The organism is Paenibacillus sp. PAMC21692 (assembly GCF_014303795.1).
Lineage (GTDB): Bacteria > Bacillota > Bacilli > Paenibacillales > Paenibacillaceae > Pristimantibacillus > Pristimantibacillus agaridevorans.
Genome location: NZ_CP060293.1, coordinates 7,683,604 through 7,741,274 on the forward strand (window position 1 = coordinate 7,683,604; position 57,671 = coordinate 7,741,274).

The 57,671-nt window shown below is 53.4% G+C and carries 49 protein-coding genes (2 of these 49 only partly in view); 16 read left to right on the top strand and 33 right to left on the bottom strand.

The window, feature by feature from the left end; genetic code table 11:
- From H7F31_RS30660 to H7F31_RS30695, 8 genes are all read right to left on the bottom strand, one after another.
- Positions 1 to 2, bottom strand: a 2-nt sliver of a protein-coding gene (locus tag H7F31_RS30660) for an MFS transporter (protein ID WP_187101917.1). It extends 1,231 nt beyond the left edge of the window; just 2 of its 1,233 coding nucleotides fall inside the window; only part of the start codon is in view: it crosses the left edge, with 2 bases visible at positions 1 to 2; its stop codon lies off the left edge, out of view.
- Between the two features lie 494 nt (positions 3 to 496).
- Positions 497 to 5,797 (bottom strand): DUF4838 domain-containing protein, encoded by a 5,301-nt coding sequence (locus H7F31_RS30665; protein ID WP_187101918.1) that lies wholly within the window; start codon positions 5,795 to 5,797, stop codon positions 497 to 499.
- 29 nt (positions 5,798 to 5,826) lie between these two features.
- Positions 5,827 to 7,809: a hypothetical protein gene (locus H7F31_RS30670; protein ID WP_187101919.1), complete on the bottom strand. Its 1,983-nt coding sequence runs from the start codon at positions 7,807 to 7,809 to the stop codon at positions 5,827 to 5,829.
- Between the two features lie 21 nt (positions 7,810 to 7,830).
- Positions 7,831 to 8,718 carry a carbohydrate ABC transporter permease gene (locus H7F31_RS30675; RefSeq protein ID WP_187101920.1) on the bottom strand — a complete coding sequence of 296 codons (888 nt, stop codon included), beginning with the start codon at positions 8,716 to 8,718 and terminating at the stop codon, positions 7,831 to 7,833.
- A 14-nt stretch (positions 8,719 to 8,732) separates the two neighbouring features.
- Positions 8,733 to 9,590, bottom strand: coding sequence for an ABC transporter permease (locus H7F31_RS30680; RefSeq protein ID WP_187101921.1), 858 nt, complete (start codon positions 9,588 to 9,590; stop codon positions 8,733 to 8,735).
- A 110-nt stretch (positions 9,591 to 9,700) separates the two neighbouring features.
- Complete coding sequence (locus tag H7F31_RS30685) at positions 9,701 to 11,377, bottom strand: extracellular solute-binding protein (RefSeq protein ID WP_187101922.1); 1,677 nt, start codon at positions 11,375 to 11,377, stop codon at positions 9,701 to 9,703.
- Positions 11,378 to 11,549: 172 nt separating this feature from the next.
- Entirely contained in the window at positions 11,550 to 13,211 is a 1,662-nt protein-coding gene (locus H7F31_RS30690; protein ID WP_187101923.1) for a response regulator, read from the bottom strand.
- Positions 13,204 to 14,973 (bottom strand): sensor histidine kinase, encoded by a 1,770-nt coding sequence (locus tag H7F31_RS30695; protein WP_187101924.1) that lies wholly within the window; start codon positions 14,971 to 14,973, stop codon positions 13,204 to 13,206. The genes H7F31_RS30690 and H7F31_RS30695 overlap by 8 nt, the downstream gene beginning before the upstream one ends.
- 452 nt (positions 14,974 to 15,425) lie before the next feature.
- Between H7F31_RS30695 and H7F31_RS30700 the strand changes: the two genes are divergently transcribed.
- Entirely contained in the window at positions 15,426 to 15,686 is a 261-nt protein-coding gene (locus H7F31_RS30700) for a hypothetical protein (protein ID WP_187101925.1), read from the top strand.
- 6 nt (positions 15,687 to 15,692) lie between these two features.
- Here H7F31_RS30700 and H7F31_RS30705 read toward each other — a convergent pair whose 3' ends face one another.
- Positions 15,693 to 16,841 carry an MFS transporter gene (locus H7F31_RS30705; protein WP_187101926.1) on the bottom strand — a complete coding sequence of 383 codons (1,149 nt, stop codon included), beginning with the start codon at positions 16,839 to 16,841 and terminating at the stop codon, positions 15,693 to 15,695.
- Between the two features lie 257 nt (positions 16,842 to 17,098).
- On the opposite strand from H7F31_RS30705, the gene H7F31_RS30710 reads away from it, so the two are divergent.
- Complete coding sequence (locus H7F31_RS30710; protein ID WP_087571816.1) at positions 17,099 to 17,299, top strand: DUF378 domain-containing protein; 201 nt, start codon at positions 17,099 to 17,101, stop codon at positions 17,297 to 17,299.
- Between the two features lie 251 nt (positions 17,300 to 17,550).
- Here H7F31_RS30710 and H7F31_RS30715 read toward each other — a convergent pair whose 3' ends face one another.
- From H7F31_RS30715 to H7F31_RS30735, 5 genes are all read right to left on the bottom strand, one after another.
- Positions 17,551 to 17,838: a hypothetical protein gene (locus H7F31_RS30715; protein WP_087571815.1), complete on the bottom strand. Its 288-nt coding sequence runs from the start codon at positions 17,836 to 17,838 to the stop codon at positions 17,551 to 17,553.
- Between the two features lie 376 nt (positions 17,839 to 18,214).
- Positions 18,215 to 18,823 (bottom strand): hypothetical protein, encoded by a 609-nt coding sequence (locus H7F31_RS30720; RefSeq protein ID WP_187101927.1) that lies wholly within the window; start codon positions 18,821 to 18,823, stop codon positions 18,215 to 18,217.
- 218 nt (positions 18,824 to 19,041) lie between these two features.
- Entirely contained in the window at positions 19,042 to 20,181 is a 1,140-nt protein-coding gene (locus H7F31_RS30725) for a toxic anion resistance protein (RefSeq protein WP_187101928.1), read from the bottom strand.
- Positions 20,182 to 20,206: 25 nt separating this feature from the next.
- Positions 20,207 to 21,901, bottom strand: coding sequence for a VWA domain-containing protein (locus tag H7F31_RS30730; protein ID WP_187101929.1), 1,695 nt, complete (start codon positions 21,899 to 21,901; stop codon positions 20,207 to 20,209).
- A 13-nt stretch (positions 21,902 to 21,914) separates the two neighbouring features.
- Entirely contained in the window at positions 21,915 to 22,595 is a 681-nt protein-coding gene (locus tag H7F31_RS30735) for a hypothetical protein (RefSeq protein ID WP_187101930.1), read from the bottom strand.
- A gap of 677 nt (positions 22,596 to 23,272) precedes the next feature.
- On the opposite strand from H7F31_RS30735, the gene H7F31_RS30740 reads away from it, so the two are divergent.
- The 3 genes from H7F31_RS30740 to H7F31_RS30750 are packed head-to-tail and all read left to right on the top strand — an operon-like array spanning position 23,273 to position 24,901.
- The gene (locus H7F31_RS30740; RefSeq protein WP_187101931.1) at positions 23,273 to 23,719 is read left to right on the top strand and encodes a hypothetical protein; all 447 of its coding nucleotides are present in this window, start codon (positions 23,273 to 23,275) and stop codon (positions 23,717 to 23,719) included.
- A 1-nt stretch (position 23,720) separates the two neighbouring features.
- Positions 23,721 to 23,936: a helix-turn-helix transcriptional regulator gene (locus tag H7F31_RS30745; protein ID WP_187101932.1), complete on the top strand. Its 216-nt coding sequence runs from the start codon at positions 23,721 to 23,723 to the stop codon at positions 23,934 to 23,936.
- A gap of 2 nt (positions 23,937 to 23,938) precedes the next feature.
- Positions 23,939 to 24,901, top strand: a complete 963-nt coding sequence (locus tag H7F31_RS30750) for an NAD(P)-dependent alcohol dehydrogenase (protein ID WP_187101933.1) — start codon at positions 23,939 to 23,941, stop codon at positions 24,899 to 24,901.
- A 240-nt stretch (positions 24,902 to 25,141) separates the two neighbouring features.
- Here H7F31_RS30750 and H7F31_RS30755 read toward each other — a convergent pair whose 3' ends face one another.
- Together H7F31_RS30755 and H7F31_RS30760 are read right to left on the bottom strand one after the other, a co-directional pair.
- Complete coding sequence (locus H7F31_RS30755) at positions 25,142 to 25,978, bottom strand: ABC transporter permease (protein ID WP_261800193.1); 837 nt, start codon at positions 25,976 to 25,978, stop codon at positions 25,142 to 25,144.
- Positions 25,975 to 26,955 (bottom strand): ATP-binding cassette domain-containing protein, encoded by a 981-nt coding sequence (locus H7F31_RS30760; protein ID WP_187101934.1) that lies wholly within the window; start codon positions 26,953 to 26,955, stop codon positions 25,975 to 25,977. Before H7F31_RS30760 ends, H7F31_RS30755 begins: the two co-directional genes overlap by 4 nt.
- Before the next feature lie 206 nt (positions 26,956 to 27,161).
- Here H7F31_RS30760 and H7F31_RS30765 point away from each other — a divergent pair, with 206 nt between their 5' ends.
- Together H7F31_RS30765 and H7F31_RS30770 are read left to right on the top strand one after the other, a co-directional pair.
- Positions 27,162 to 27,926 carry a TetR/AcrR family transcriptional regulator gene (locus H7F31_RS30765; RefSeq protein ID WP_187101935.1) on the top strand — a complete coding sequence of 255 codons (765 nt, stop codon included), beginning with the start codon at positions 27,162 to 27,164 and terminating at the stop codon, positions 27,924 to 27,926.
- A 155-nt stretch (positions 27,927 to 28,081) separates the two neighbouring features.
- The gene (locus tag H7F31_RS30770; protein WP_187101936.1) at positions 28,082 to 28,948 is read left to right on the top strand and encodes a DUF975 family protein; all 867 of its coding nucleotides are present in this window, start codon (positions 28,082 to 28,084) and stop codon (positions 28,946 to 28,948) included.
- Between the two features lie 237 nt (positions 28,949 to 29,185).
- Here the strand turns inward: H7F31_RS30770 and H7F31_RS30775 are convergent, their stop codons facing one another.
- Positions 29,186 to 30,616 (bottom strand): stalk domain-containing protein, encoded by a 1,431-nt coding sequence (locus H7F31_RS30775; protein WP_222622729.1) that lies wholly within the window; start codon positions 30,614 to 30,616, stop codon positions 29,186 to 29,188.
- A gap of 430 nt (positions 30,617 to 31,046) precedes the next feature.
- On the opposite strand from H7F31_RS30775, the gene H7F31_RS30780 reads away from it, so the two are divergent.
- The gene (locus tag H7F31_RS30780; RefSeq protein ID WP_187101937.1) at positions 31,047 to 31,595 is read left to right on the top strand and encodes a DUF1697 domain-containing protein; all 549 of its coding nucleotides are present in this window, start codon (positions 31,047 to 31,049) and stop codon (positions 31,593 to 31,595) included.
- 91 nt (positions 31,596 to 31,686) lie between these two features.
- Here the strand turns inward: H7F31_RS30780 and H7F31_RS30785 are convergent, their stop codons facing one another.
- The 7 genes from H7F31_RS30785 to H7F31_RS30815 all read right to left on the bottom strand — a co-directional run bounded on the left by H7F31_RS30785 (position 31,687) and on the right by H7F31_RS30815 (position 37,412).
- Complete coding sequence (locus H7F31_RS30785; protein WP_187101938.1) at positions 31,687 to 32,442, bottom strand: YheC/YheD family protein; 756 nt, start codon at positions 32,440 to 32,442, stop codon at positions 31,687 to 31,689.
- 149 nt (positions 32,443 to 32,591) lie between these two features.
- Positions 32,592 to 32,894 carry a putative quinol monooxygenase gene (locus H7F31_RS30790; RefSeq protein WP_187101939.1) on the bottom strand — a complete coding sequence of 101 codons (303 nt, stop codon included), beginning with the start codon at positions 32,892 to 32,894 and terminating at the stop codon, positions 32,592 to 32,594.
- Positions 32,887 to 33,891 carry a helix-turn-helix transcriptional regulator gene (locus H7F31_RS30795; RefSeq protein ID WP_187101940.1) on the bottom strand — a complete coding sequence of 335 codons (1,005 nt, stop codon included), beginning with the start codon at positions 33,889 to 33,891 and terminating at the stop codon, positions 32,887 to 32,889. Before H7F31_RS30795 ends, H7F31_RS30790 begins: the two co-directional genes overlap by 8 nt.
- Positions 33,892 to 33,991: 100 nt before the next feature.
- On the bottom strand, positions 33,992 to 34,912 hold the full coding sequence (locus tag H7F31_RS30800; RefSeq protein WP_397373402.1) for an ADP-ribosylglycohydrolase family protein: 921 nt from the start codon (positions 34,910 to 34,912) through the stop codon (positions 33,992 to 33,994).
- A gap of 36 nt (positions 34,913 to 34,948) precedes the next feature.
- Positions 34,949 to 35,941 carry an AAA family ATPase gene (locus H7F31_RS30805; RefSeq protein WP_187101942.1) on the bottom strand — a complete coding sequence of 331 codons (993 nt, stop codon included), beginning with the start codon at positions 35,939 to 35,941 and terminating at the stop codon, positions 34,949 to 34,951.
- Positions 35,934 to 36,584: a nicotinamide riboside transporter PnuC gene (gene pnuC, locus H7F31_RS30810; protein ID WP_187101943.1), complete on the bottom strand. Its 651-nt coding sequence runs from the start codon at positions 36,582 to 36,584 to the stop codon at positions 35,934 to 35,936. The genes H7F31_RS30805 and pnuC overlap by 8 nt, the downstream gene beginning before the upstream one ends.
- A 57-nt stretch (positions 36,585 to 36,641) precedes the next feature.
- Positions 36,642 to 37,412, bottom strand: a complete 771-nt coding sequence (locus tag H7F31_RS30815) for an NUDIX domain-containing protein (protein WP_187101944.1) — start codon at positions 37,410 to 37,412, stop codon at positions 36,642 to 36,644.
- A gap of 152 nt (positions 37,413 to 37,564) precedes the next feature.
- On the opposite strand from H7F31_RS30815, the gene H7F31_RS30820 reads away from it, so the two are divergent.
- Positions 37,565 to 37,885 carry an ArsR/SmtB family transcription factor gene (locus H7F31_RS30820; protein ID WP_187105625.1) on the top strand — a complete coding sequence of 107 codons (321 nt, stop codon included), beginning with the start codon at positions 37,565 to 37,567 and terminating at the stop codon, positions 37,883 to 37,885.
- A 50-nt stretch (positions 37,886 to 37,935) separates the two neighbouring features.
- Positions 37,936 to 38,445 (top strand): SRPBCC family protein, encoded by a 510-nt coding sequence (locus H7F31_RS30825; RefSeq protein WP_261800194.1) that lies wholly within the window; start codon positions 37,936 to 37,938, stop codon positions 38,443 to 38,445.
- Positions 38,446 to 38,499: 54 nt separating this feature from the next.
- Here H7F31_RS30825 and H7F31_RS30830 read toward each other — a convergent pair whose 3' ends face one another.
- Both H7F31_RS30830 and H7F31_RS30835 read right to left on the bottom strand, forming a co-directional pair.
- Positions 38,500 to 40,206: a hypothetical protein gene (locus H7F31_RS30830; RefSeq protein WP_187101946.1), complete on the bottom strand. Its 1,707-nt coding sequence runs from the start codon at positions 40,204 to 40,206 to the stop codon at positions 38,500 to 38,502.
- Between the two features lie 218 nt (positions 40,207 to 40,424).
- Positions 40,425 to 41,135, bottom strand: coding sequence for an aspartate/glutamate racemase family protein (locus tag H7F31_RS30835; protein WP_187105626.1), 711 nt, complete (start codon positions 41,133 to 41,135; stop codon positions 40,425 to 40,427).
- A 135-nt stretch (positions 41,136 to 41,270) separates the two neighbouring features.
- On the opposite strand from H7F31_RS30835, the gene H7F31_RS30840 reads away from it, so the two are divergent.
- A complete protein-coding gene (locus H7F31_RS30840; protein ID WP_187101947.1) occupies positions 41,271 to 42,689 on the top strand; it encodes a MocR-like pyridoxine biosynthesis transcription factor PdxR in 1,419 nt (472 codons plus the stop codon).
- A 472-nt stretch (positions 42,690 to 43,161) separates the two neighbouring features.
- Here the strand turns inward: H7F31_RS30840 and H7F31_RS30845 are convergent, their stop codons facing one another.
- Positions 43,162 to 43,518 carry a nucleotide excision repair endonuclease gene (locus tag H7F31_RS30845; RefSeq protein ID WP_187101948.1) on the bottom strand — a complete coding sequence of 119 codons (357 nt, stop codon included), beginning with the start codon at positions 43,516 to 43,518 and terminating at the stop codon, positions 43,162 to 43,164.
- Positions 43,519 to 43,700: 182 nt separating this feature from the next.
- Here H7F31_RS30845 and H7F31_RS30850 point away from each other — a divergent pair, with 182 nt between their 5' ends.
- The 5 genes from H7F31_RS30850 to H7F31_RS30870 all read left to right on the top strand — a co-directional run bounded on the left by H7F31_RS30850 (position 43,701) and on the right by H7F31_RS30870 (position 47,671).
- On the top strand, positions 43,701 to 44,201 hold the full coding sequence (locus H7F31_RS30850) for a cysteine hydrolase family protein (protein ID WP_187105627.1): 501 nt from the start codon (positions 43,701 to 43,703) through the stop codon (positions 44,199 to 44,201).
- A gap of 209 nt (positions 44,202 to 44,410) precedes the next feature.
- Positions 44,411 to 44,842 carry a DUF4395 domain-containing protein gene (locus tag H7F31_RS30855; protein ID WP_261800195.1) on the top strand — a complete coding sequence of 144 codons (432 nt, stop codon included), beginning with the start codon at positions 44,411 to 44,413 and terminating at the stop codon, positions 44,840 to 44,842.
- 365 nt (positions 44,843 to 45,207) lie between these two features.
- Positions 45,208 to 45,969, top strand: a complete 762-nt coding sequence (locus H7F31_RS30860) for a prolipoprotein diacylglyceryl transferase (RefSeq protein ID WP_187101949.1) — start codon at positions 45,208 to 45,210, stop codon at positions 45,967 to 45,969.
- A complete protein-coding gene (locus H7F31_RS30865) occupies positions 45,970 to 47,412 on the top strand; it encodes a radical SAM protein (RefSeq protein WP_187101950.1) in 1,443 nt (480 codons plus the stop codon).
- Positions 47,393 to 47,671, top strand: coding sequence for a hypothetical protein (locus H7F31_RS30870; RefSeq protein WP_187101951.1), 279 nt, complete (start codon positions 47,393 to 47,395; stop codon positions 47,669 to 47,671). Before H7F31_RS30865 ends, H7F31_RS30870 begins: the two co-directional genes overlap by 20 nt.
- A 383-nt stretch (positions 47,672 to 48,054) precedes the next feature.
- Here the strand turns inward: H7F31_RS30870 and H7F31_RS30875 are convergent, their stop codons facing one another.
- From H7F31_RS30875 to H7F31_RS30900, 6 genes are all read right to left on the bottom strand, one after another.
- Positions 48,055 to 50,898 (bottom strand): glycoside hydrolase family 2 TIM barrel-domain containing protein, encoded by a 2,844-nt coding sequence (locus H7F31_RS30875; RefSeq protein WP_187101952.1) that lies wholly within the window; start codon positions 50,896 to 50,898, stop codon positions 48,055 to 48,057.
- A gap of 210 nt (positions 50,899 to 51,108) precedes the next feature.
- Positions 51,109 to 52,698: a response regulator transcription factor gene (locus H7F31_RS30880; RefSeq protein ID WP_261800196.1), complete on the bottom strand. Its 1,590-nt coding sequence runs from the start codon at positions 52,696 to 52,698 to the stop codon at positions 51,109 to 51,111.
- Positions 52,695 to 54,500 carry a cache domain-containing sensor histidine kinase gene (locus tag H7F31_RS30885; RefSeq protein ID WP_187101953.1) on the bottom strand — a complete coding sequence of 602 codons (1,806 nt, stop codon included), beginning with the start codon at positions 54,498 to 54,500 and terminating at the stop codon, positions 52,695 to 52,697. The genes H7F31_RS30880 and H7F31_RS30885 overlap by 4 nt, the downstream gene beginning before the upstream one ends.
- A 115-nt stretch (positions 54,501 to 54,615) precedes the next feature.
- Positions 54,616 to 56,295 (bottom strand): type 2 periplasmic-binding domain-containing protein, encoded by a 1,680-nt coding sequence (locus tag H7F31_RS30890; protein WP_187101954.1) that lies wholly within the window; start codon positions 56,293 to 56,295, stop codon positions 54,616 to 54,618.
- Between the two features lie 71 nt (positions 56,296 to 56,366).
- Positions 56,367 to 57,260, bottom strand: a complete 894-nt coding sequence (locus H7F31_RS30895; RefSeq protein WP_187101955.1) for a carbohydrate ABC transporter permease — start codon at positions 57,258 to 57,260, stop codon at positions 56,367 to 56,369.
- Between the two features lie 3 nt (positions 57,261 to 57,263).
- Positions 57,264 to 57,671: the 3' portion of an ABC transporter permease gene (locus tag H7F31_RS30900; protein WP_087572070.1), read on the bottom strand. It continues 483 nt past the right edge of the window; 408 of the gene's 891 nt are visible here — the last part of the coding sequence; the start codon falls outside the window, past its right edge; the stop codon is at positions 57,264 to 57,266.

Below are 57,671 nucleotides of genomic sequence, written 5' to 3' on the forward strand. Positions count from 1 at the left end.
ATGGAGAGATTCCTCCTTCTTTTCTGGGCTTGGGCATGGCCGTATGAACCATCTCGTTACCTTAACCTCAAGAAATGGATTCCCCAAAAAAGCATATACAGCACCCCCATACGCTGCCGCTTGGCCCGGTATCGGGGCGAGGCACGCGAATGAAAACATTCTATCAAGCATGAACCAAGGGAGCAAGGTATTAAATGTCTTAATCTAATTCTTACTTGAAAACTCCAGCCACCTTGAAGAGGTGGGGGATTCTTGGGTTATTGCTCCTTATGGAGCAAAATCGCATCGATTTTTTCTTGCGAAAAATCGTACGCCAAGCGATCCCTGCGGTTCCCGCAGTTCCTGCCACCGTATCCGAATAAAAGGCGATGCTCAGGACAACCCTGACATCGCCTTTTATTGTTATAAGCGGACCACGCGGATCAGGAGCAAGCCATCTCCCGAGGCACACTTCTGCCGACCGAGCACTCACTCTCAGGCTCAAACGATTATCGACTCATTTTTTTACCAATGCGACATCATCCAGATAGACGGTCTCGCCTGCCCCAAAGCCCAAAACCGTAAACCCGACCAGCGCTTTGACGACTGGCTTCCCGTTAAATTGCTCCGGAACATTCACCGTCCATTTAACCTGTTGCCACTGACCGTTGCTGATCGTCGCAGAGATGGGCGTTCCATAAAACTCAGACTCATCCAATACCGTACCGTCCGCCGCCATAGGAATGACCAGCATCTGGATCGTTCCGCCTGTTGTCGATCCGACCGGTGTATACAAGTACACACTGTATTCGTATTGTCCGGAACTGTTCAGCTCGACGGTCTGGAGCGGCCAGATCGGCCCGGGCACTCCGGACAGCTTCAAGCTGTGTTGTCCGGTTCTGGCTTGTTCATCGCTTCTCACCGTGACACAGGATGCCGGCTGTCCGCCGCATCCATATGCCCAAGGCCGGGCATGTGTATCCTCCCCGTACCCGATTTCGAAGGAAGTATTCTTCAACACAGAAGCTTGCGGATCAGCCGCAATGGCAATTTCCGGGCTCAGCAGCATGTCCTCTCCTTTATACGTCACCCGATATTTCACCGTTTGCGCCACGTTAGCCGGCGTTACGCTCTGCACGGTTAGCGTAGCTGTATGCGTAACCGAATTCCAACTGACAGCAGTTGGCTGCTCCGCCACTGCCTCCTGACCGTCAACAATCGCTTGTACGGTGAAGTTTGCCGCAACAGGCGCTTCTTCCGGAGATTTGTCGAAGACAGCTTGCACCGTTCCGTTCTCCCCGGTGACTGTCGTTAAGGACATATAATCAGCCGGCAATTCCGTTAATGTAAAATCATCCGCATATACCGAGCCTGCACCAGCCGCTTTGTAAATGACGATCGTTACATGAGAGAATCCTTGGGGCGGCGTAAATGTAATCGAATATTTCTTATACGCTTCAGAATCAACCGTCACATGAGCGCCCGTCAGTCCAACTCCGGGAACGTCCCAAAAATTTATCCCGAGCAAGTTATGTTCCTGCGCTCCCGAAACTTTCGCATAGAAGGTAAGCTTATAAGTTTTTCCGCTTTGAACGAATACATCCTGCTCGACGCTACTCGCGTTAACCATCACGGCTTTGCTGCCGGAGTGCGCGTCAGTCGTCAGATTAGCAATCGTGTCAGGGAAATCGAACCACTCCGACAATCCGTCTTCAAAGCCCGGGTTCTGGACTGCTGTTCCTTCTACCGACAGCAAGACCAGCTTCATTGCATTCCGGATGTTTGAGGATGGCGATTGCTCTGCCAGTTGTTCAATACGTGCTGCGACCTCGCTATTCGAATGAGCCTTGATCCAGCTTGAAAGCGCCATTGTCTCTTTGCTCGAAACAGTAGCCCAGGTGAGCGGACCTTTATATTGGTAATACAGGGAATGGAAATCCGAAAATTCCGAAAGGAGCGCCTTCCTTTGATCCATCTTGTCGTTCCTATTCAGGATATTGTCCAGGATGACCGATGCTTCAGCATCAGTAGTCGGCGCGGCAACCTCGGCGCTCATGTCCACATAGCTCAGCTTCGACAACTCATAAAATTCAAACATGCGCAGCAAGTCTTGCGCCCGCTTCTTCTGTTGCTGCGTCTGCGCCTTGGCAATGACGGACTCGAGAAGCAGTCGGCTGTCGACCATATCTTCCAGGGTTACATCTCTTAAATAATCCACGGAGAGCAGCTGCAAATAGTTCATTCTTTCAGGATCGTTTTTCCACAATTGATACCATTGCGTATCGAAAATATCCTGCTCCCAGAATTGTTGCCACTTTTGATAGTAGGCCTTAAGATCTGCGGCTGCTTCAGGTCCGACCGCTCGTTTATACCAGTCGTCGAGCAACACGTCAACATCCTGTTGCGGATCCCACTTCAGCTTGGCTGACAAGTAAGGCTTTGGCCCCTCTCCGAAGTTGGCATAAAGCTCGCTGTAATAAGCATTTACTCCGATGGATGCCGCATAACGATATTCGTCCGCCATAAGCTGGAAGGCCGTTCTCGGCAACACGTACGGCGTACCGAACAAGTAATCGTAGAAGGCTACAGTTGCTCCTGCTTCCCCCCATGCTTCTGACAAAGCGTGCCCTATCTCCCGCATATCCGGGTCTCCCCATGCCATACGTTCATCGGTAATATAAACAATGACTCTCGGATCAAGGGTTACGTTGGACGGCGGATCGGTAATATTGATATAAGCATACGTGCCAAGATACTTTTCAGGATGCTTAGCGAAAACGCCTCTCGATACTTTATCCACCCAATCGAAATAACTATCGGACATGTCGATCAAGCCAAGGGAATTTCGTTTTCCCAAAGGATCCGCCCCGCAAAAAGACAACGTATCGTTTATCCCTAGCGAGTAGGACGTGGCATCCGGATTCTCATCAAAATAGGTATTAATAATACGAATCGATTCTTCGACGATCCCTTCCGACTGGAAACAAGGATTGTCGGATTCAAATCCCAGATCCGGCGTTCCCGGCTCATAAAATTGCGGGTATTGGCTCACTGGAAGCATTCGATACAAATTGTGCGTAAACCTTACTTTGTCGTTTATGCGCAGGTTTCTCGCCCACTCAAAGAGAATAGGCCTTTGCGGAAGCTGCTCTTCAAATGCACGTGAGAAAAATGCCGGCTCCTGCTTCACCTCATCGCCGGTTGGGATGGACAGATTTGCCGCCTGCGGAACATCCTCCCAATCTTCTCCGGGCATTAACCAACGTACGCCGACGTAACGCTCCAGAAATTCATTGACGCCGAACTCCGTTCCCCATGATGTCGGCCCGGCAATCGTGATTCGTTTGCCATTCTGGTGAATCACAAATCCATCCGCGTCCATTGTACTACCCAACAATTCGGATCGCTCCTGCGCAGTCAACCCATTCTTGCCTAAATATATCTGAATTCCATCGTACTGTTCCGGCAAGTCCTGCTCGATCGGCTCTCCGTTGCCGCTCACGGGTGCATCCGTATCAGTGGCCTCCACCTTAACTAACGTAGCGTCGTCCAGATAAACTGTCTCTCCGGCCGCGAAGTCCTTGAACGTAAACCCGACCAGTGCTTTAACGATGTTTTTCCCATTTACAGTCTCCGGAATGTTCACCGTCCATTTTAACTGCTGCCAACCGCCGTTGCCGACGGTCGCCAGCGTGTTCGGTCCATAATACCGAGGTTCATCTATTCGCGTGTTATCCTCCGCAATTGGAAGAGCAAGCATATAGATTATCCCATTTGTCGTCGAGCCTGCCGGCGTATAAATATACGCGGTGTATTCATACTCTCCGGAACCGTTCAACTCGACGGTCTGGAGCGGCCAGATCGGCGCGGTTGCTCCTAACACCTTCAAACTGTATTTTCCGGTTTTCGCTTGTTCAGCGCTTCTCTCCACGAGACAGGTTACCGGATTTCCGCCGCACCCATATTCCCAAGGCCGGGCAGGAAGTCCCTGATAACCGGCTTCGAAGGAAGGATTTTGGAGCAAAGACCCCTTCGGATTGGCAGGAATAATAATCGTCTGGCTGGAAAATGGATCCCCGTCTTTGTATCTGATCTGATATTTCACGGATTGCTGAACTGTCGCCTTTTCGATGCGCATAACGGTTAATGTTGCCGTCTTCGTTGCCTCGTTCCAGATTACGCTAGCCGGTCGCTCGCTCACTGTCGCAACGCCGTCCATAATCGCCTGAACTTGGAAGTCTGCTGCAACAGGCGGAGCGGTCGGCGGGTCGACAAACTCAACTTGAATCGTTCCATTCTCCGCCGTCACTTTGTCCGAATTCAGACGATCAACGAGCAACGGCAACTCTACGCCTGTCGATTTTTTGACATACTTGATCAGTTTGCGGGCAGCCTCTTGCGTCTGATCGTCGGCTGTGCCGCTGATGACCACCGCAGCCATGGCGTTTCCCGCATCTACAATCTTCAGCTCGGTGTCCGTTTCCGGACTTGTCGGCGCAGTCGCACCCGACCCGAACGAACGGTCCTGCCGATCCTTATCTACCAGCTTTGCTTCGATCGTCACCGTAATCTGACTGCCGAAATTCACTTTATCCGGCCATTTACTCAAATTGGAACCGCTAACAAAAATGTTCGCAATGTAAATCGTTCCGTCGCCCGTTACGGTGGCGATCGCGTCGAAAGTAAACGTCTCCACGATTGTCCCCGTTTTCAACACGACATTAACTCTAGCGCCTGCATGATGAACTTGCCCGAATCGGCCAAGCAAAACGATTTCCCGCGATTGGGCGGAATCCCTTACATTGACCTCCACGCCGTTAAAGCCCTCACCCTCCCCGCTCAATTCCCCTTCTTCCAGAATACCTCCGCTCAGCATGAGAACAGTGTCTACATGGGTTGTACCAGAGACGAAGATCCGGACCGGACTGCCGTACTTGTTTACAACAAGCGTTCCCGTCAATCGGGAGTCCTTGATCTTCACGCTGTTGCTCCCACCGCCGAATACATATGTTTTACCTTTAACCGTTACGCCGTCAAGCACAATATCTCCGTCACCGACACCTTGCGTAATGTAGAGGTCGCCGGCGATCACGAGATTTTTCAGTTCGACGTCGGCGGTGGTCACAACCACATTGCCTGCATAATCCCGCTCATAAGACCCTTTACTCCGAACGAGAGAACCCATGACGTTGTCGATCATTCGCACGGTCTCCGCTCTTGTGATACGCTCTTGCGGAGCGAAGCGATTCCCGTTTCGCCCGCTAATGTATTGGCGGTCGTGCAGAGAAGCAACTGCCGCAGACGCATAAGCGGAAATGTTCGTTTCATCGCTGAAGGCGGCCCTTTCCCCTGCAGACGGGGCATCCTCCAATTGAAAAGCGCGCGCAAGGATAACAGCCGCATCCTGCCGCGTAATGGCAGCTTCCGGATCGAACCTGCCCTTTCCCGTTCCCTGAATCATGCCGGCGACATACACATTCGCAATCGCGCCGGCATACCATGCGCCGCTCTTAACATCCGCGAACGGATTGGCGTCTGCCGCCTGCTCCGGCAAATTAAATACGCGATGGATGAGCGCTGCGAACTCGGCTCGCGATATCGTATCGTTCGGACGATAGTTTCCAGCGCCGTCTCCGGTTAACAGTCCGTTATTCGCCCATTTCGTCATCGTATCCTCCGCCCAATGTCCGGCCAGATCCGATTGAACGATAACTTCCCCACTTGCTGCTGCGCGAGCGGCAGCCTGCGCCCACAGCGATGCGAACATACTTATGGCGAGGACGATCGACAGCATCCGCAGGTTGACTATCTTTGCCATGCATGTATCCTCCCTTAAATAATTAAGCGCTATATCGCTGTCGTCAATACGATAAAATCCCAGGGCTCGACGCTGTCGATCGTCACTATTGTTTTATCCTGCTCCCTGCGGATGCGATGATCCGGCACAGCCGTTGCTTGTCCGCTGTGGTTCAGACTGTACAGACGTTCGATCGGCATGGCGATTTCCGCTTCGAATGTCCCGGTCGGATCATAATTCGCGTTAACGAGCACCATCAACATGTCCTTTCCGTTGTCAGACCCCTTCACGACAGGAACCAGTTTCGCTCCGCTCTTGAACGCCGTAACAGGCAGCGAATCCCGGCTTATCCATTGCAAAGCGCGAAGCAGTTGCTGTCGTTTGGCCTCCGAATAAAGACTCATCCACGGCGCATAGCCTTGCACCGCCACCCGTCCGCCCAGACTGTTCTCATACAGCGTGAACGTGCCGCCCAAGTTGATGTCCGAGTAACTAACCAACTCGCTCAGCACTTGAATCTTAGCGCCAGGCAGCGGTTCAAGCGCATAACCGCAATCGGAATAGACCGTTATCCTCGCATCGCGCTGCTCGCCCGCATAAGAACCGTTGAGCGGATGGTCGGTCAATTGTTCGAAAACACCATTGTCGTAAACCTTCGCAATCGCTACGCCGCAATATTCGCCCAACCCCAGCCCGATTAGCGATTCCAACGCTTGGCCGTCCACCAGTATATTTCCGGAAAGCATATCCAACAGTTGTTCCCTCGTATAGCCCTGCGCCATTTCTCTGCTTAAAATAGTGATGCAGGCAGCTTCGGGATTCATCGACATCGGAAACCCGATCTCGTGCAGCACATTGGCCCGCTGCGCATCCTGCGGCACGCCGAACCAGCCTCGCTCGCCAACCTTGCGCTTCGCCTCGAATTTGGCCGACATGGCGGGATAGAGTCCGCGGTTCGGCCATGTTCCGGCGATACGATCCATCGCCTCCCAAAGCGGCTTCATCGCGGCCATCGCTTTAAGCCAATCATCGTATTCGCCGATGGCGCCTTTCTCCAGCTTAAGCGTGTGCGCCGCAATGCCGTTCATCCCGCATGCGATCATAATCGTATTTTCGGTCATCATGACGCGAACCGACTTCTTCAGCCGCTGCTGCGGAAAAGTCTCCAACTCGTACTGTACGTCGGCGATAAAGTCCGGGTAAAGCGCGGCTTGTCTTGCGCACTCCAGCCCTTTATCGAGCATAGAGGCCGGTGTTCTGTCATCATAAAATCCGCCGCCGGGCCTTCCTTTCACCGCTCCGAGCGCCTTCATCCACCGGTCGAAGGCGGCGCCCGAATACGTGCGCCATTCCAGCCCTCCCGTCATCAACCCTAACTCGATGCCCGGATTTATAGCGTGAACCGACTGCCTTATAACCGTAAACATTTTTTCCAGCGTCTCGATATTATGTTCGACCCACAGCTCCCGTTCGACCGCGCCCGCCGGCGAATCAAGCAAAGCAACGAGCCGCTGCCGATCGTACGCGGTTCCGTGCTTCGCATTATAGATGCCCAGACAAGTATCGCAGAAACACGGACAGTCAGCCGGCTGATGATGGTGAATGCGCGCATCGTCATCCACCCAGATGAAATCAAGCCCCGCTTCGGCCAGCAATCGATATTTCCCCATCATATAACGCTTGAACGATTCCGTGTTTGGACAGAACGAGCCATTTGCTTGCTGGCCGTCATGGCCAATCATAGGCTCGCCCTGAAAGAACGGCTCCCAATCCCAGGCATCGTCCAAATGGCCGATACTGATCGAATTGACCCCTACGCGAAAGCCGTCTTGTTGAAGCTTGCGCACCCTTGGCGCCAGCCAGCCGCATATGCTTGCAAACTCGTCCAACGGCGTAAATCCGCTCATTCGCGACTCAACGATCAGCGCCAGTTCATCAACTACTCCCCGATAAGGCAACAGCAATCCGCGAAGCTGCTCGAACTCCTGATCCTCCTGAAACCGCGACGGCCAAATTCTCATCGATAATTTCATCGTTTGTTTTTCTCCCCTCAGCTACTCCTTCACGCTTCCAAGCACGATGCCTTTCATAAAAAATCGCTGCAAAAACGGATAGGCGAGCAAAATGGGCAAAGACGCAACGAAAATTTGCGCAGCCCTCCCTGTCCGATCATTTACGCGAAAAAACTTCTCCGCTTCCTGCGCCGTCATTTCAGACAAATTTTTCGAGATGACACTTGCTTGCAGAAACGTTTGCAACGGATACTTCTCCGGCTGATTCATATAAATAAGCCCGTCAAACCAGCTATTCCAATGGCCAATGATCGTAAACAGCAGCACGGTTGCCAGCGCAGGCAGCGAAACCGGCACATAGATGCGCCATAGAGTAGTCCAATGATTGGCGCCGTCCAGTCTCGCCGATTCTTCCAGCTCCTTCGGAAGATTGCGGAAGAAGTTGAGCAGGAGCACCGCATTAAACACAGGTACAGCTGACGGAATAACTAATGCCCAAATAGAATCAATCAGCCCCGTTTCCTTGACCACCATGTAACTAGGAATAAGGCCGCCGCCAAAAATAATGGTGAATACAAAAAACCAGGCGTACACCGTACGGAATCGAAACTGTCTGCTGTCTTTGGACAGCGGGTACGCCAGCAGCGTGATTAGAAGCATGCTGATTGAAGTCCCAAGCAGGGTCCGCTGCAAGGTTATACCAAACGATTGTAGAAATGCTTTTTTCGTAAACACAGTTTCATAAGAAGCGAACGTAAAATCGACCGGCCACAGCTTAACCGCCCCGGCCGACACGGCCTGCGCCGAACTTAGTGAAATTGCAAACACATGAATGAGCGGAAACAGACAACTGAAAGCCAACAACGTCAGGAAGACCATGTTGCCTATCGTGAACAGCCGATAGCCGAAACTTTGTCGATACGACGGCATGACGATCACCTTCCTTAAAAAATTCTATAGTTGGCCAACCGATATGCCAGGAAATACGACAACGAGATCAGCACAAACGAAATGACCGACTTGAACAAACCAACGGCGGTAGCTACGCCATATTGGAACTGCTGAATACCGAGACGATAGACGAATGTGTCGATAATATCCCCTGTCTCGTACACTTGCGGACTGTAAAGATTAAAAATTTGATCGAACCCGGCGTTGAGCACATTGCCAAGGCTGAGCACAGCCATAAGTATAATAATCGGCGTCATACCTGGCAGCGATACGTGCCAGATTTGGCGCCAGCGTCCTGCACCGTCTACTTCCGCCGCCTCGTACAGCGTCGGATTGATCCCGGTCAACGCTGCCAAATATACAATCGTTCCAAAACCGAACTCTTTCCAGATGTCAGACATGACAATTGTAAATTGAAACCAGCGATTATCCCCAAGAAAATAAATCGGCTTGAAGCCAAACCAACCAAGCGCCTGATTAACAATTCCCGACGTCGGGGACAAAATATCGATCAGGATGCCGCCCAAGATGACCCAGGACAAAAAATGCGGCAAATAGATCAGTGTCTGAAACGTTCTGCGAAACAAGGCTTGTCGAACTTCATTCAGCAAAATCGCCGACGTAAGGGGGACAAGCAGGCCAAATGCTATCTTCATTACAGCAATCGTGACCGTATTGGCAATAATTTGCGGGGTATCCGGCATTAGAAACATATATTGAAAATTATCCCACCCTATCCAAGGCGAGTGGAATATGCCTTTAGCGGGCAGAAACTTCTTGAACGCAATGACAGCGCCTGCCATCGGCCCATAGCTGTAGATCAGAACGATGATCAAGCTGGGGAGGACCATCAGATGCAGCAGCCGGTTTTGTCTCCACTCTTTTCGTAACAGTCTGCTCTCCTCCTTAATAAGGAAGAGAAGGCTATGAAACTTCCCCTTCTCCTCCCCTTAATCCAATCTTATTGTTGTGATTTGTACCATTCATTGACTTCAACCGTAATTTGATCGCCACCGAGCTTCTTCCACTCGGAGATGAAATTGTCGTATTCATCCACGGACAAGGCGCCCATAATAATTTTGGTAACCACTTCGTCTTCCTTCGCATTCAGTACGCTCATTTTGTCACCCATCGTCGGCGTAGGCGCACCGCTAAATTCATTGAAATGGAACAAATCCTTATTGTATGCGTCGAACATCAGAGCCATGCTGCCGCCTTCACCGGCAATCATATACTGAAGCCAGTTCGGGAAAGTAACCTCGCCTTCGAGGTACTTCTTGACTGCCTCGTACCTGGAATTCCGATCCACATCCGTACCAAGCAAAGATGTATCTCCGGTTGCCAGGGCGCGTGGGATTAAGTCTCCCGATTGAACATTTGCATCCTGAGAGAAGGCAACAACGGGATTTATTTCCCAGAAAAACTTGCCGGTGTCCTTATGCGCTTGGCCGAACACGAGTACATTGTTCTCCTCATTCGGGTGAAGCACGTAATCGATCCATAAGTTCAACAGCTTGATAACCGCTTCCGGATTTTTCGCTTTCTTGTTGATGACATAGTAGTTGCTGACAGCTGCGGAAGTCAGGCTTAACGCTGGATTGTCATCGATGGATGGAATGGGATAAACACCCCAATCCTGCACGAGTTTGTCATCTTTCACAGCGCTTCCGAAAGCGGCGCTATGCCAGAATGCGCCGTAGAGTAAACCAACGCGGTCGTTCGCAATCATTTCCAGTTCTTTACTTTCATCCTTGACGCCGAACTCGGGATCAATCTGTCCCGCCTTGAACATGTCTTGCAGTTGTTGCAGCGCCGTCTTCATGTTCGGATCGAGACTGCCGTAAATGAGATTGCCTGAGGCATCCTTCACCCATTGTTTCGGGTACAGGTGATAACCGGCGAAATACCCGGACAAGTTCAGCAATTTGGACAAGGACAAGCCATACGCCTTGCCATTGCCTCCCGTGTCGCGTTTCGCAAACGCTTCCGATATTTGGAACAAATCCGTCATCGTCTTAGGTTCAGGCAAATTCAGTTCTTTCAACCAGTCTTTACGAACCCAGACGTAGTTCATGGAGTTGTACGGGCTGTCCGTCTGGGGAATCGCCATCATCTTGCCGTTGAAAGTGGCTGTTTTTATTTGTCGCCCGCCATCCTTCGTAAATTCGCTTTTCGTGTCCGGCGAAGCGGTTTTATCCCATATTTCCGTAATGTCCATGATCATATCGTTTTCAATCAGCGTAGGAAGATCGGCAGCGCTGACTTTAAAGAAGTCAGGAAGATCATTCGAGGCTATCGCAATTTTCAGTTTTGCGTCGTATTCATTATTTACCGTCCAGTTATTCTTGATTTTGATGCCGAGCTTCTGCTCGTAATAATCGTAAATCGTATTCTTGTCTATGTTCTCGCCCGGATCATACGCTTGCTCCGCACCGATGCTGCGAATCGTCGTCAGTTCGATCGGAGGATCGTATTTGCCGAGCGGGTCGATCGCTTCCGGGCTCGAGGCCTCGCTTGCGGAAGGCGACGCTGAAGATTCCGGCGAATTGGCCGCGCCATTGTTGCCGCTGCAAGCGGTCACTGTAAGCAGAATCGCGGATAACAACACGGCTAGTCCGCTTTTGACATAACGTTTCATAGATACTCCCCCTGGTTGCATAATGGTTTCCTTGACTCGTTGTAATTGCTGTTAAAGCGCATTCCTCCCTCTGCTACAAGTATATAAAGTCGCGCATACCCGCAACCAGATTCACCTGTTGACATCCCGTTACATTCCTTGACCACTTCTCGCAGCGGCGGCGGCGGCGCGGCTACGAATCCCGATACTCCTGCGGCGTCATGCCCATATTCGCTTTAAAGAAACGGATAAACGACAAACGCGAGTCATAGCCGACCATCGCGGAAATTTCGTAAATTTTAAAGGCCGATTGCTTCAGCAGTTCCTTCGCTTTCTCTATCCGCGCCATATTGATATATTCGGACAAGCCGACTCCGGCCATTCTTTTGTACAATCTCGACAAGTAGGAAGGGTTGAGGTGAACGATGCCCGCAAGCTTGGCGAGAGAAACATCTTCAGCCAAATGGCTGTCGATGTACTCGTTAATGAGGAGCACTACGCTATGTTCGTCCTCTACGACCGTTTGATCGCGATTGTCGAACAACAACTCTGCCAGCTTCCTAAAGTAGGAGCGAAGCTCCTCCCAAGACAAATTAACGTCGGCATGCGACAGGCGGTCCAGGCCAATCTGTGCGACCAGCTTCCCGTCCAGCGGGTATTGATTGAAGTAAGAAAGAAACACGGAAGCAAGCCCATGATACACTTCCAGCTTGACGAAGCCGGAACGGTTCTCGTCCGCCGCATGTTCGATAATCTCGTCAAGCAGGTTGTCGAAATCCGCTTTTCCGCCGTTCTCCAAGTAGTGGCTTAGCAGCCCGATTTTTTTCATTTTGCGGTTGGCGAGCTTCGTCTTGGCCGCTTCCAGCGAAGAGCGCGGGACGCGGGGCCCAGTCAGGCTTCTCAACCTCACCTCGCTTCCTGTCCCCTGCTCTCCCCATAGCAACGATAGCAACGCGTCATAGGTTTCCGGAAGCGATTCCCATCGTACAGCGGCGGGGGCGATCGCAAATGACACCTCCAGGCCGACCGCCTCGCGACAGTTAGCCTGAATGGTATCCAATTCGCCGTATACCTTTTCGAACCAATTTTTTTCCGCTTCGTTTTGCGAATCCCCGCCAACCTCCGCGTGCGAACCGGTCGGCTGCAGCAACCAGGCCACATTCGAGCCATCCACCTCCGCCGCTGCCAGCCTGACCGTCAATTGCAGTTTCTCCGCCGCGATGTTCTGAACGGCGTACAGCATCAGTTTGCGTCCTTCGCGCGTTCCTTTGCCGCCCCAGGAGTCGATGCGTCCAAGCAGCACATACACCGGCAACTCCGCCGACAAGTCGATCTCCAACTCGCGAAGCCTGGTTCGTACGGAGGCCTCCGACAGCGGCCCCCTTCCCTTGAGCAGTTCGTTAATATATTGCTGCTGCAAGAGCAAGACCGCCTTCCTACTCTGGAAACTCGCTTCGAGCAGCTTCCGGTTTGACGCGGCTTGCGCGTCCAGCTCCGCAATCGCTTTGTCGATAGATCGCACGATCCCCTCGTCGCTCTCGGTCTTCAGCAAATAATCGAAGCCGCCGCCGGAAATCGCATCCTTGACGTAGTGAAAATCGTCGAAGCTGGTAAGGAAAATGACTTTGCACTGCGGCCAGCGACGCTTGATTTCATGCAGCAGTTCCGTTCCTTCCATCCCCGGCATCCGAATATCGGACAATACGATGTCAATCCCCGTTCGGCTAAGCACATCCAGCGCCTGATAAGCCGAATACGCCTGATGCAGCTCCAACTCCGGCTTCTTCTTGCCAAACATCTTTACTAACCCTTCCACGATTACCGGAAGGTCATCCACGATCAGCATTCTATACATCTTTCTCCGCCTTTCCGCTGCCATCCCGTTTCAGCCGAATTTCCACGCACAAACCGCCGAGCTGCGACCTCGTCAGCGACAAGCCGCTGCCGCTGCCGAACATCAGTTCAATTCTGCGATGCACGTTAATGGCGCCGGTCGTCTCCTCCATAAAATTGCCGCTCCCCGACAATTTCGCCGCCAGTTCCGCCAAGCGGGCATCCGACAGCGCTTCGCCGTTATCCTCGATCCAGATTGACAGATACCCCTCCGACTCGGAGGCGTGCACCCAAAGCTCTCCCTTAAGAACAAGCGGCCCGAGGGCATGCTTGTAAGCGTTCTCCAATATAGGTTGCACAATTTGGCGGGGCACGAGCAGTTCGCTGTACGCTTCGGCAAGCGGTTCGAACTCGACGTCAATGCAATCCCCGTAAATAATCGACTGCATGCCCACGAACACTTGCGCATGCTGCATTTCTTCCCGAAGCGGAATCCGATCGTCCGCATTGCGCGTAATAAACCGGAAATAATCGCCCAAATACAAGGTGAACCGATAAGCGCGGTCGCTCTCGCCCCCTTGAATCAAGCGGTTCAGGCTGAATAAGCAGTTGTACATAAAATGTGGATTGATTTGCGATTGCAGCCGTTTAAGCTCGGAGCGCTGGCTGAGAATCTCCTTCTTGTACACTTCGCTGATCAACTCGTCCAGCCTGGCTACCATGCTGTTGAACCGATGGTATAAATAGTGAAATTCGTCGCGCCTCGCGCTGACTTCAACCGGAAGAAGATTGCCGTCTTCCACCTTTCGGAAAGCGGCTACGAGCCGGCGCAACGGATGATGAATGATGCGGAAAATGGAAATCGAAAGCAGGAAGACGATGCATAACGAGAAACCGAGCAACGTCCATATCCACCGTTCATAGCGGTGCAGAGAGCCGAGAATGTTGTCCTCCGGGACGTAAACGAGCAGAACGGCGTTCAGAACGGCCGATTTATGATAAGAAACCAGATAGGGCGCATGATCGAGCACGGTGGAAGTCATGCCCTTCGCCGCCGTATCTCCCTTTAATTGTCGCTCCGCAAACGTCCTCATTGTTCGTGCGACATCTCCGTCTTGCTCATTGGTAATCTCCCAGTTTTCATCGATGTGAAACAAAATCGAATTTCCCTGGTCTGGACTGACAATGTTTTTTAAGCTTTCGCGCAGCTTGTCCGCCGACAACTCGACGACAACGACGAACACAGGTTTCCTAGCGGACACGCTCACTGGAAAGCGTAAGCTCATAAACAACCGTTCGCCAATGGCCATGACCCTGCTCGGGTCCACATTATCGGACAGTTTCGCATACTCATCGGGGGGAATGTCAGACAAATAATCGTTCGAGACAATCGTTCTGTTGCTGAACGGGAGGAGCACCTTCGCCTCGTCAATAAACATACTGGAGGCTTTCAGCATATGCAATCGCTTCTGAACGGCAAGCACCTGGCTCGTGCTCTCGTAACTTGTGATCGTATCTTCCGAAATCCCGACTTCCATGAGTTCTTTATCGATCACAAACTCAAACATAAGCTGGCTGATGCCTTTAAGCGCATTCTCCAGCGATTGGATATAGAACGCGTCTCTGCTCTGCACGGACCTGGATATTTCCTCATAGATCGTACGGCTGCCTTGCTGGTTCAGCCATAACGTCATCATCGAAAGTGGCACCAAAACAGTCAGCAGAGCTGTAATCAGCTTGGTGGAAATCGTAAATCTCATTCGTTTCATCGACAAAAAGAACATAAGCCCCACCCCCTCCTCATTTCATTGTATGAAGTGTATCCCGGACATCCAAGTTACATCTTTTTACTTCCCGTTACTTCTGTTGACTCGTCATTCCTCATCGGACATCTCATGACGGGGGACGCTTTTCATTCCAAGAATTCTAAGCCCGGATAAGGTGCGCAACTTCTAAATTCCTATAATTTAGAAAAAAGCACGCCCCAGGCGTTGTTGCGCCTATCCGAGCGTGCTTCACTCATCTCTGTTTCGTTCGACTGATTCATCTTCGTTGAAGAAGAATCACTTGTTATGGTACAGCAAATCTTTTTGAAGGGACCTAAGCAGTAACCAAAATTCTTACATAAATTTGATCTTTTTAAAGCATTCTTTTAACAATCGTTTGTTAAAGTTGGATTTGTAAAACGATTTCCCGAACGGGAACAAATCCATGGCGACGAAGGAGATTAATAATCATGTCAGCTCAAGCTGAGCCCGCTATTATGTATACGCCCCGGTTATGCGACAACGAAACGATTGCCAACAAGCTCATCTACCGTATTAGGCAACATCAACTGTCCCCCGCCGAGCTGGACGGTCTTCAGGCACGCTGCAGAAGCGAGCTGCGCCAATTGCAGCAGGAGCTGGACGGCCTGTTGAACGAGCTGAGGTCTGTCTTGAGAGAAGAAAGCGACATCTCAACGCACCATTACGAACGTTACGAACGAAGCGCTTAACCCCCTTCAAGCTCCCACCTTTGGAAGTTTCGAATGCTCCTGCTTGACTCTCGTGTAAAAAAGCGCCGAAGAAGCGCATAACAAGAACAGTACGATATACAGGAACGTGACGCCGCGAAGCTCCACGATCTGCCCTCCGATCAAGTTGCCCGCGATTCCTCCGAGCCCCCAGGTTACCGCCGCGTACAAGGTCTGATAGGTCGCCTTCGTTCTGGCGCCGGCAAGACTATCCACAAACTCCACCGCCACGCCGGCGAAGAAGGCGAAGGCGATTCCGTCCAACAACTGCGTAGCCAGCGTCATGTACACGTTGCTGGTCAGGAACAGAATGAGGTACTTCAGCGCATACAACGATGCCGCTGCCGCGAGCAGCAGCGATTTCCCGAACTTGTTCCCCAGCTTGGCTGCCCACCAGAACATCGGCACCTCGATGAGCGCTGCCAGCGCTATCGCCGTTCCCAAAAACCGCTTGTCGAAACCGTGTTCGTCGAAGTAGATCGGCAGAAACGTCGCGCTCGCCGTGACGGCCAGCATAGTCATGAAGGAAATGAGACAGAAGAACAGGAAGGTTCGGTTCCTCACCACATCCCCCAGTTGCTGGAATACGCTGATACGCGCCGAGTTCGTATGGGTCACCGGCAGCAGAAACACGATCGCCGCAGTCGGAAGCGCGAGCAGCGCATACATAAGGAATACATGATCGTACCCGTGTTTCTCGTAATAGAATCCAACCGCAAATGCTCCGATGGCATAGCTGAGCGCTCCCCACAACCGTACGTTGCCGAACGCGAAGCCCTGCGTTCTGCCAATCTGGACGGCGGCCGCATCACTCATGGAGGGGAGCGAAGACTGGAACCAGGCAAAGAGAAGCGATACCGCGACGATAGCCCCGAACGCATTCGACGTATAAAACAGCAGGCCTGAAGCCGGCGTTATAAGCACGAGCAGGAAAAGAAGAACTTTGGTGCGCTGGAGCCTGTCGTTAAGCAGTCCCATTACAGGCTGCGCAATGACGCCTACGAATGCCCATAGAGAAAGAATATATCCAATCGTGGAAGGGCTGAAGCCGCGATCATGAAAGTGTAGACTCGTATAAGGCAGCAGAACGCTGGACATCAGGTACATAAGGAAATAATAAGCGGATACGATTCTCACTGGGAACGCCTTCTTCATGATGTATTTGAATTTTCCGGTCAATATGATGTAGGAAATATCCAATTCATTGTACTATGATTTTAACGTTAACCCAATAAACAATTCTCGGCTCGAAATCGGTTCCTCCGGCGAAATGTGCATAATCCATAGCATTTGCTCATAACATTGTATGGATTAACCAAGATTCGGAGTGAAAGAATTCCCGGTCCCTCCCAGCCGGGCTCTCTCACGACCGTCCCCAAGGAGGCAGTATTCGTATGAAGACGCTCAACCTTATTAGCTTGGTTCTAGTCATTATTGGAGGGCTGAATTGGCTGTCCGTCGGCTTGTTCGAGTACGATGTCGTCAGCGAGCTGTTCGGCGGCCAGGCCGAGATCGGCTCGAAGATTGTATACATCGTCGTCGGCGTGGCGGCGCTATATGCCATCTCCCTGCTTCCCAAAGCTGCCAAGGATTAAGAGCTTCCCTCCGGTCTCCGCCAAGAGGAAGCTCCGTTCCTGCAGTCCATGATCCATAGACAATTGTGAAAGCACTGCATCCAAATAAAAGGCGATGCTCAGGACAGTTCCTGACATCGCCTTTATTGTTAGTCCCTAGGCCCGTCGGACTTGTCCCCGAACCGGCACCCGTGTCGACAACAAAAAACGACGTTGCGGTCCGGACTTTCATCCTTCCAGCAACGTCGTTGGATCTACGCAGGTGTATACGTTTACAATTTGGACTTCATATCCATGAGATATTTGATGACTACGGCAAGTGCGCCCAAGTAATAACCGACAAGGACGACCCAGCCCGTCACATCCATGGCTGCAAGCCCGGCAAGCATGAAGAGCGGAAGCACGTAATACACCATATCCTTCAGGTAGCCCAGCACAAGCTCATGAGAGAGTTTGCCTCCCGACATCGATTTGAACAGCCCGATTACCAGATCGAGCGCCATCGAACCCATTACGACCCACATCGCGACTTCCATCCAATGAGTAAGCGTACCAAACATTTTGCATCACCTCCTCGCTACATCGTATGCCGATGTTCGCAAGGTTGTACCTTAGGCGGTATCACGATTATTAATGCTCCCCCACACATACTTCCGCTTACGTGTATGTCACTGTAAACAGGTCAATTCCTATGCCTATTATTATTATTGCAAAAGCTATTAACGGATTTACTTTTTTCTCATTTAGTCCGATCTTCTCGCAGATGTAGACCGACAACCCCATAAATGCAAAAAAACACACTGTGATGATGTAATCCAATGATGTTGGGTTCATTAATTGAACTACACCAGATGCTAAACCCAATAGAAAAAGAAACAATGGGATCCTAAGCTTTATCGAGTTTACAAACATATTATCCCTCTATTTCTTCATGAATTATTGCGTTGAACTGCCTATTCGTTCAAGTATACTTTGGTAATAATCGTCAATAACCAGCATGGGCTCCTTTATAGACTGCAAAATGATTTCTAAGTCCACTGACTCATCTTCTGATTCCGCATGTATTGTTTTATAAATGGTAATAACCGCTTCCATCTTCTTTTTTTCTTCACTACTAATTGCATACGAATGCTGTTCCAGAAACTTATTGGTCATGCCCTCTATAAAGCCGTCCACACGAAATAAGCTGTATTGTAGTAAACTCCAATCAGATGCTTCCTCCCCCATATGCACGGTTGAAATGGCCTGTAGTTCGGAATGAATGCTTTTACTTTCACCCCTAACAATCCTCCAATTGTTGTACAACTCTTTTTTCACTTCACTGCTATTTTCCTGTTCAATTGGCAACTGAACAAATTCCGTAAGCCTGTTTGCCATATTATTCCCCGCAACAGATATAAACGAAAAACTTTGATCATTTCTAACTTGAGTTTGATTCAAATTCTGCCTGTACTCTAAGTGTATATAGACACTATAAATAATAAAAACCCCAATAAATAAAACAAAAAATCTGGTTATATTCTTTTTCAAATGCACCTTATTCATATCATTCCCCCGAACAAAGAGTAGATTTTATCTATGTTCTACTTCGCTCTATTTCGAACATTTCCTCCCAATTCCAATTATGTTGCCAAATTCGTCTCCCCGAACGTCGATAGAGCTTGGACCATTACCGTTCAACCGAAGTACGTAAGGGCTGCCGGGGTCTATGAAGACAACCCGACAGTCCTGTCGAAATGGAAAGGCGTTAATGTTGGGCAACTTTACAAGGCCAGCCGCTGACCCTGCTCCAGCCGTTTGATCTGGCGCTCGCCCGTATCCGCCAGCTCGCGGAATTGCGTAATCGTCTCTCGCATTCTAGGCAGCGCCTCCTGCTTGTAGACGCTGATGGAATCCAGCGCCGCGATAACGTCGGTAAAAGCCTGCTTCAGCGTGTCGACGGAAATGCTGGACTCCAGGGACTGCTTATGAATCGCGGCTCCCTGCTCCTTGAGCATTCTGGAGGTGCCGCTAATCAACGTATTCGTCGTTTGATTCAGAAGCTCGATCTTGCTTAGCACGATACGCTGATTGTAGAGGGCGCTTGCCACCGTTACCGACGTCTTAAGCGCGGACACCGTCACGTTTCTTGCCCGATCAACGCCTCGAATCAGCTCCTTGTTGTTCCGCATGACAACCTCGATCGCCATGATTCCTTGCTGGTTTACGACCATCATCTGCTGCAGGTCCATCAGCCGCTGCCTGAGCGGGAACAGCACCTCCTCCGCGATAAAGCGGATGCGGTCATCCTCCTCTTGCCTCAGCCTGGCCGCTCCGAGCTGCGCTTCGATCTCCTCGTCCATAAGCATGCCAAGCTGTATCTCCTTGCGGAGCCGCTTCGTCAGCTCGCGAAGCGCCTGCTGCTCGAATTCCAGGGTCGTATTATCGTTGCGCAGCACCGTCTTGCCCTTATCAAGCGATACGATGATATCCGAAATAACGGCGTCGGCCCGTTGATATTTGGCAAAGTAGCCCCGAAGCGGATTGAAAATCTTGCCCAGCATGCCGTGCTTCGCGAAGTCGATGGCGCCGGGATCGAGATCCTTGAGCTGAAGCTGCAGCTCCGTCAATCCTTGCGCGACTTGCCCGCCTTCGTCGCCCGCTCTGGACAACTGGCCGACGGTCGTCTGGAGCAAGCCGTTCTTCTCTGCGGAAGAGCGCATGGTAGCCATGCCGAACAGCTCCAGCGAGGTCATGATGTCCTTGCGCTTCTCGGGCGCCTCCGGATCAACCTCCAGAATCGCGGCAACGTTGCTCCGCGCGAGCGTCCGAAGCTGCTCCACCTCCTGCGGAACCGGCTTCACCTGCTCTTCGATCGCAGACCGTATGGCCTCCGGGCTCACAACTTCCATCGAGAATGACATTGGATCCCCTCCGTAATTCGTTCTCCTACATTTGTGCGTTCAGCAGATTGCCGATCTTGTACACGACATCATCCGTGTCGGCATTCATGCTGACGGCTTCGTTAATGGCAGAGATGCTCTTGAGCGCTTCCACATTGGCGTTATAGCCGATCGTATAGATCGGGATGCGATACGCTTCGACCAGACTGCGGATATCGTCCAGCGAATGGCCCGTATTCGTCTCCCCGTCGCTGAGAACAAAGATAACCGGCTTTGCTTGAGGGCGCGCGACCAACGCCTCGCGAAGCAGCTTCATGGCTACCGCGATGCCGTCGAAGGTAGCCGTCTCGCCGCCGGCACGCAAGCTCTCCACCGCCCCCACGAACATCGATTGCTGATTCGTATCGTATGTACCGATGGGCAGCTCGACCCTCACCTCGCTGGAATAGGAGACTAACCCGATGCTGTTCTCCCTGCCGAGCACCTTCTGTCCCGCCAACAACGATTCCTTAAGCCGGTTTAGCGGCTCGCCGTCCATGCTCCCGGACACGTCCGCCACGAATACGGCGGCAACCTCCTGGCCCCCGTTCTTCTTCTCTTTCCATAGCTTCTGGGCAGGCTCAAGCATGGAGCCGTCGATCGGCTTGCTCTCCGGCCGGTACTCCTCCAGACCGTTAAAGCCCTTGCGCGTTCCCTCTTGCTGCCATCTCTCCCTCGTGACGAACTCCGCGAAGGACAAAAGAATGTCCCGTTTCTGCACCGTCAAGTCTCCCAGACCATACAACGGACTGTCGTGCCTGACGCCGAACGGCGTGAAAACATACTCGCTGCGCAAGTCAGGAGAGTTCATATAGGTCTGATATTCCAGCACAAACGCGTCCAGCATGCCCGACTTTGCCGCCTCCCGCATCTGCAGAGTCGTAGAGGCGATAAAGGGCACATTGGCCTGGAACCGCTGGAAACCTTGAACGGCCTCCTCTCCAAGCGGGTTCCCTCCTCCATACGTCTCCAGAGACGTCACCAGGAAATTTAGCCCCGTCGAGCTGGCGAAGGGATCGGTATATCCCATCGCGAGCTCGTTCTCCGCGAGCGCGTCCGTCAACGTCTTAACGCCGACGAAGCCGTACTTCGCCACCAATTCGTCATGCTTCGCCTTTTTGGTCACGATTCCCGCCACGTTGCCGACGAGTCTTTCCGACAGGAGTTCGATTGGAATGCCGTCCTCTTGAATCATGGCTCCCCACAGCTCATTCGACGGCGTAAACGCATCCGGCACGTATTTTCCCGAGCGGATATAATCGGAGGCCGTACCGGAGGCGATGTTGCGCAGCTTTACCGATACGCGCTCTCCGTTCAGAACAATACCGGCATCATTGAATGCTTGCGCCGCCTCCGTCAACCAGCCGTCGACGCCTTCTCCGCCTTTCTCCGTCGACGAGAAGATCTCCGCATAGCTGCCTGTTGCCGGCTGCACCGTTACGGGATATTTCTCGATATCCGGCAGCGAATCGCCTACCTGGACGGGAGCGAGGTCAACGATCCCCTTTACCGGCTCGGCTATCGTCACGTCGATGCGGCGAACCAGCCTATCCAGTCGTTTATCGGCGTCGCTCGCTGACGCTTCGCCCGCAGGCTGCCCCCAGTCCGAAGTGAAAGCAATCCCGAAGTAGACGGCCACGAAGACGAATATCGTGATTGCTCCAAGCAGCATTGCCGTTCTTCCTCCGCTTCTGCCGGCCATCCCTATCCCCCCTTCACGGCTTGTAGTATTTGGTCTGGTTGATTAAGATGTCGATGTCCTTCATGCACGGCATGAGCAGCACATCCCGGTAATCCGCGCCACCGAGCCTTGTCAGTTCCGCAAGCAGACCGTCCAGCTTGAGCAGAATTTCTTCGTTCGCCCCCAAAAAACCCGCGGAATCAGCCGACCACCCTGTTGCCATCGCTGACGCTTCTCTAAGGCGGAGCAATCCCAGCAATTCTCGTACATGACCGTAGAACAACTCCTCGACCGCTGCAATAGCCGATGCGAACCTTTTGTAGCTCAATTCTGTCGGATTAAACCGTTCTCCCAGCAATCCCAGCAAGACGTTCACCTTCTTCTCCATTCGCTCCAGCTGAGACAATGCGGCGTCGCTTTCCCGTCTGAGCGCGCGATTGCGGCGGAAACGAACGAATGCGAGCCAATATGCCTCCGGCGTGCGCAATTCCGGCAGACGCGGCGCGGAGGGCGCATCGCGAAAGAGGATGGCATGGCTGCCGGTCAGAAGCACGACCGGACTCATGACGAGAAGCGTGACGACGAAGGCGGTCTCGAAGGAGCTTCCTCCCATCAGCCTCGCTCCGCCCAGGCCGGGAGACAAAGCCGCGACGTTCAGGCCGATGGTTCCCGATAAGAGCAACGCCAGCCTCCATGCTTTCGACCATTCGCCCATTAACCGCACCTCCCGCTACTACTTAACCTATTCCGGTTATGAACCGCGATATACCGAGCATAACAAGCTCTTTTGATGGACATGTTTACATTAATTGGGATGTTTTCAGATCTGTACGTTGCTCTTTTGATCTATGTTCCCTATTTTTTGCCCCTTTTTTCAGTGAGACCGTCCCTGCAAGATTCGTAGATGGATCGTATAGGGGAACGCCTGCGACGTCTTTTGACAATGCAGCGGGATTTAATGCAAAAATTCTCCGCGGGAGCTCCGGGCAAGTTTCCGGTAAGAAATGAACGGGAGCAACTGTAACGGAAATGAGAGGCGTTATTTCAGTAAAAAGCCGCACTTCGCAAATCTAATGGAACTGACAGCCCTTATGATGGGCTAAAGTCCGCGGTTTGCCTGGATTTCTCACGAATAACGTCGCAGAGTTCCGTTAGATTTTAAAATCACGCCAAAAGCTCCATATAAGGGCCCTCGTTTCCGTTAACAGGTTGGCGATGATGGATTGCAGCCTCATTTCCAGTTTTGCACACCATGAATCGACGGCCTCCTCTTCGCTATTCAATGATCGACCACTTTTCTACTTTTGGTAAAATTAACTTGACTTCATGTATAGTTTATTTTACATTGTGTATATCGAACTTTACTTATCATGCGTCGAGGAGGCGTTCCGTTTGTCCTTTCAAGAGAAAAAAACGCTCTTTTATTTGCTCTGCACCTTCCTCATCTTCGGCTCTTATTGCTTGTACGTCTTTCAAAACGCGCCCTTCGGCATTCTTGATCAAGAGGCTCCTTTCCGCTTTTGGGGCCTCTTCGTCATCGTGCTGATCCCGGTCACCATCGTCGCGAAAATTATTCTGCATATCATCTTCTCGATCATTAACCGGATGGTCACGAACGAAGACGAACCTTCATTCGCCGACGAGCTCGACAAGCTGATCGATCTGAAGGCGACCCGGGTTACCCATTACACGTTCAGCATGGGTACCGTGCTGGCCATGGGCACGCTCGCGCTCGGCATGACGCCGAACACGATGTTCGTCACTTTCGTCGGCTTCGCCTTCCTGTCGGAGGTCGCCGGGTATATCGCGCAGTTGTATTACTATCGCAGGGGAGTCTGACATGGGCAAAAGTCTGATTGGCAATCATGTGCGCAAGCTTCGCTTCAACCGGAACGAGATGACGCAGCAGCAGCTCGCGGATCTGGCAGGCGTCACGCGGCAGACCATCGTCACCATCGAGAAGGGCAATTATTCGCCCTCGCTGGAGCTCGCGTTCCGTATCGCGCGCGCCTTCGACGTTCCGCTTGAGGAAGTTTTTTATTTCGAGGAGGAATGAGGATGAAAGCGATCGTCTGTACGAGATACGGCTCTCCGGACGTCTTGCAGTTGCAGGATGTCGCTAAGCCGGAGCCGGGGGATAATGAAGTTCGCATTCGTGTAGCGGCCGCTACCGTCGGTCCGTCGCATTGCGCCTTCCGCAAGGGAGACCCCTTCATCGTGAGGCTCGTCTACGGGCTGAAGCAACCCAAGCAGCCCATCCTGGGCACGGAGCTTGCGGGAGTCGTCGACGCCGTCGGCCGCGACGTTAAGCAGTTTCGCGTCGGGGATCGCGTATTCGGCATTAGCGCGGCTACTTCCGGCGCCCATGCCGAATACAAATGCCTGCCGGAATCCAAGCCGATTGCGGTGATGCCGGACGGCATGACGTTCGCGGAAGCCGCCGCGATCTGCGACGGTACCCCCACGGCGCTGACCTTCCTTCGCGACAAAGCCAAGCTTAAGCACGGCCAGAAAGTGCTGGTCAACGGCGCCTCCGGGGCGGTCGGGCTGGCAGCCGTACAACTCGCCAAGGTATTCGGCGCAGAGGTAACCGGCGTATGCAGCGGCGCGAACTCGGCGCTGGTGCTTGCAAACGGCGCCGATGCGGTTATCGATTACACCCGCGAGGATTTTACGCAGAATGGCCATGCGTATGACGTGATCTTCGACGCTGTCGGCAAACGAACATTCCGCGATTGCAAGCGATCGCTCACGGCCAACGGCGTCTACCTCTCCACCGTCCCGTCCATGTCGATTTTATTCGCCGTCCTCCTCTCCTCCTTGTCGCGAGGCCGCAAAGCCAAATTCGCAACGGCCGGCCTCATGCAGAACAAGGATAACCTTCACTATATAACCGAGCTCTTCAACGTCGGGAAGCTCCGCGCGAATATTGATCGAGAGTATGCGCTGGAGCAAGTTCCGGAAGCGCACGCTTACGTGGATACGGAACGCAAAAAAGGGAATGTGGTTATTACGTTCTGAGCGCGTGTAGAATAAGTTTTTAAGTTTCATAGGCGCGAGCGAGTCTGCAACGTAACGGACAGGAGCGACGTTATTCTTTGATTTTCTATAGTTTCTAAAATCTAACGGACATACACAGCTCTATTTGTGCCATCCGAGCATCATTTTGCTTCGTTCCGACCAAATAACGCCGCTCCCGTCCGTTAGATTTGGATTCCATCGAAAAAAGCGCAAATAATGTCGCTGATGTCCGTTACGCGTTTACCGATTCAACTTCCTATAGCTCCGCACCGCCAGCGGCAAGAAAATCACCAGGAGCAATACGGGCCAGCAGGCGGCGAGCAGCAGGGCATGCTCAGACATCCAGGTCTCGCCGCGCAGGCCCGGGTTGCCAAACAGCTCCCTCGCCGCCGTCGATGTAGCCGACAGAGGGTTAAACTCCGCGATGGCTCCCAGCCAAGCGGGCATCGTCGTCGTATCGACGAAGACATTCGACAGGAAACCCACCGGCCATACCAGCAGTTGCACCATGGACACGTTATGCGGATTCGTCGCGTGAAGACCTACGAAGATGCCGACCCACAGCAGCGAAAATCTCAGCAGCAGCAAAAGGCCGAACGCCGCAAGCGCATGGTCAGCGCCTTCATGCCAGCCCCAGCCGAGCAATAGACCGGTCGCGATCAACACAAGCAGCCCAATGACCGAATTAAGCATATCGACCATACATCGACCCAGCAGAACGGCCGAAGCATGAATCGGCATCGACCGAAATCGGTCCGTGACGCCCTTCGAGGCATCAGTCGTTACCGCCATGACGGTGCTCTCCACACCGAAAAACATTGTCATCGCAAACATGCCCGGCATAAGAAATTCGAAGTACGAGCCTCCCCCGGGAACCGCCATCGCACCTCCGAACAGGTAGCCGAACATAAGCAGCATCATGACAGGGAACAGCCAGCCGATCATAATCCCCCAAGGATTGCCTCCCCAATGCAGCAGCTCCCGCTTCGACAATACCCATACATCGGTGAAAGCATATCGGATACGTGAGGCGCCCGAGGGTTGAATATTCTTCACGTTACGTTCCATCGCAATCATTTGGATTCCTCCTTATTCGATACTCCGTTCTGTCCCGTAAAATGAATGAATACTTCGTCCAAGGTTGGTCTGCGCAGAACTATATCCTCCGGCTCCAGCCCCGAGTCCGCGAACGCGCTTGCCGCCTTTAGCAACGAGCCCGTACGGTCGGTTACCGGCACGCTGATTCGGTTCGCGGCGTTGTCTACGAGAACGGAAGCTCCGCCGATTTCGCGCAAAATACGTTCCGCCTCCACCGCATCCTCTTGCCTTAGCAGCGTCACTTCCAAGCGGTCGCCCCCGAACGAAGACTTTAGAGCCTCGGGCGTGCCCTCTTTGATCACTTTTCCGTCCTTCAGTATAGAGATCAGATCCGCAAGCTGGTCCGCCTCCTCCAAATATTGCGTCGTGAGCAGTACGGTTGTCCCCGCTTCTTTAAGCGAGCGGATCGCCCCCCACACCTCTTGTCTGGCGAGAGGGTCCAGGCCGGTCGTCGGCTCGTCGACGAACAGCACGTCCGGCGACACGATCAGACTGGCAGCGAGATCAAGCCGCCTGCGCATCCCTCCCGAATATTTGCCCACGGCTCTGCCCGCCGCTTCCGTCAGATCGAATTGCATCAACAATTCCTCGGCGCGCCTCCTTGCGTGCCCCTTTGACAGTCGGTTCAGACGTCCGAACATCTCCAGGTTCTGATAGCCCGTCAGTTGCTCGTCGACCGCGGCGTATTGTCCAGCCAGCCCGATCCTTGAACGGACGAGATGCCCCTCCTTGCTAACGTCGTACCCCGCGACAGTGGCGCTGCCTTCGTCCATGCGGAGCAGCGTCGTCAATATTTTGACCGCGGTCGTCTTCCCGGCTCCGTTCGGACCCAGAAGTCCGAAGATACTCCCCGCAGGCACGTTCAGCGTGAGACCGTTCAGCCCCGGTCCCTCCTTCGTTCTCCCGTAGTGCTTCTTCACATTGCGAGCTTGAATGGCATACGCATGGGCTCCCATTGCTTGCATTCTCCCCTTCGAATAGCCAGAGCAGCGTCTGGCCTCGTGATTACGGCACGTCCGGGAATGCGGCTTCGAGTCTAGCATCTCTGCCGCAAACCATTATCGTACACTGTACGGTACAGTGTATCATCCACCGCTTTTAACTGTCAATGCACGCGTGTATAATAGTGTTATCACATCATCGGAATGGAGATCTGCCTTCAATGCCCACTAATGGACAAGGAAATGACTATGCCCGCAGCTTGAGTCTCTTATGGGGCTCTCAGACCGTACCGGGCCGAAGCGGCTTAACCGTGCAAAAGATCGTATCTGCCGGCATGGAGATGGCCGATGAGAACGGCATCGAGCAATTGTCGATGCGCAAGGTGGCGGAGCGTCTGGGAGTTGGCGCCATGTCGTTATATACCTATGTGCCCAGCAAGTCCGAGCTGCTGGACCTGATGCTGGACAAAGCTCAGGCGGATCTATATGACAGCGGCGGCGATATCCGGGGAGCATGCGGAGGAGAGTGGAGCGAGGCGATACGCTACATCGCAAAGACCAACTGGGAGCTGTACCGGAAGCATCCCTGGATCGTCGACCTCTCCGGCAGAAGACCCGTGATGGGTCCCCATGTTTTGCTCAAATACGAGCTTGAGCTATGCGCGCTGGACGGAATCGGCCTCTCCGATATCGAGATGGACTCCACGCTTTCGCTTCTGCTCATGCACGTGGAGAGCTGCGCGCGGCTTCAATTCAGCATGCAACGGACCGAAGCCTCCTCCGAGCTGGACGATAACGAATGGTGGCTCGAGTTGTCTCCCGTGCTTGACAATATAACCGACTGGAGCCGTTTCCCCGTATCTTCCCGCGTGGGCAATGCCGCAGGCGAGATGCATCAAAGCGCCTATAGTCCGGAGCATGCCTATCTATTCGGCTTGGAGCGCATTATCGCCGGCACGGCCGCGTTGATCGGGAAAGCCACGTAACCTTGCCTTAAGCGTGCATCAGTGCAGTTCGCCCTCGGCTCATCGTCGACAGCCCCATCATCTTTCAAAAATGCGGAAGCGCTGGAAATATTCTATTTAATTCCGGTGTTTCGTATTGTAAGATGAAAGGCAGAGCATATATGGGGGGATTGGCAATGTGGACACGCGCGGAGCTAAAGCAGAGAGCTAAGAATGTATTGAGGACAACGTATTGGAAGGCATTCCTGGTCAGCATCATCCTGTTGTTTGTAGGCGGGGGAGGCGGCGGCTTCGGGGGAAATTTCAGCTTGAATCTAGGTTCGAACGACTGGGGCGACCTCAGAGAATCGTTTAGCACCGTCGATAGCGGCTATAGCGAAGACGATCTGTTCGACGAAGAAGATATAATCGATTCTTTTGTCTATAACGATGACTACGGCACTTCTTCCAGTATCGAATGGAGCTTCTGGGGACCGTTCATCATTATCATGGTCATCGTATTTATCATTGTGCTCTTGTTCGCGCTCGCATTCCGAATCTTCCTGCTGTCTCCATTGGAGGTCGGGAGCAGGCGCTACTTCAAGCAAGCTGCCGAGCAGGATGCAAATCTTAACAATCTGGGGTACGCGTTCGGCAAGGGGCGATATGTGGATATTATTAAATCCATGTTCTGGCGGGGGCTGCTAAATTTCCTATGGTACCTGCTCCTCATTATTCCGGGAATTATCAAATCGTACGCCTACAGTCTCGTGCCTTACATTCTGGCGGATAATCCCAACATCGGCTACAGGCGGGCGGTGCAGCTTAGCAACCAGATGACGCGAGGACATAAATTCCGGATCTTCGTGCTCGATCTCAGCTTTATCGGCTGGTTCCTGCTGGGTCTGCTGGCTCTCTTCGTCGGTTACCTCTTTGTGCTGCCTTATTATAACGCAACGAAGGCTGAGCTTTATCTGACTCTGCGCAAGGAAGCATTGGAGCGCGGCATGACGGCTCCGCAAGAGCTTCGGCTTACGGATGACCTTCCACCGATCTACGTATAGCCATCTTATGGAAAAAGCCTTCCCCCCTGCTAGCGGAGGAAGGCCTTTTTGGTGCGGACGCGTCTGCGTCGATTTGGGCGTGTCTGAATACTCTGAGGGGAGCAGATTTTGCCGAATTTTCGTTCCATGCAAGGAACTTTTGTGAAGTCGTTACCTAAGGCTACGTCAAGCAAAAGTGACGAAGCAGGGGGTGGAAAGGCGGTGAAAGATGCCCCAGAGCGGGTTTTCAGACACGCCCTAGTTGCCGGACAACTGGTGGATGGACCATGTAGTCGGTGTATTATTTCCGATATCCAACGGAAAAGTCATACCGTCGTCGAAGTATTTTAACTCCAGAACATCCCCCGCGTTCAAATAAACCTCCCCATCCAGCGTAACGGTCGCGCTGCCAAGCGGCGCCCTAAGCGATAGAACCAGCGCTACGTTCACATTCAAAATCGGAATGACGCCGGATACCAGCGTGGATTCCATTGGCGATACGCGTTGTACTGCGAAATATGGATCAATACCCGCTCCCAGCGAGATGGTAACCGCTGCCGTCGTCTTGTAATTCACCGTAGCCTTAATAGCATATCTGCCTGTGGCAGGCACAACGAATTGGCCGGTAGCCGGATCGAATCCCAGGTTTGCATAAAACGGAGATGCGACATTCCAGCCGCTGAGCGTCTGGGTATTCGTAACCGTTGTCGGAACTAAAGATGCCGAGAATCCCTCAGCGGTATAGTTCGCTCCAGCCGGGCCTGCGGGACCGGGATCGCCCTGCGGGCCTGCTAGACCCTGCGGTCCTTGCGGTCCGACGAGACCAGGCAGGCCTTGCTCCCCTTGGGGGCCCGCCGGGCCAACAGCTCCATCTGCGCCCGCTTCTCCCGCCGGGCCGGGATTGCCCTGCGGACCTACTAGACCCTGCGTTCCTTGCGGTCCGACGAGACCAGGCAGGCCTTGCTCCCCTTGGGGGCCCGCCGGGCCAACAGCTCCATCTGCGCCCGCTTCTCCCGCTGGACCGGGATCGCCTTGCAGACCTTGGAGACCTTGTGGTCCTTCCGGACCGATAAGCCCCGGAAGGCCTTGCTCCCCTTGAGGGCCTGCCGGACCCACCGGACCCGCCATACCCGCCGGTCCCGTTGAGCCGGACGGACCGGTCGCCCCAGCGGCCCCCGCATCGCCTTTGTCGCCCTTCTCTCCCTTCTCTCCTTTGTCGCCCTTGACCGCACCAAGCAGGAGCTGCACTTGCTGTAATCCCTGATTCCAATTCACGCTGGCTCCGAACAGCTCCGCCAAGAACCGAATGGGCACAAGTTGCTCGCCGGCGACGTTCTGCATAGGTTGTCCGAGCGCAACCTCGATACGGTTATCGTTAACCGCGACAGACGCCTTAAGCGAATTTTCTAAGAAAGTCACAACCGTATCGCCTTTTTTGACCGTAAGCGTGCTCGTCCTCTCGTTCCACGAATATGTAGCGCCAAGCAGCTCCGCGATGTCTTGAACTGGCGCTATCATCGTCCCTTTCTTTACAACTGCATTCATGTTCTCCTTGACGACTTTTCCGTCTACATTGATGGATACACCTGCTGCTTGAGCAACCGGCGCGAACAGCAGCAGCACGGTAAGAAGCGTTAAGCTCGCAACCTTATGCCATCTCCGTCTTCTTAATCTACTTTTTAGTCCCACTCTCTTCATCTCCCTATTAAAAAATGTAAATTCATCTCCTGTTTCAAGTAACTTTCGTGCATAAAAAAACCTTTCCAATAGATCGGAGAGGTTGACCTGTCCATACTTCCATTTCAATTGAAGGAAACGATCATCGCTAATCTTTCTTCAGTTTCAGTTATAACATATCCTTTAGTAGAATTATGTAATGCAGGTTACAAAAACAAAAAAAGAGCCAATAATAGCATTAGGCCGAAACGGTTGGTCACCATAATGAGTAGACGAATCGAAATTCTAAAAGCGTTCGGTTTGCCCGTACCTGGGCAGACTGAACGCTTTTCATTTGGTTTCAAACCGGAATGCCTCTTCTTCTGCCTTTCGGAAGATTTTTTAGTATAATGCTTCTATATAGTAGCTTTCGATTCCCCACGCGCAGGAGGTATCACAGACCATGGTATATATCGCATTATTGCGAGGCATCAATGTAGGCGGCAACAACAAAATTAATATGAAGGAACTGAAAGCAACGTTCGAGCGGGCTGGTCTCAGCAACGTGGTTACGTACATTAATACCGGCAATATTATTTTTACGGATGACAGTCGCACCGCCCCGGAACTATCCTCCCTGCTGGAGGAAGCCATCGCTTCGGACTTCGGACTGTCCATTAAAGTCATGGTCCGTACAATCGAGCAGATCGCAGCCATCATGGCCGCGCTGCCGGAGCATTGGGCCAATGACGGGGAGATGAAAAGCGATGTGCTTTATCTGTGGGAGGAGATCGACAACGAATCCGTACTGGAAGGGCTAAAGCTTACCCCCGAGATAGACCGGGTTATCTACATCCCGGGCGCAGTTCTATGGTCGTACGATCGACAGCATGCAGGCCGAAGCGGGATGAACAAGATCATCGGCACCAAATTTTATTCCAACGTCACTGTTCGCAACGTCAATACGGCTCGCAAAATCCATGATCTGATGAAAGCGGCGGCCGAGCTTTGATGGCGGCATCTTCTGGGCATCACGGTCGCGGAGCCCAAGCCTAAAGAGCCGCCAGAGTGGCTCGTTCGCGCCGAAGGCAGTCGTTCCCATGTCAGCCTTTACGGCCATACTGCTTGGCATACGACATAATGCGGCGGTACAAGCTCTTGTCCTTCATGTTCTTTAGCGGGTAGAACTGCGGACTTGTATTGACCTCCAGAATCCAGACGCGGCCGTCGCCGTCCATCGCCACATCCAAGCCCAGTTCCCGGAAGCCTTTCCCGCGACGGTCGAAGACGCCGCCTACCTGGCGGCCTAGCCGCTTCAGCTCCGTCTCCTTGCTCGAAATCCGACCGGCTCCGAAGCCCGCGCCCGCCATCGTATGCCGGAAGTAGCCGATGCTTCCCCCTTGCTTGTAATTAGTCGCCACCTTGCCTGGACGGCCGATCTTCGTAAACAGCGCGGTGCTGACCCACTTCCCTTGATTCGTCTTTTGCACCATTACGCGCGTATCGAACGGCCTGCCGTTTGACTTTGCGAGCGAAATTCCTTTTTGCAGCAAATAGGAACGTCCCCCGATTCTGGATTTCATCCGTGCATACAGCGAGTCCATGCTGCCTAGCCGACTTTGTCCCGTTGCATGCTGCAGCAAATATCCGCCATTCTTCTTCTTCACCCGCATGATGCCAGCTCCGCCGGAGCCGCTCGTAGGCTTGCAATAGACCGTCGCAAATCGGCCCATCATCTCCTGCAGATTATTTCGGCTAAACGGCTTTGTCGCCGGGACATAGGCACGGATCTTGCCGCTGCCCATCAGCCACTTCGTTTTGACCCATTTGCTCTTGTATGTGTTGCTTCTATACTTCATTTATCGTCCATCTCCCTTCCTTCCCTAGCATATGGATGGCTCTCTCTATCTGCTCGTGCGGGAGTCTACTAAAAAATAATCATCGTCCCGCTGCTTCCAAGCCTGCGGAATGATGATTATCGTCATAGCCTTCAATTATACCTTCAAGATTACAAACCTTTCCCGCCAATAGGACGTATCGGCACGGAGCCGGTTCCCGCGATCAAAGGCATGCAGCTCTGAATCAAAGCTCTCACCTTCTCGTTCTTCAACGACGCGGCGTGGGCTTCTTTGTTCTCCCACAGCTCCATGATCCATAACGCATCGGGATCCTCCTCCGACTCGTTTAAAATATAGAAGAGGCAGCCATCCATTCCTTCCAAAGTCTCCGCGCTTTCAAGCATCCGTCTCGCAAGCTCATCCCTCATTCCAGGATGAGCCTTCAGTTGTCCAAACATCGTAAATTTATCCATCTTCTTCTCCCTCTCCTCGTAACTCCAGATTCGTTAACATCGCCCCGTAATGCTCCGCCATGGTTCTGCACGCTTCCGCCATGCGTCTGGCCAGAGGCACCGATTCGATGGTCAGCGAGGTGCTGTAAGGCATTAGGAAATAAGGCACATACGTCGACAACAAGGCGCTATCCAACCGGAAGACGGCGGCCTCCGGCTGACGCTCGGCCAAAGCATGGCCGAACAACCAGTGCCGGCATAATTCGTTCAACACTTGCTCTTGTCCCCGAATGAGAACAGTCTCCATGCTCCGACTGTCTCCTTCGGACGGAAGCAGATGCGACAGCAGGAAATCTCTAGCGGAAAATGCGGCCGGCCGATGGAAGCCGAGATCCGTTGCATGCAGTCCGGTCATTCGGTCGACGCGGAAGCTGCGAATGTCTTCGCGGTATCCGCAATAGCCAACCGCATACCAGTTGCCCTTCCAGTACACGATTCCGTACGGGTCGAACAGCCTTGCCGGTACCTGGTCGCCTTTGCCCTTGTCATACGCCATCCGAAGCGTTTGCCCTTGACCCGCGGCATCCTCCAGCATCCGAAGGAATCGCTGGTACTTGTCTTCTAGGGGAGGCGAAATGACGGACAAGCCCTGCTCATGCCGCTCCAAAAGATCCAGCTGTTTCTCGTTCGCGTATTGCTTCAGCTTTCCTATCGCCCGCTCCAAAGCGACCGAATGCGGATAACCGGCTTCCCTGGCGAACACGGAGGCATGGATAAGACTCCTCTGTTCCTCGTGATCGAAGAGCAGGGGCGAGTCCTTGAAGCGGCTAAGGATGCTGTAGCCGCCGCTGGGGCCGCTGTCCGCCACGATCGGCACGCCGCTGGCGCATAGCGAGTCGATGTAGCGGTAAACGGACCTTACATGAATGCCAAGCTCCTCGGCCAATTGCCCCGCGGTCATACGTTTGCCGGAGCGAAGCATCCATAGGATCGCCAGCATATTATCAGCTTTGCCCATTCCAACCACCCTCCCCTAATTCGGTAGACGGTTATATGTCTAGTATAACCGACTATCCCTGACAAAGACGGTCAGGGATAGTTTCTTAAATCTATAATATCTACCCTCTGGCCTGTATTACTTGGCCATTGCTGCCTTTGCGAATATCCATTAACGCCGCCGCGGTATCATCCAGCCGTTCCCGAATAAGAATGGCTTCCGCATAACGAGCCGGAATTCCCGCATAACCGCAATAAATGCCTGCCAGGCCCCCCGCAATGGCACCGATCGTATCGGAATCTCCTCCAAGGTTGGCCGCCCGCTGCACCACTTGCTCGAAGCCGGTCGACGCGGCGAGCAGATAGACAACCCAAAGCATCGTATGGACGACGAAACCGCCAGGCTCGCAATTCGGCGGGTCCGTCAGCGCAGGCTCGTATTCCGTGCCCTTCACCTCCGTCCAAAGAGCATCGCGCAGCTCCTCTCCTTGCAACAGTCTGTATGCGATGCGCGTATAGATCGCGCATGCTTCGTCACACCTCGAATCATAGTGCGTCATGCGGGATTGCAGGCGAGCGATATGCTCCGCTTCGGCCAATCCCGGATATGCCAGCGCAGCGGGCAGGCATCGCATCAGAGACCCGTTGCCGGCGCTTTGTCCCATCATCTGGTCCGTGTACAGGGCGGCTTCGAACCAATTCCCTTCGTAGTGCTCGATGGCATAGCGGATTATGTTGCCGACATCCTTCGGCCGCGTTCCGTACCACTCCAGAAACTTCTCGCCGATTGGATCGAGCGGCTGGCGGGGCTGCAGCAAGATGCCATCCGCCACGCATAACGTCATCATCGTATCGTCCGTCACCTCGCCTGGCGCAAGACGCCAGACTCCTCCGCCGATGATTTCCGTCAAGAAGCCGTGTTTCTCTTCAATCTCCTTTACGCTCATGAACTCAGTCGTCCCTCCGAGCGCATCGCCAATAGCTACGCCATATAAGCCTCCCTTTAATCGGTCAAAAACTTTCGCATCCGCCATATGCCGCATCTCCTTCCATGAAACCTATTCGACCTTCAACAATGTTCATAGCGGATCCAAACGTTTGAGTGCCTCCGCCACTTGCTCCTCCCGCTCCCGGAGAGTACCTCGCAGGATCTGGAACGGCACGCCTCTCTCCCTGAGATCGTTTACGATCGCCAGTTGGAATTCCTCGCGCTGCACCTCGCCCGAACGATCCCAAGTATCGTCATAAGGAATATCCGCATCGCATACGAAGACAAGTCCGTATCTCGTCTCCGCTATCTCGGCCAGCGCTGTCAGCCCCGGGGTGGCCTCGCCGTGGTAATATTGCGAGAACATATACGTCGTAATGGCATTGGTATCGACGAACAAGACGTCCCGCGACTCTTGAAGCAAAGCCTCCTCGCGCGCTATATGGCCGGTCGCAATCTCTTCCAGCTGCTCCAGCGTCAGTCTTCTGTCGATCTGGTGCCGCTCCCAATATTCGCGGCCGTACTCCGGCATCCACGCTGTTCTATAATGCCTCGCCATACTTTCGGCCAACGTCGTCTTGCCCGTCGAAGGCGCGCCCAAAAATACGACCTTGGTCACCAAGTCTCGAAACACGACGGGATGCAGATAATGCCGGTTTTCATAAGGGGCGTCCCTCACTGCCGTACCGGATACGGGAACACTCAGCCGCTGGAGATCGACTTGGCGGTTAACGGCGTTCAGCGCGACGCTCATGTGCTCGCCGTACGGCTCGCTGGAGTAGAAATGCGTGACCTTGCGCTCCCCGAGCAGACCCAGGACGTAGTCCTCCTGAGCTTTCATAATCTCCGCCGTATAGCCGGTCTCCTTGGGTCCGTCCCAAGCTTCGATGACATCCGTCCCCGGATACAACCTGCGAATCCAGTCGGCGCGGACATGCAGCGGAATCGAAATCGTCTCGGGGCAGTCATAGATGATCACAATGACTTCATCCATCTCCTCGAGCGCGGTCTCGATCATGTATTGATGCCCCTTATGGAGCGGAGCGAACTTCCCCAGCGTCAATCCGATCCGCCGCTCATCCATGGGTGGTTCCCCCCTTCATAGCTCTATCGTAATCCCGCTTCCACGAAACATATCCGCTCGTCGCAATGCCGAGGAAGATGACGTACAGGAACGCCAGCGCATAAAGCTCCTTGTAGAAGTACATCGCGACCGACAATACATCCACGGCGATCCAGACGAGCCAGTTTTGCAAAATTTTCGAAGAGAGCAGAAATTGGGCAATCAGGCTGAGAGTGGCGATAAAAGCATCCGCGTACGGAATCGAAGCGTCGGTGTGCGTGTGAAGCAAGTACCCCCATAGCGCCGTCACGGCGACGGCCAGCATGCCGAGAAGAATCGCAAGCGGCTTCGTCAAATTCCGCGTCGGGCGTACCTTGGCGTTTTCCCGTTTGGTCAGCCAGACGATCCAGCCGTAGATGCTCAGCACGAAGAACACGACCTGCAGCATCATGTCGGCATACAGCTTCACCTCCAGGAACATGAAGAAGAAGCAGCCGACATTAACCAATCCGACAGGCCAAGCCCAGATATTCTGCCTGGCGGTCAGCCATACGCTGAGCAGTCCCGTAGTTGTAGCGACGATTTCCAGCGTCGTCGAGGACGTGAACCAGGCGATGGCCAGCATCGCGGCGAATAATAGCGGCAGGAGCCATTTGTTGTTCATGATAAGCGCCTCCTTATATTGTCGATATGATAATATCAAAAGCGAGAAGAAAATCGCCTAGCCGTAAATAGACAGCCCCGGCGAATAATCGGTGAATCGGTAAAGCTGGGCAGCACGCTGAGAATAACGATTGGACGACTTGGGCCGGCCTTCGGAATCCCGCGCTTCTTCGATAATGCCTTGGCGGCTTTGCGTGGACGTAATCTTGCGGATAAAGTTGGGCTCCTCGAACGTCGGTACAACGGTCTGTATGACCTGGTACAGCTCGCTGATCGTAAATTCCTCGGGCAGAAACTCCCGCGCGATCGTCGTCGTCAGCATTTTCTCTCGAACTCTCGCAAGCGCGTCGCGAAGCATGTCGCCATGATCGAAGCCAAGCTCCATGGCAAGCGCCTCCTCCAGTGGGAACAGGCGGACATCGGACGCGTCGGTATCCGCTCTCCGATTGATAAGCTTGTGCTCGTGCACCAATGCGAAGTAAGCATGGGACAGAATCCAGCCTCGCGGATCGCGGCCGGGCTTGCTGTAAACGTTGAAGTATTCCATATGCACGTCCGTTACGCCCGCTTCTTCCCTCAGCTCGCGCTGCGCGCATTCGTACATGCTTTCCGTCTCCTTGCAAAAGCCGCCGGGCAGCGCCCACTTGCCTTCGTAGGGCCAGACCTTCCGCTTGATCAGCAGCACCTGCAGCTCTCGCGTCGGCAATGCCTTCTTCGGCGTCGCCTTCTCTCTGGACGTTATCGTAAAGATGACGATATCGCTGGGAGCGCCGTCCGGCGTACGGAAGTTTTCGGGCGAATAGGCGTCGGGATGTTCTTCGTTAGACAATTGAATTCACCTGCTTAACTAATTTGTTCTCGTTCACGGAATGTCAATTTGATAACATCATTATGACATAATTGATTGAAATGTCAACCCTTACCTTCATTGATCCAATACATGCCTTGACAGGAATATTCCTCGTGACGTATATTATGGACATGAACGAAATATTACAAGCCATCGCTGAACCCACGCGCCTCCGAATCGTCGAGCTGCTGCGGGACGGAGAGCTCACTGTTGGCGATATAGTGGAACGATTAAGCCTGAATCAACCGCAGGTGTCGAAGCATCTCCGCGTGCTTCAGGACGTCGGCATCGTCACGATGATTCCAGACGGAAACCGCCGCATTTGCAAGCTTCGTCCAGAACCGCTGCAACAGATGGACGCATGGATCGGCACATTCCGGCGAATCTGGGACGAACGACTGGATCGGTTGGGCGATTATTTGCAAGAAATACAAGAAGGCTCGAAGGAATAACGCGTATTAGGGCCGGTAGCCGATCATCAAACACAAATGGAGGTATGAACATGACAAGCACAGAAGGACAATTGCGGATCATTCGTACATTTAAGGCTCCGCGCCAATTGTTGTTCAAAGTATGGACGGAGACGGAACATTTGCGCAAATGGTGGGGTCCAAAAGGCTCGACGCTGCATGTCGCGAAGCATGAGCTGAAACCGCAAGGCCTCTTTCATTATCGCCTGACAAGCCCGGACGGCCACCAGATGTGGGCCAAGTTCATTTATCGCGAGATTGATGCGCCTGAAAAGCTTGTCTTCCTGAATTGTTTCTCGGATGAAGAAGGCAACACGGTACCTGCTCCGTTCGGTCCCGAGTTCGTCGATTTCCCGCTGGAAGTGAACCATGAAATATTATTTGCAGAAGCAGAAGGAGGAACAACCCTTACGATCACCGTCGGTCCCCATAACGCGACGCCAAAGCAGCAAGCCTTCTACCAGAGCATGTTCGAGTCTATGCGGCAAGGCTTCGACGGCTCCTTCGACGAGCTCGAAGGCTACCTGGCGGAGCTTCAATAAACGGCAACAGGACCGCATGCCTCGCATCCGCGACGCTTACGGTCCTGTTTACGTTCAATCCAGCAGCGAAACCTCGGGATACTTCCCTTCCGCGGAATACCAGGTCAGCAAGCTGCCATCCGATGTCCAGCCTAACAACGCTCCCGCCCCTGCCCGGGAGGCTTGTTTCTCTTGCAAGTCGATCAGGAAGGTGCCCTGCCCGGCGATGTGCGAGGCGAAATATCGGTCGCTTTCGCCCCCCGCCTGCGGCATTGGCAATACGCGTATTACTTCCATCTGCTCGCCGCTCCAGCCCGGGATCGCTCCTTTTAAAATCTCTATCGCGCCTTCGGGCATCGTTACGCTTGCTTCTTCGGCGAGCAATCCTTTTTTAACATCGTAAATCGCCTTGCCGCGTCCCATAACCAAATCCGAACGGCCAATAAGCGGTACGGCAACGGTATCCGAATCCTGCCAAACCATCGGATAAACGAAATGCCATCCGTCGCTATGTCCGATGTAAGCCGCCTTCTCGTGATGAGCCAACCGTTTTCCCGTCGCATCAAAAATCCACAAATCCGCATACGAGCCCAAAAAGCCCTCCGAATCCGTCAGTACGGCAACCTTGTCGCCATCCGGCGATGACGCAATCCCATAAATCGAAGCTTCCTCCGAATGATAAATTCGTTTCTTTAAATCGGCCGCCGGATCCACCAGATAGACAAATTCCAACCCTTTAGCGATATAGTAGGTTTCCCCTTGCGCGGGAAAAGCATACAAATCCCGAACGCCGCTGTCGCTCGACCTGCTCGCCGTCAACTCCGGCCATTCCTCGAGGTCTAGGCGAGACACCTCTCCCGTTTCGGGATCCAGCCGATCCACTTTGCCGTCCCGATCGTACATGTTAATAATTCCGTCTTTCCCCGGGCAGCATGACGTACCGACATACACCGCCGAGTCGAAGGCATGCTCCTTAACGAGGTTTCCTTGAATGTTGGTCCATCTAATCCCGCTCCATGCCTTGCCCGCATGCACGATGACCGCTCTTCCCTCGTAAGGCAATACAGTCTTAACCGGCTTGCCTTCCGACGTCATTGTTCCTTCCAGCATAAATCCGACAGCGCTCTCCGGGGGCAGCTCCGTAAACCGGACGACCGCGCGTCGATTATCGGTCCATTCCACCGCATAACGATAGTCAAGCGTTCCCGAACTACTGGCATCATATATCGTCGATTGGATCGCAAGCTCCACCGATTCCCGATCCATATCCCGGTTGCCGATCAAAAGGACCGTATCGCTGTCTTCATCGATGGTGACCGTCAGTTCGGGCTCGCTATCATCCCGATCTCCCTGGAGTATCAACTGAACCAATTCCGACGTTAATGCCCAAGCCTGGGCGCCGGATTCGTTGGTCTCTTCCGCATACACCTTGCCGCTGGGAGCCGAACCATTGGTTTGGCGCAAGTCGTTCAGCGAGAGCATCAAACTTTTATCGCTTCCGACCAGTTCGAGTTTGTACAGAATGCCTGATTGCTCCGGATCGCCAATATAAGAGAGCTCCGCTGCTTCAAGTCCTGCCACGATGGCCTCGATCCCGCCAAGATCGCGATGTTCCGTCACAACGCCGCTCTCTTCGTTAATGACCTTAACGACTTGGATCTCCGAAGGAAAATTCAAGCTAGCCGTGTTTTTATCTATTTCCCCGTTTTTGCTACAAGCTTGTACGATAATCATGGACAGGATCAGAACGAAAAATATCCGCTTCCGACTAAACAATTTCAATACAACCGCCCCTTTCTGCATACAACCAGCCACTATCTTCCATCTATTGGACGCTCCAACCGGCTTCAAAGTTGCTATGCTTGCCGGGAATCTGTTCATGACGGCCTGTTATCTGCGCAGATAAATAACCCCTAGAAGCATAAAGAGCCTTGACCGATCCGCTATTGCAGCGGTGGACAGGACTCTCGTTTAACTCTTGCGATTTGATGGGGCAGCATCTATACAGTGACGGAAGGCATAGACGCAAGGGCGAACTCCACCGCTGCTTCCGCATGGATGCGCGTCGTATCAAACAGCGGCATGTCGATATCCCCTTGTTTCAGGAGCAGCGGAATTTCCGTACAGCCGAGAATAATGCCTTCCGCTCCCCGTGCCCGCAGACGTTCGATGATCGCGATATATTCCGCCTTGGAAGACGCATTTAATTCTCCCTTGCACAATTCGCCGAAAATAACATCATGCACTCGGATCCGATCTTCCTCGCCCGGCACGATAGCTTCGATGCCATGCTCGCGCAGGCGATCCGTGTAGAAGCTTTGCTCCATCGTGTAACGGGTCCCGAGCAAACCTACGCGGCGAAGTCCGCTCTTCTTGATCTGCGCCGCCGTCGTCTCCACGATATGCAGCAGCGGCACGTTTACCGCATTTTGCACCTCGCCCGCGACGACATGCATCGTATTCGTGCAGATTAGTATCGTATCGCAGCCGCCGGCTTCCAGCTTTTTCGCGGCATCGGCGAGCAGCTCGGCGGCCCGCTTCCATTCTCCTGCCTTTTGCAGCTGCACGACCTCCTCGAAGTTGCAGGAGTACAGCAAACATTTGGCCGAACTCAGACCTCCTGCCCGTTCGCTGATGCCTCGATTAATATATTTGTAATAGTCGGCCGTCGACTCCCAGCTCAGCCCGCCGATTAATCCAATCGTCTTCATCATTCCCCGCACGTCCCTTCCCGCTTATATAACTCCAGCATAACATGGTATACTGGTTTCCATAAGGACCAGGAATGACATATATTCATAGTACCAGTTTTAATGCCAAGACATATGTAAGGAGAGGTTCCGCACATGTTATGGTTTCCCGTTGACCGTTCCGCCGAGTCTTCGCTGACCGTTCAAGTATACGAGCAACTTCGGCAGCGCATCCTGCGAAGCGAGCTTGTCGAAGGCGAGCGTCTGCCCTCCAGCCGCGAGCTCGCCTCCTCTATCGGCGTGTCGCGCAATATCGTGCTGGAAGTCTACGATCGATTGCTTGCCGAGGGTTACTTGGAAATACGTCCACAGTCCGGCACCTACGTGGCGGCCGGCTCACATTTCCCGACCATCGCCCAGGCTATGTCCAGCGACGTCGAGGGGCAGTCCGCTGCCTCAATCGCAAGGCCAACCCCTCCTCCGGGCATGATCGACTTTCGGGCCGCGCATCCCGCCGCGGACTACTTCCCCCGCGCTGCATGGGGCAGGCTGGCGAAAGAAATTTGCCTTTATGCGCCGGAGCGCGCTTTCGGCTATGGCAGCCCGGAAGGAGCGTCCGAGCTGCGCAGCGTTCTCGCCCGCTACTTGCTGCAGGCGCGAGGCGTCCGCTGCCACCCGGAGCAGATCGTCATTACGACGGGCGCGACGCAGGCGCTGCAGCTAGTTACAGGCCTGCTCTCGCGGGACAAGCGGGCGCGCATTGCGGTAGAGGATCCCGTCACCGACGAAATGCGCACGATTTTCGCCTATGCCGGGGCTGAGTTGCTGCCCGTCCCCGTCGACGATACAGGCATCCTGCCCGAGGAGCTCCCGGCGGGCGAAGCTCCCGACTTCGTCTTCGTTATTCCGTCCCATCAGTTTCCGCTCGGCGGCACGCTCCCCATCCAGCGTCGCATCCAGCTCATCGAATACGCCATACGGAGCGATTGCCTCATTGTGGAGGACGATTACGACAGCGAATTCACGTACGAAGGCGTGCCCGTCCACTCCATGCAGGGATTGGACCCGGAACGGGTCATCTATGTCGGCACCTTCAGCAAAATCTTGTCCCCGTCGCTCCGCATCGGCTACGCCGTCCTGCCCATCCGGTACGTCGAAGAATATCGCCGGCTAAAGTGGTTCGCCGACCGCCACACCGCCATGCTGGAACAGCTTATTCTCGCCCGCTTTATGGAGGAAGGTTACTTTGACCGGCATATTCGCCGCATGCGGAAGATCTATCGCAAGCGTCGCGAGACGCTGGCGAGCAATCTCCGCAAGCATCTCCCGCAGGCCCGCATTCTGGGTGAGTCCGCGGGCATGCATCTCGTCGTGGAAGTACCGGGAATTCGCTTCACCGAAGAACGAATGGCGCGAATTGCCCTCGAGGGCGTCCATGTCTACGCAGTGGAGCATTACGCGCTTGTGCGCGGTCGGCACGAGAACCGGATCGTCATGGGCTACGGCGGCTTAACGCCCCAGGACATTGCGGACGGCGTCGAACGGTTGGCCCGAGCGATAGAGGCGGCGGACTGACTGCAAGCCCTTCTCCGAGAAGTCCATTGATTTGCCATCGCAAAGGTCTGTTATAGCAGCTTACGGAAATGAGAGACGTTATTCGTCGAAAAATGCTGCTTTTTGAGCACTTGCGGAACTGAGCGCCTTTATTGCTTTGGAATTGACAGGAATGCCCCTCAAACAGGCGAATAGCGGTCCTCAGTTCCCTTAGCATTAAAAAAACAAAAAAAATCCCGAAATAAGGGCACTCATTTCCGTTACAATCTCAACTGGAGTGGGCAAAACGTAAAATATGATTAGCTGGAGACGGGAGTATGGGAGTATGGGTAGGTTATGCCGATGGGCGGACTCGTGTAGAGGGATGGATTATCTGCAACCGGGTAACGTCTACTCGAGTTCCCATACGCGGCACGCTTAATGCCAAAAAAGCAATTTGCACCGGCTTCGCCTGCGTACAAACTGCTTTTTTGATCTCATAAAAAAGGGGCTCTTACTTGTAGAACACTTTTTCCACGTTATATTTCGCTTGCCGCGTGTTAAGGATGTACGTCTCATACAGCTCCCGCTCCAGCGGACTTTCGTTCACGAACACTTCGATTTTCGTTACCTCTTCCTGATGGTTCTTCATCACGGATACGGTATCCTCGAAGTGTTTTTTGATTCGCTGTCTGAGCTTCCTCGCTTTGCCGACGAACAGCAGCTCGTCCTTGTCGTTATAGAAGGCAAAGAATCCGCCATTCTCCCGCGTAATCAAGTGGAAATCGGTAAAGCCGTAAATATGGCTGAGCTGCGGATCCTTCTGCTTGAGTATCGTAACATCCGGCTCAGGGATCGTAATATTGATCATGTTCTGTCACTTCCTCTTCTCACATTAGACAGAACCATACTATCACAATACCGCCCGAATGTTTAGAGGAAACTTCGAGCGGCAAGTATTAGACTGCCGCCACATCAATGCTAACGGGCCGTTTAGTCCAAAAAAATGATACAATAAAATATAAGTTTAAGATAAATAATGAGGTGGGAATTTTGGGGAATTGTGCAGATGTTTTAATAGTCATCGATTTGCAAAATGGGGTATGTTACAACAAAGAGCATTTGTTCGAATTGGAAAAATTGCTTGCTAAAGTAAATGAAAGAATTCTCTTTTACAGAAATCTGGATAAACAAATTATTTTTGTTCAACACTGCGATGAGGAACTAGTACCTGGAGAGGAACATTGGGCTATTCATGCAAAACTTGATGTTCAAGCACAGGACTTTTTAATAAATAAAATACATGCAAATTCATTCTACAAAACGAGCTTAAAAGAAAATTTAGATCAATTAAATGTAAACAGTATAGAATTTTGCGGTGCCCAAACTGAATACTGTATGGATGCTACTATTAAATTCGCTCATGGACTCGGTTACAAAAACCTTATGGTAAGAAACGCAACCTCCACATTAAATAACCCATTTATGTCTGCAGAAGAGACGATTAATTTCTATGAAAATATGTGGAGTCATAGATATCTGGAGTTTATATAAGCTGAAAATTAAAATGAACGTAAATTACGCTAACGGAGAACGTTATTTCAATGATACAGCGACAGTCTAGGACTTTATTTTCTCGTCCGTGACTGCCGCTGTTTCAATTGCTGAGAGCAGTCTAAAACTTATCGTTCCCATTGCCAAAAATTCCGCGTCAGATTATACTCAGCTTAATGACTTTAATTCCAATCAAGAAAGTTGGTTTAATGGTGAAGGAAATTCCTATTCCATACGTAAGGAGCAATCAGGCGGGAATCGTTTTGTCACTAATTGCCTTCTTCATCACACAGTCCGTTTTGATTATCGCCGTTTTGTTCTTCATACAAGCAATCGGCCTCGCCTTCGGCGCAAAGGCCAATCTATTCGTCCGCATCGCTCGCCCGTTCTTGGGCAGCCTCGTATCACGTTCCGGCACCGAGGCTGTCGAGCTCCAGCGATTTAACAACTTGCTCGCAGTTCTGTTCTTGACCGCTTCGCTTGTTAGTCTGCTGCTAGGCTTCGGCACCGTGGGCAATATCTTTGCCGCCATGATGGGCGCCGCGGCGCTCGCCGCCCTGCTCGGCTATTGCATCGGCTGCACGATCTACTTCCAATACAAGCAGCTCCGCGCTAGGAGATTGCGGCATGGATCTCAATAGGCCTCGTGGATATATGCAACTAGCCAGCGTTATGGCGAAATGATAAGAAATCCTCTGTCGAGGCCTTTCGAGGATGAGCGGCCGCGTTTTGAGGCAGGATTTATCGCCAAATAGAATTTCGGTTTTCGAATGCTCGAAAACTTATAAATTCTATTGTGGTAAAAATTAAAACCGGGAGCATACGCCGCTCCCGGTTTTTTCGTTATTTGACAAACGCCGCTACGATTTTCGCGATCTAGGCGTGCGTAATAGGACCTAGAGATTGTTATGATCATTTGAATGTATTTAAAAAGGGGAGGAATCCCCCATGCTTCCATCGAATGTAAGAGAAAACGATTCCAATACTGAGGTAGCAGGAGAATGCGATGACTTTTCCCATCTGGATCGATCTTGATTTTATCAAATTGCACCCGCACACGGTATTCGAAGCATTGGCTTACTTTGTCGGCTTTCGCGTGTATCTGCTTACCCGCAGCAAAGATAAGCTTCCCGTTGTGCAAGGCATCTGGGTCATCGTCGGAGCGATCCTCGGAGCCGCGATCGGCTCCAAGCTGCTGTATTGGCTGGAAGATCCCGTAAGGACGATCGAGAACTGGAACGACTACGTTTATATGATGGAAGGCAAAACGATTGTCGGGGGACTGCTTGGCGGGCTGATTGGCGTGGAGTGGATGAAGAAACGCGTCGGCATCACACGTTCCACAGGCGATGACATGGCCCTTCCCATCATCCTGGGCATGATGATCGGACGCATCGGCTGCTTCATGACCGGTCTGGACGATCACACTTACGGCATAGCCACGACCTGGCCGATCGGCGTCGATTTCGGCGATGGCATTTCGAGACATCCGACACAGCTGTACGAGATCGTCTTTCTTCTGGTGCTAGGCGTAGTTCTGTATCGCAAGAAACGTCAAGGCGCAATGCCGGACGGCATGGTTTTCCAGCTATTTATGACGGGTTATCTGCTATTCCGGTTCACAGTCGATTTTATCAAGCCGACCCCGCATCCATATCTCGGGCTAAACAATGTCCAATTGGCATGCATAGCCGGCCTGATTTATTACGGCTATTTGATGAGCAGCAGGCTCAGAAGGCCGCAGCATTCGCACAAGGAGGAATTGTAGATGACGACGAAGAACAGGCCTTACCTCTTCTACGAACTGACGAACAGCATTTGCTCGAAATGTCTGCGCAAGGTGGAGGCCAAGGTCATTATCGAAAACGACCAGGTCTTCCTGCAGAAATATTGCGGGCATCACGGACGCGAGAAGGTGCTGATCGCGAGCGATGCGGCTTATTATAAGCGATGCCGTGAATTTCTGAAGCCTGCCGAGATGCCCATGCACTGGAATACCCCTATTCGTTACGGCTGTCCGTACGATTGCGGATTATGCCCCGACCACGAGCAGCACAGCTGTCTGACCTTGCTCGAGGTGACCGAGAGATGCAATCTGCAATGCCCGATCTGCTATGCGGAGTCGTCTCCGCACAAGGAATCGTGGCGCACGCTCGAGCAGATCGAATTTATGCTGGACGCCATCGTCCGCAATGAAGCGGAACCCGACATCGTGCAGATCAGCGGCGGCGAACCGACGATTCACCCTCAGTTTTTTGAAATACTGGATCTCGCCAAAAGCAAGCCAATCAAACATATCATGGTTAATACGAACGGTCTGCGCATCGCCCAGGATCGCGCGTTTGTGAAGAGACTTGCCGAATACACGCCCGGATTCGAGATCTACCTGCAATTCGACAGCTTCCGGGAGGAAGCTCTGCGGGAGCTGCGCGGCGTCGACTTGCGTGACGTCCGGAGGAGGGCGCTGGACCATCTGAACGAATTCAACATCTCGACCACGCTCGTCGTTACGCTCAAGAAGGGACTTAACGACGACGAGATCGGCGACATCATCCAATTTGGACTGAAGCAGCCCGCCGTGCGCGGCGTCACGTTCCAACCGATCCAGGCAGCAGGACGACTGGAGGAGTTCGATCCGGCGAAGGATCGTCTGACGCTCAGCGAGGTTCGGCAGAACATAATAGATCAATCCGGCATCTTCCGCGAAGAGGACATCATCCCCGTCCCCTGTCATCCCGACTGCTTGGCAATGGGTTACGCATTGAAGCTCGGCGAAGAAGCGCTGCCGCTTACCGGCCTGATCGATCCTCAGATTCTGCTGGAGGGCGGACGCAACACGATCGTATTCGAGCAGGATCAGACGCTGAAGTCCAAAATTTTCGAGCTGTTTTCGACCGCCCATTCGCCTGACTCGTCGGCCCTGTCGCTGAAGAACTTGCTGTGCTGCCTGCCGATGGTATCCGTGCCCGAGCATATCGGCTACGACAACGTGTTCCGGGTTATTATTATGCAATTTCTGGACCCATACAATTTCGACGTCCGATCCGTCAAGAAGTCTTGCGTCCATATCGTGCATCCCGACGGGCGAATCATTCCTTTCGATACCTACAATATGTTCTATCGCGGCGATCAAGAGAAAAAGCTGGAAGCGCTGAGAGCCGAATTTGATATGAGACCGGGAGGGAAAGTCTATGATGACTGGAACGAATGACGGGAACAACAAGCCGCCTGGGCATACAAAAGACGTATGGCTCGGCATCGGATTGCTGGCCGTGCTTCATCTGCTGCTGTTTCTATTTCCCGTCAGCTTCTTCTTTATAGGCGTTGTCCAAATCTTGTATTTGTTGCCCGCGATCATCATATGCAGAAAGCGCGGAGGCATCGTACAAGGGCTGCTTATCGGAGCCGGCGTCACCTTTCTGCTCAATGCCGCCTGCTTCGGCATTGTTATGACCATGACGTTTTCGTAGCATCGAGCTTCCCGCAAGTTGGCTGGCTGCACGAGAGAATGGACGACAGCTTCATTCCAAGGACGAGCGAATGTGTATGAAAAAGCGAGTACATTGGGGCGCTGGAGGGCGGAGACGAGCGAATGTGTATGAAAAAGCGAGTACATTGGGGCCTTGGAGGGCGGGGACGAGCGAATGTGTATGAAAAAGCGAGTACATTGGGGCCCTGGGGGGCGGGCACGAGCGAATGTGTATGAAAAAGCGAGTACATTGGGGCGCTGACAGGTGTCGACCGAAACAGTTGCGCATTTCGGCTGCTTTGACGATCCATTTGTCAGTCTCACCGACCTAACAAAATAGCCACCAAGCAGCGCCGAAGCGCTCCTTGGTGGCTTGCCACTCCCCTATGCGCGGAACAGTCCTTGCAGCGCGGACAACTCAACTTCCGTCGCCGGCTGGAAGGCGTCCGACTTGGCATAGCCCGCGATGCTGCGAAGCAGCTGCCTGCCTTCCGGCGTCTCTGCCAGCCCCCAGGCTTCGGCGCCGCAGATGAGCAGCTTGCCGTTCAGCGCGCGGCATTCGAACAGCAGGCCGAGCTTATGGTTGCGCTCGACATTGTCGATCGTCGCCACGATCGGGCTAAGCTCGCGCGGCAATTCGTCGAGGACGAGCGAGCGCGAACGGGAAACGATGCTCCACCACGGATACGTGGAGTACGTATCGCTCGGGAAGCCCTGCAGCGCAGGATGCTCGTTGTCGATCAGGAGTCCCATCGTGCCGACGGGCACTGGTTTGTTCATGCTCTCCGAGATGGAGCGGAACATCGGATAGTTCCAGAAGTCGGTGCAATACGTGCCTTCGATGCTGGCCGCCAGCGCATCCGGCTTCGCGAACAGCACGACATTCTCGCCCTTCTCCAGCAACGACGCAGCTTCGTCCGTCAGTTCGTCGAACACATGCAGGCCATCCAGCTCCGGACCGCCTTCTGCAGATGGGAACACCCACAGCGCGTAAGACTTGCGCACGTCGGTTCCCTCGATCCAGAGACGGAGCTCGAGCTGACTGGCAGCATCCAGCGAAGGCAACACAGCTTCGAACGCTCCTAGATCGATGTACGGACTCCCCTCGTCAACTGCAGTGCTCAGCTTTCCTCCTGCAAGTACCTCACCGCCAAGACAAAGCTCCCACTGCGCCTCTGCTGCGCCAAGCGCCTCCGGTCTGAACCACACTAGCTCCGCGCTGGCTCGGAACGTATCGCCGGATACCCAGACGTAGGATTCGAACCGCGCCAGCAGCACAGCGTCGGAGCAATAAGTACGCCATTCCTCCGGCTCCACCAATCCCTTGGAATCCATGAAGGCATCCAGGACGCCCACGAGCGCCGTGCCTTGACCACTGAAGTCCTGCAGGTCAAGAAGCTGGAAACCTGCAAGCTGCCGCGTACGGAAGGCCGCCTCCAGTTCCTCTTTGTAACACTCCACGGCGAGCTTGCCGGAGCTCTGAAAGAACTTTTCCGCGAGATGCCCCATCCCCTTGATCTCCAGCCGCTCGCGGAACAGCTCGAAGTTTCGCGCCTTAAGCGGTCCATCGTACTTCTCGATCTCGGCATAATTGGGATACATGCCAAATTGCCCGATCTCATGGGACACGACGGGAATGGACGGGATAAGCTCGGATGCCGCTTCCGCCTTTACCGTGATTGCCTCGGTTCCGTACTGAATTTGGAGCTCGCCGCCTCCATCCGTGCCGCCGTCCCCGCCGAGGCCGCTCGGAACGATCTGCTCGTCGTAATCCTTCATCGTGCTCGGCTTATCCGTCTGAATATGCCCTAACGGCGCATCGCACATCGCATAGGACCCCCGGAACAGACGATCTCTGGAGAAACGAACGCCGCAGTAGAAGTCGTCTTCCTCTAAAATAACCGGCACGAACTGGAAGTTGTTAGAGCCTTGCGTGTAGAGCGGGCGGCTGTCGTAAGCCTTATATCCGCGCATTATTTCCGCGATCCGGCTTTTGCTGCCCCACAGCTCGTTGCCAAGCGACATCATGACGAACGACGGATGATTGCCGAAGGAGCGTAGAATTTCGAAGCCCTCCCGGATCAAATATTGCTGCTCCGCTTCGTTATGCTTCTCGTCGCCTTCCTCCGTTACAGTGCCCCAGAACGGCAGCTCCGGCTCCATGTAGATCCCGAGCATATCGGCGGCTTCGAACGCTGCCTCTGGAGGGCAGCAGGTATGAAAGCGATAATGGTTAATGCCATATGATTTCGATATGCCCAAAATGCGAAGCCACTCTTCCAGCGTCGTCGGAGCATAACCCGTTAGCGGGAAAATCAGCCCGTCATGCTTGCCCCGCAGAAACGTCTTCGCGCCGTTGATCGTGAATTTATCGCCGTCCGCCTTAAAGTCCCGCAAGCCCGCCATGATATTCCGCTCGTCTAGCAAAGCACCTGCATCACTGACAAGACGCAGCTTCAGCTCGTAGAGATTCGGGGAAGCGTCGCTCCAGAGCAGCGCATCATCGCCAAGGGCGTAGACAACTTCAAGCTCGCCGCCCGATACAGCCACCATAAGAGGCGCAGCTCGATGGATTCCGCTCTCCGTTCCTTCATTCGACTGCGACTCGGCCACATGGACTCCACTCTCCGTTACTTCAATCGTCAAAGTCCCTTGCGGCACGCCCGCCACCTTCGCCCGAACCGTAAAAGTACGATTTGCAGCATCCGGGTATACTTGTACGTCGTCCAGATAGGAGTCGCCTGCAAACTGCAGCTCCAGCCGTCCTGTAATGCCGTTCCAATTCGTCTGCGTGTCCGCCGACGTCATATGTCCGCCTTTGGTCGGATAAGAAGTGTTGTCGACCCGGATCGTGATGCGGTGCTTCCCTTCCGTCAGCAACTTGCCGAGCTCGTAGACATGCGGCGTGCACAGGCTGTTCCGCGTGCCGATCTCCTCGCCGTCGATCCAGACGGTCGTGACCCGCGTACGCTCCAGATAAAGCATGGCGTTCCATCTCGCTTGCTCCGCAGTAATATCAACCTCGCGCGAGAACCAGGCATAGCCCTCGAACTTGAAAGCGTCCGTCAACGAACCCGCCAGCGCCTCCTCGTTCGCCGGGCCTTTGCCGGCATGGGACGTCGTTCCCGGCAACGTCATGACATCATCGAACGGCTCTGCCTCGTTTCCTGTTTTCTCCGAATCCAGCCGCAGCCGCCATTGTCCTTCCAGACCAATCTTCGTAATCATCTCGTTCCCCAGCTCCTATTTATCCTGTTAGTGGTAGTTCAAAAAGTCCGCTTTTGATCACGAAGTATGCCAAGAAGCTTACTCGACATCGAATATTGAATTCAGGCGAAACTTCCGGTGCTCACGTAGCTTCCACTACGCTCCGCTCCTCACTTTCTACCTTCATCCAATCTTCTCGGTGCTGAAAACCGAACTTATTGAACACGTATTTTAGTGGTAGTCCCTATATTCCTGCGGGGTATATCCCGTTGTTTTCTTAAAGAGGTAAGTGAAATAAGCCGCCGTTTGGAAACCGACCTGCTCCGCCACCTCATAGACGCGAACATGCGGGTCGCGCAGCAGCTCCATCGCTTTGTTCATCCGCGTCTCCTGCACGAATTCGGACACGGTCTTCCCGGTTGACTTCCTGAACAACACGCTCAGGTAGCTCGCGTTCAGATGATGAAGCTCCGCCAGCTGCTTGACGGTTACATTCTCATGAATATGGGCTTCGATATAGTCGGAGATCTTCTGGATCAAATTGTGTTGCTGCGAGTTCTGCTTGTTTTGCTCCGCCTCCGCGTACCTCTTAACGTATTCCATCACGACATCCTTGACCTGCGGCACCGTCGTGCAGTCGATCAGACGCTGCCAGACCGGAATGTTGAGATCGGCCATGGCATCGTCCTGCAGCTTCCGCTTGCGCGCCAGCTCGCTAAGCAGACCGAGCCCGAACGCCTGAATGTATGTGAAGGGATGATGAGCGATAAGCATATCCAGCACGCTGCTGGTATATTCGACCGCCTTGCCGGCTTCGTCGGCCTTCTCCAGCATTCGGACGATCTCCGGAATGTACTCCTCCCTGACGCGGTGCTCCAGAAATTCCGTCTCGTCCAGCCGCTCCTCGTACAGCACTTGGCCGCCTTCCAGCAGCCGCGCTTTGGCCATCATATATTTCACGCGTTTATACGCGATGGGGGCCTCGCCCCAATCCTTAAAGATGCGGCTAAGTCCGACCGTCACCGAGGAGCCGTACTGCTCTCGAATCCACTGCTGCACGAACGCGATGCCCTTCTCCATGCGAACCTGCTCCTCCGGCAAGGGGTTGAGATGCACGGCGACAACCTCCTCCGATCCCATGCTGGCGGCGATGACGCCGGGGAAGTCCGCCAAGCTGACCTTTACCGCCTTCAGGAATCCGCTCCCTCGCACGATTCGGCTTTTGGCATCCCGGCCGCCATCCATAAACCGGTCGTAGCCGAAGGAGATGACGCTGATTCCCCGCATCAGCGGGGGCAGCTCCAGCAGCTTGATCCAGGATTCCTTCGTATCGTCGTCCGCGAGCCCTTCCAACACAAGATCATGGACGAAACGTTCCTTGACGACATCCAGACTGCCGGACACCTTCTCTTGCAGCTCGTTCGTCTCCGCTTCGATGTCCCGCTGCTTCTCGATCGCCGCGCGAAATGCGGTCAGCTTCGCTTCCACTTCCTCGGTCTTGATCGGCTTAAGCACGTAAGCCTGTGCGCCGACATGTATCGCTTCCTGTACGAACTCGAACTCGTTGTAGCCGCTGATAATGAGCACCTGCAGCCGATAACCCAGCTCCTTGCACCGCGACACGAGCTCAATCCCCGTCATGATCGGCATCGACACGTCCGAGATGAGCACGTCGACGTCATGATTCCGCAGCAGAGCAAGCGCCGCTTCTCCGGATTGAGCTGTCAGCGGCGGCGCGTAGCCGATCGCCTCCCACCCGACATGCCTGACCAATCCTTGTATATGCGTTGGCTCGTCATCCACAATCAAAGCCTGTATCATACGCCATCTCCTTTCCTGATTTCCGGCTGCTCCAGATAAGCGGGGATGTCGATCGCCACGAATGTCCCTTCCCCTGGGGCGCTGTCGATTGTCATACTGCTGCCGCTGCCGAAATAAAGCAGAAGCCGCTCTCTAATGTTGGCGGTGCCGAAGCCATTGCCGGAGCCGGTCCGCTTGCCCTCGCGCAGCGATTCCAGCGTCTCCTCGGACATCCCTGCCCCGTTATCGTGAATGACGAACCGGATGCGATCTTGCTCCTTCCTGGCCGAGATCCGAATGAACGCATCTTCCTTCTGCATAATGGCGCCATGCACGTAACAGTTTTCGACGATGGGCTGGAGCAGCATTTTGATCGTGTAGTAAGGCCGCGCTTCCGGGTCGATGTCCCACTCGATCTGTACCTGCTCCGGGTAGCGGAGCTCTTGGATATCGAGATAAGCTTCGACATGCTGCAGCTCCGTCTCCACTCTTGTCACGTTTACCCTGTTGTCAAGCGCAAGCCGGTAGAACGTCGTCAGTGCGTCGATCGCGCGAATCTGTTTCTTATCTCCCTGATCCATGGCACGCCATCTGATTAAGCTCAGCGAATTATAGATAAAATGCGGATTGATCTGCGCCTGCAGCGCGCGGAACGAATGCTCCCGCTCCTTCAGCCTCGACTTCGTAATATCGTTGACCAGCGTCCCGAGCTTGCCCGTCATGGAATTAAACAAAACCTCCAGCTCGCCAAGCTCGTCTTTGTCCCTGCTGGTGACGGTTACATCGAATTCGCCTTCGGCAATGTCGTTCATCCGGCTGCCCAGCTTGCGAATCCGCCATACGACGTTTTTTAGTACAGTCATGACCATAAACATGGACAACAGCAGAAAGAAAGCTATAGCGCCCACGATACCGTAGGCTATCCCCTTGGATTGCCGCTCCAACTGGTCCATGTGCAGCACCGCGGCCACGCTCCATCCCGAAGCCAGCGTCTCGACGATCATCTGTTTGTCATCCAGCATGACTCCTTCCGAGAACGCCCCTTCTCCCATGCCTTCGGCTTGCTTAAGCTCAGGAATACGCGCAGCAATCGTCCCAATCTGATCCTCGCTGGACGAAGCTACAATACGTCCGTTGTGATCCATAATATAGATATCGCCGGCCCCGTTGAAGGGATTGTCAAAGAGGTCTCCGAACACGGAATCGTAATCCAGCAGCATATAGGTAGCGCCGACGACGCTAGAGCCGTTCGTGTTAAAAATCTTGTGCGACACCAGAAGCTGGTCGGTCTCGCCCGGCACGTTGATCCACCGCAAGGGCTCGCCTGACGCCAGCGTCTCGCTGTACCAATCCGTCTCCGTCCGTCCGGCGAGCGGTCGACCCTCCGGCTTCCACAGCAGCCTCCCGTCCTGGACGAGAGTGTCGTTCGTGTGATAGATCCGGAACATGTCGATGCCTGGCAGCAACTTGCTTGTCGATAAGAACGACCGGTCGACGTATTCCAGCGAGAGCAGCTGGTCGGACATGTCGGCATGTTCTCTGGACAATCTCGCCGACAACTCCCCGTCGGTCGCCGTACGGACGGCCAGGAGATCGTAGGCTTGCTTTCGGAAATCGATGTTCTGAGAAGTCTGGCGGACCGCTTCCCTGATCGTGACCATGTAATTGTCGCGTACGCTCTGCAATGCGAAATATCCCGCGCCGATACCGAGAATAACGGTAGGCACGAAAACAATGAGCACGTATAGCAACATAATTTTTCCGCGGAGATGGAGTCCCCTCGTCACACGTATCGCCGTTCGTTCGATTAATCGCAGCACCATTGCTCAACCACTCCCAGCCGTATCATTCCGTTTAAATAAAAGTGAAACACTCCCCGCGGGAGAAAAGGCAAACGGAGCAACCCCCTTTACGGGATTGCTCCTGCTTGCCTCTATGCTATTGCTTTGCAATCATAGTGTCGTAGGATTTTTGCCATTCTTCCTTCAGCTCGCTCCAATGCGCGCGTTTCTCCAACGCATCGCGGAATTGGTTCCAAACCGACTCGAATTGCGCGGCATCCTTCGCCATAATCAGCTTGGCTCTGTACTCTTTACGTACGTTCTCAAGCTCCGGTCCGTATTTCTCCCATAGACCGCCCGGCTCCGCTTTCACCATGTCGTATAGCTCCGCGCCGCGTACGCCGCCCATCGCGCCGACTTCGGACGTAAATTCCGACGTACGTTTCGCTCCGGCTTTGTCGGACTCGCCGTAGTTCCACCATGGGTACCAATCATTATTATACGACGAAGCCATGTATAACTCAGGTGTTACTGACGATTTACGCGCCGTGTCGCCGCTATTGCGTTCTGCTTTGTACGCTTCGTCGATATATTTCCATTCGCCGAGAGGCTGGTCGACCCAATCCCAGAACACGCCAGTCGGACCTTCGTTAATGACATGTTGCTGCTCTGCATTCGGCTGCAGCGTGTAATCGAAAAACTTCAGGATAGCTTCAAGATTTTTGGTGTCTTTGCTGACATACACGTCGTATCCCGGGTACGGGTTCACGACTTGGTTGGCGCCGACTTTGTCTACGCCTTCCACTTTCGGGAACGGCACGACTTGATAGAACCAACCCGGTTCCGTCGGTCCGTCCAGCGTTTCCCACAGCGTCGCGTCGACATTAAAGAAGCTGCCTACGTTCAGCGCGGTGCGTCCGGATTTGTTTTTCTCCTTGTAACGCTCTTTTTTATCCGTTACGACCTCAGGGTCGATCAGCTTGGCCAGATACATTTCGTTAAGCCATTGGTAAGCGGCTTTGTACTGAGGATCGTCATATAGAAGAACATGCTCGCCGTTTTTCTCCTCGACCGGGATTACGCCGCCGGCGCTGCCCGTCGTTACGCCGAACGCGCTCAAAATGGCGTTTTCGTCGTTCCAGCCGATCGTATCGCTCGGATCCATCAGGAAGCCCATCGGATTAAGCGTTTTGCCGGCATCATCCTTCACGCTGCCCGCTGCCTTCAAGTATTCCTCCACGCCTTCCAGCGTAGCCAGATCGTCCAGCGTCATGCCCACTTTCTCCAGCACGTCCGTCCGAACGAGCCATGTTTGCGAAGCCCAGCCCGGCCACGGATTGTCCGGATTCTGATCGAACCAGGTCGGGATCGACCAGATCTGGCCGTTCTCGTCCTTCATTTCCTCCAAATATTGTTTCGGAATGGAAGCGAGTCCCGGATATTTGTCCGGCATGTCGAAGTATTGCTCCAACGACATGATTTTCTTCGAGCGCTGCATCGCGCTTTCCACCGTCTCACTGCGACTAAAAATCGCCGCATCCTTAAATCCGTCCGTGTTCAGCCTCAGGTTCAGAGCCGTTGCCGCATCGCCTTGCGTCGCTTCCAGCGTTACCGCTACACCCGGTTCTTTCTCCTTCCAATGTTTCTGAACGGAGCTGTCGTTGTTGATCGTCGCCGACCAGCCGAGCCACAGATTAAATGCCGTGTTGCCTCCGGCTGCCGCATTGCCGCCTGTTTCCGATGGAGCTTCGTTTGCTCCGCCGGAACAGCCAGCCAGCACCAGCGTAGTTGCCAGCGCCGCCGCGATCGTACCCTTGCTTTTTAGTCCCCACTTCATGTTTGTCTGCCTCCCCTTGCGATTGTGTAACGATAACGGTATATGGTTGGATCATTATACCCCTGTAAGTCCTAGCCCTTAACGGAGCCGATCAGTACGCCTTTGACGAAATACTTCTGCAAGAACGGATAGACGCACAGGATCGGAATGGCGCTTACCATAACGACGGCCATCTTGATCGACATCAGCGTAATATTCTGCTGCGAGCCGCGAGCCAGCGCTTCCTGGTTATTGTTGGAGCCCATGACGGCCGACAGGTCGGACGCGTTGAGCAATTGCTGCAGGAACGTCTGTACCGGAATCAAGGATTGATCCGTGACGTAGAACGCTCCGGCGAACCAATCGTTCCAGTGCCCTACTGCGGTAAACAAACCCAGCGCGGCCAGCATCGGCTTCGAGAGCGGGATGATGATCTGGAACAGGATCCGCACGGGACCCGCTCCGTCGAGCTCTGCAGATTCGATCAGCGCCTCCGGAATGCCTTGCAGGAACTTCAGCATGACGAACATATTCCAGGCCGAGAATGCCGTCGGAATAATGTACACGAGAAACGTGTTCGTAAGTCCCAGATTAAACAACTGGATATAGAATGGCACCAGTCCGCCGCTGAACAGCATTGTGATCAGAACGTAAGCCAGGATGCCTCTGCGGAACGGCAAGCCCCGGTATGACAAGCCATAGGCCGCGATCAACGTCACGAGCATGCCAACGATGGTGCCAAGAACCGTCCTGGCGATCGTAATCAGATAAGCGCTGCGGATAACCTCGTTGCCAAGCACGATCTCATAGTTGATGAGCGTGAACGATCTCGGCCATAAGTAGACGCCGCCTTTTGCCGCGTCCGCTCCATCATTCAGGGAGATTGCAAGCATATACAGAAACGGGTAGATGACGCTGAGACAAAGCAGCGATAACAACACGACAATAACGGTTTGTCCGACCTTTTCTCCTACTGATAGTCTCATGAGTTACCAAAGCCCTTCGCCGTTAATTTTGCGCGATATCGCGTTCGTCAAAAGAACAAGCACCAGCGCAAGGACCGATGATAATAAACCTACGGCCGTTGCCATCCCGAAGTAACCTTGCTGCAGACCGCTTCGCAATACATACGTATCCAGTACGTCCGATACCGACATATTCGCCGAGTTCATCATCGGGTAGATCTGATCCATGCCGACCGTAATTAAGCTTGGAATGCTCAGAATGAGCACGATCGTGATCGTCGGCATAATGCCCGGCAGTGTAATGTTGCGAATCTGCGCCAACTTGCCCGCGCCTTCTACCTTCGCCGCCTCGTAAAGCTGCGGATCGATAGCCGTAATGGCTGCCAGGTACAGAATCGTATTCCAGCCGACTTCCTTCCACAAGCCGCTCCC

What these genes read in the sequence shown, in the direction of transcription:
- H7F31_RS30665 (WP_187101918.1), bottom strand. Translation starts at nt 5,797, where the DNA reads ATGGCAAAGATAGTCAACCTGCGGATGCTGTCGATCGTCCTCGCCATA.
- H7F31_RS30670 (WP_187101919.1), bottom strand. Translation starts at nt 7,809, where the DNA reads ATGAAATTATCGATGAGAATTTGGCCGTCGCGGTTTCAGGAGGATCAG.
- H7F31_RS30675 (WP_187101920.1), bottom strand. Translation starts at nt 8,718, where the DNA reads ATGCCGTCGTATCGACAAAGTTTCGGCTATCGGCTGTTCACGATAGGC.
- H7F31_RS30680 (WP_187101921.1), bottom strand. Translation starts at nt 9,590, where the DNA reads ATGGTCCTCCCCAGCTTGATCATCGTTCTGATCTACAGCTATGGGCCG.
- H7F31_RS30685 (WP_187101922.1), bottom strand. Translation starts at nt 11,377, where the DNA reads ATGAAACGTTATGTCAAAAGCGGACTAGCCGTGTTGTTATCCGCGATT.
- H7F31_RS30690 (WP_187101923.1), bottom strand. Translation starts at nt 13,211, where the DNA reads ATGTATAGAATGCTGATCGTGGATGACCTTCCGGTAATCGTGGAAGGG.
- H7F31_RS30695 (WP_187101924.1), bottom strand. Translation starts at nt 14,973, where the DNA reads ATGTTCTTTTTGTCGATGAAACGAATGAGATTTACGATTTCCACCAAG.
- H7F31_RS30700 (WP_187101925.1), top strand. Translation starts at nt 15,426, where the DNA reads ATGTCAGCTCAAGCTGAGCCCGCTATTATGTATACGCCCCGGTTATGC.
- H7F31_RS30710 (WP_087571816.1), top strand. Translation starts at nt 17,099, where the DNA reads ATGAAGACGCTCAACCTTATTAGCTTGGTTCTAGTCATTATTGGAGGG.
- H7F31_RS30715 (WP_087571815.1), bottom strand. Translation starts at nt 17,838, where the DNA reads ATGTTTGGTACGCTTACTCATTGGATGGAAGTCGCGATGTGGGTCGTA.
- H7F31_RS30720 (WP_187101927.1), bottom strand. Translation starts at nt 18,823, where the DNA reads ATGAATAAGGTGCATTTGAAAAAGAATATAACCAGATTTTTTGTTTTA.
- H7F31_RS30725 (WP_187101928.1), bottom strand. Translation starts at nt 20,181, where the DNA reads ATGTCATTCTCGATGGAAGTTGTGAGCCCGGAGGCCATACGGTCTGCG.
- H7F31_RS30730 (WP_187101929.1), bottom strand. Translation starts at nt 21,901, where the DNA reads ATGGCCGGCAGAAGCGGAGGAAGAACGGCAATGCTGCTTGGAGCAATC.
- H7F31_RS30735 (WP_187101930.1), bottom strand. Translation starts at nt 22,595, where the DNA reads ATGGGCGAATGGTCGAAAGCATGGAGGCTGGCGTTGCTCTTATCGGGA.
- H7F31_RS30745 (WP_187101932.1), top strand. Translation starts at nt 23,721, where the DNA reads ATGGGCAAAAGTCTGATTGGCAATCATGTGCGCAAGCTTCGCTTCAAC.
- H7F31_RS30750 (WP_187101933.1), top strand. Translation starts at nt 23,939, where the DNA reads ATGAAAGCGATCGTCTGTACGAGATACGGCTCTCCGGACGTCTTGCAG.
- H7F31_RS30755 (WP_261800193.1), bottom strand. Translation starts at nt 25,978, where the DNA reads ATGATTGCGATGGAACGTAACGTGAAGAATATTCAACCCTCGGGCGCC.
- H7F31_RS30760 (WP_187101934.1), bottom strand. Translation starts at nt 26,955, where the DNA reads ATGGGAGCCCATGCGTATGCCATTCAAGCTCGCAATGTGAAGAAGCAC.
- H7F31_RS30765 (WP_187101935.1), top strand. Translation starts at nt 27,162, where the DNA reads ATGCCCACTAATGGACAAGGAAATGACTATGCCCGCAGCTTGAGTCTC.
- H7F31_RS30770 (WP_187101936.1), top strand. Translation starts at nt 28,082, where the DNA reads ATGTGGACACGCGCGGAGCTAAAGCAGAGAGCTAAGAATGTATTGAGG.
- H7F31_RS30780 (WP_187101937.1), top strand. Translation starts at nt 31,047, where the DNA reads ATGGTATATATCGCATTATTGCGAGGCATCAATGTAGGCGGCAACAAC.
- H7F31_RS30785 (WP_187101938.1), bottom strand. Translation starts at nt 32,442, where the DNA reads ATGAAGTATAGAAGCAACACATACAAGAGCAAATGGGTCAAAACGAAG.
- H7F31_RS30790 (WP_187101939.1), bottom strand. Translation starts at nt 32,894, where the DNA reads ATGGATAAATTTACGATGTTTGGACAACTGAAGGCTCATCCTGGAATG.
- H7F31_RS30795 (WP_187101940.1), bottom strand. Translation starts at nt 33,891, where the DNA reads ATGGGCAAAGCTGATAATATGCTGGCGATCCTATGGATGCTTCGCTCC.
- H7F31_RS30800 (WP_397373402.1), bottom strand. Translation starts at nt 34,912, where the DNA reads ATGCGGCATATGGCGGATGCGAAAGTTTTTGACCGATTAAAGGGAGGC.
- H7F31_RS30805 (WP_187101942.1), bottom strand. Translation starts at nt 35,941, where the DNA reads ATGGATGAGCGGCGGATCGGATTGACGCTGGGGAAGTTCGCTCCGCTC.
- pnuC (WP_187101943.1), bottom strand. Translation starts at nt 36,584, where the DNA reads ATGAACAACAAATGGCTCCTGCCGCTATTATTCGCCGCGATGCTGGCC.
- H7F31_RS30820 (WP_187105625.1), top strand. Translation starts at nt 37,565, where the DNA reads ATGAACGAAATATTACAAGCCATCGCTGAACCCACGCGCCTCCGAATC.
- H7F31_RS30825 (WP_261800194.1), top strand. Translation starts at nt 37,936, where the DNA reads ATGACAAGCACAGAAGGACAATTGCGGATCATTCGTACATTTAAGGCT.
- H7F31_RS30835 (WP_187105626.1), bottom strand. Translation starts at nt 41,135, where the DNA reads ATGAAGACGATTGGATTAATCGGCGGGCTGAGCTGGGAGTCGACGGCC.
- H7F31_RS30840 (WP_187101947.1), top strand. Translation starts at nt 41,271, where the DNA reads ATGTTATGGTTTCCCGTTGACCGTTCCGCCGAGTCTTCGCTGACCGTT.
- H7F31_RS30845 (WP_187101948.1), bottom strand. Translation starts at nt 43,518, where the DNA reads ATGATCAATATTACGATCCCTGAGCCGGATGTTACGATACTCAAGCAG.
- H7F31_RS30855 (WP_261800195.1), top strand. Translation starts at nt 44,411, where the DNA reads ATGGTGAAGGAAATTCCTATTCCATACGTAAGGAGCAATCAGGCGGGA.
- H7F31_RS30860 (WP_187101949.1), top strand. Translation starts at nt 45,208, where the DNA reads ATGACTTTTCCCATCTGGATCGATCTTGATTTTATCAAATTGCACCCG.
- H7F31_RS30865 (WP_187101950.1), top strand. Translation starts at nt 45,970, where the DNA reads ATGACGACGAAGAACAGGCCTTACCTCTTCTACGAACTGACGAACAGC.
- H7F31_RS30870 (WP_187101951.1), top strand. Translation starts at nt 47,393, where the DNA reads ATGATGACTGGAACGAATGACGGGAACAACAAGCCGCCTGGGCATACA.
- H7F31_RS30875 (WP_187101952.1), bottom strand. Translation starts at nt 50,898, where the DNA reads ATGATTACGAAGATTGGTCTGGAAGGACAATGGCGGCTGCGGCTGGAT.
- H7F31_RS30880 (WP_261800196.1), bottom strand. Translation starts at nt 52,698, where the DNA reads ATGATACAGGCTTTGATTGTGGATGACGAGCCAACGCATATACAAGGA.
- H7F31_RS30885 (WP_187101953.1), bottom strand. Translation starts at nt 54,500, where the DNA reads ATGGTGCTGCGATTAATCGAACGAACGGCGATACGTGTGACGAGGGGA.
- H7F31_RS30890 (WP_187101954.1), bottom strand. Translation starts at nt 56,295, where the DNA reads ATGAAGTGGGGACTAAAAAGCAAGGGTACGATCGCGGCGGCGCTGGCA.
- H7F31_RS30895 (WP_187101955.1), bottom strand. Translation starts at nt 57,260, where the DNA reads ATGAGACTATCAGTAGGAGAAAAGGTCGGACAAACCGTTATTGTCGTG.